This is a genomic window from Xenorhabdus sp. Sc-CR9 (assembly GCF_963897815.1).
Lineage (GTDB): Bacteria > Pseudomonadota > Gammaproteobacteria > Enterobacterales > Enterobacteriaceae > Xenorhabdus.
Genome location: NZ_CAWQTY010000088.1, coordinates 1 through 57671 on the forward strand (window position 1 = coordinate 1; position 57671 = coordinate 57671).

General features: G+C 41.1%; 51 protein-coding genes, 1 tRNA gene and 1 pseudogene (1 of these 53 running past the window's edge). 19 read left to right on the top strand and 34 right to left on the bottom strand.

What is annotated here, in order from left to right; translation table 11 throughout:
• The first annotated feature begins 582 nt into the window (after positions 1–582).
• A complete protein-coding gene (locus tag AACQ81_RS04065) occupies positions 583–762 on the top strand; it encodes a hypothetical protein (RefSeq protein WP_237386397.1) in 180 nt (59 codons plus the stop codon).
• 334 nt (positions 763–1096) lie between these two features.
• Here the strand turns inward: AACQ81_RS04065 and AACQ81_RS04075 are convergent.
• Positions 1097–1529, bottom strand: a pseudogene (locus tag AACQ81_RS04075) (tyrosine-type recombinase/integrase); the annotation flags it as partial.
• Between the two features lie 91 nt (positions 1530–1620).
• Here AACQ81_RS04075 and AACQ81_RS04080 point away from each other — a divergent pair.
• The gene (locus tag AACQ81_RS04080) at positions 1621–1965 is read left to right on the top strand and encodes a RidA family protein (protein ID WP_237386399.1); all 345 of its coding nucleotides are present in this window, start codon (positions 1621–1623) and stop codon (positions 1963–1965) included.
• Positions 1966–2078: 113 nt separating this feature from the next.
• Here AACQ81_RS04080 and mdtI read toward each other — a convergent pair whose 3' ends face one another.
• The 4 genes from mdtI to zwf form a co-directional block, all read right to left on the bottom strand.
• Positions 2079–2411: a multidrug/spermidine efflux SMR transporter subunit MdtI gene (gene mdtI, locus AACQ81_RS04085; RefSeq protein WP_237386400.1), complete on the bottom strand. Its 333-nt coding sequence runs from the start codon at positions 2409–2411 to the stop codon at positions 2079–2081.
• A 1-nt stretch (position 2412) separates the two neighbouring features.
• Positions 2413–2775: a multidrug/spermidine efflux SMR transporter subunit MdtJ gene (gene mdtJ, locus AACQ81_RS04090; protein ID WP_237386401.1), complete on the bottom strand. Its 363-nt coding sequence runs from the start codon at positions 2773–2775 to the stop codon at positions 2413–2415.
• Between the two features lie 618 nt (positions 2776–3393).
• On the bottom strand, positions 3394–4143 hold the full coding sequence (locus tag AACQ81_RS04095; protein WP_237386402.1) for a hypothetical protein: 750 nt from the start codon (positions 4141–4143) through the stop codon (positions 3394–3396).
• A gap of 281 nt (positions 4144–4424) precedes the next feature.
• On the bottom strand, positions 4425–5900 hold the full coding sequence (gene zwf / locus AACQ81_RS04100; RefSeq protein ID WP_237386403.1) for a glucose-6-phosphate dehydrogenase: 1476 nt from the start codon (positions 5898–5900) through the stop codon (positions 4425–4427).
• A 398-nt stretch (positions 5901–6298) separates the two neighbouring features.
• On the opposite strand from zwf, the gene AACQ81_RS04105 reads away from it, so the two are divergent.
• On the top strand, positions 6299–7147 hold the full coding sequence (locus tag AACQ81_RS04105; RefSeq protein ID WP_237386404.1) for a MurR/RpiR family transcriptional regulator: 849 nt from the start codon (positions 6299–6301) through the stop codon (positions 7145–7147).
• Between the two features lie 214 nt (positions 7148–7361).
• Positions 7362–8804: a pyruvate kinase gene (gene pyk / locus AACQ81_RS04110; RefSeq protein WP_237386405.1), complete on the top strand. Its 1443-nt coding sequence runs from the start codon at positions 7362–7364 to the stop codon at positions 8802–8804.
• A gap of 74 nt (positions 8805–8878) precedes the next feature.
• Here the strand turns inward: pyk and lpxM are convergent, their stop codons facing one another.
• The 3 genes from lpxM to znuA all read right to left on the bottom strand — a co-directional run bounded on the left by lpxM (position 8879) and on the right by znuA (position 12261).
• Positions 8879–9847 carry a lauroyl-Kdo(2)-lipid IV(A) myristoyltransferase gene (gene lpxM, locus AACQ81_RS04115; protein WP_237386406.1) on the bottom strand — a complete coding sequence of 323 codons (969 nt, stop codon included), beginning with the start codon at positions 9845–9847 and terminating at the stop codon, positions 8879–8881.
• A gap of 123 nt (positions 9848–9970) precedes the next feature.
• Entirely contained in the window at positions 9971–11284 is a 1314-nt protein-coding gene (gene mepM, locus AACQ81_RS04120; protein WP_237386407.1) for a murein DD-endopeptidase MepM, read from the bottom strand.
• A 20-nt stretch (positions 11285–11304) separates the two neighbouring features.
• Positions 11305–12261 carry a zinc ABC transporter substrate-binding protein ZnuA gene (znuA, locus tag AACQ81_RS04125; protein ID WP_237386408.1) on the bottom strand — a complete coding sequence of 319 codons (957 nt, stop codon included), beginning with the start codon at positions 12259–12261 and terminating at the stop codon, positions 11305–11307.
• A gap of 76 nt (positions 12262–12337) precedes the next feature.
• Here znuA and znuC point away from each other — a divergent pair, with 76 nt between their 5' ends.
• The gene (znuC, locus tag AACQ81_RS04130; protein WP_237386409.1) at positions 12338–13093 is read left to right on the top strand and encodes a zinc ABC transporter ATP-binding protein ZnuC; all 756 of its coding nucleotides are present in this window, start codon (positions 12338–12340) and stop codon (positions 13091–13093) included.
• Positions 13093–13878 (top strand): zinc ABC transporter permease subunit ZnuB, encoded by a 786-nt coding sequence (znuB, locus tag AACQ81_RS04135; protein ID WP_237386410.1) that lies wholly within the window; start codon positions 13093–13095, stop codon positions 13876–13878. Before znuC ends, znuB begins: the two co-directional genes overlap by 1 nt.
• Before the next feature lie 60 nt (positions 13879–13938).
• On the opposite strand, the gene AACQ81_RS04140 is transcribed toward znuB, so the two are convergent.
• The 7 genes from AACQ81_RS04140 to aspS all read right to left on the bottom strand — a co-directional run bounded on the left by AACQ81_RS04140 (position 13939) and on the right by aspS (position 19788).
• Positions 13939–14163, bottom strand: coding sequence for a thioesterase II family protein (locus AACQ81_RS04140; protein WP_237386411.1), 225 nt, complete (start codon positions 14161–14163; stop codon positions 13939–13941).
• Positions 14164–14399: 236 nt separating this feature from the next.
• Positions 14400–15407 (bottom strand): Holliday junction branch migration DNA helicase RuvB, encoded by a 1008-nt coding sequence (gene ruvB, locus AACQ81_RS04145; RefSeq protein WP_237386412.1) that lies wholly within the window; start codon positions 15405–15407, stop codon positions 14400–14402.
• Between the two features lie 16 nt (positions 15408–15423).
• Positions 15424–16041: a Holliday junction branch migration protein RuvA gene (gene ruvA, locus AACQ81_RS04150; RefSeq protein ID WP_237386413.1), complete on the bottom strand. Its 618-nt coding sequence runs from the start codon at positions 16039–16041 to the stop codon at positions 15424–15426.
• A 79-nt stretch (positions 16042–16120) separates the two neighbouring features.
• On the bottom strand, positions 16121–16642 hold the full coding sequence (gene ruvC / locus AACQ81_RS04155; protein ID WP_237386414.1) for a crossover junction endodeoxyribonuclease RuvC: 522 nt from the start codon (positions 16640–16642) through the stop codon (positions 16121–16123).
• A 105-nt stretch (positions 16643–16747) separates the two neighbouring features.
• Complete coding sequence (locus AACQ81_RS04160; protein ID WP_237386415.1) at positions 16748–17491, bottom strand: YebC/PmpR family DNA-binding transcriptional regulator; 744 nt, start codon at positions 17489–17491, stop codon at positions 16748–16750.
• A 93-nt stretch (positions 17492–17584) separates the two neighbouring features.
• Positions 17585–18019 carry a dihydroneopterin triphosphate diphosphatase gene (gene nudB, locus AACQ81_RS04165; RefSeq protein WP_237386416.1) on the bottom strand — a complete coding sequence of 145 codons (435 nt, stop codon included), beginning with the start codon at positions 18017–18019 and terminating at the stop codon, positions 17585–17587.
• On the bottom strand, positions 18019–19788 hold the full coding sequence (gene aspS, locus AACQ81_RS04170) for an aspartate--tRNA ligase (protein WP_237386417.1): 1770 nt from the start codon (positions 19786–19788) through the stop codon (positions 18019–18021). The genes nudB and aspS overlap by 1 nt, the downstream gene beginning before the upstream one ends.
• Positions 19789–20054: 266 nt before the next feature.
• On the opposite strand from aspS, the gene AACQ81_RS04175 reads away from it, so the two are divergent.
• The 3 genes from AACQ81_RS04175 (at position 20055) to cmoB (ending at position 22438) form a co-directional block, all read left to right on the top strand.
• Complete coding sequence (locus AACQ81_RS04175; RefSeq protein WP_237386418.1) at positions 20055–20453, top strand: MAPEG family protein; 399 nt, start codon at positions 20055–20057, stop codon at positions 20451–20453.
• Positions 20454–20687: 234 nt separating this feature from the next.
• Positions 20688–21470: a carboxy-S-adenosyl-L-methionine synthase CmoA gene (gene cmoA / locus AACQ81_RS04180; RefSeq protein ID WP_237386419.1), complete on the top strand. Its 783-nt coding sequence runs from the start codon at positions 20688–20690 to the stop codon at positions 21468–21470.
• Complete coding sequence (cmoB, locus tag AACQ81_RS04185; protein WP_237386420.1) at positions 21467–22438, top strand: tRNA 5-methoxyuridine(34)/uridine 5-oxyacetic acid(34) synthase CmoB; 972 nt, start codon at positions 21467–21469, stop codon at positions 22436–22438. Before cmoA ends, cmoB begins: the two co-directional genes overlap by 4 nt.
• Positions 22439–22556: 118 nt before the next feature.
• Here the strand turns inward: cmoB and cutC are convergent, their stop codons facing one another.
• On the bottom strand, positions 22557–23309 hold the full coding sequence (gene cutC, locus AACQ81_RS04190; protein ID WP_237386421.1) for a copper homeostasis protein CutC: 753 nt from the start codon (positions 23307–23309) through the stop codon (positions 22557–22559).
• Positions 23310–23789: 480 nt separating this feature from the next.
• On the bottom strand, positions 23790–24344 hold the full coding sequence (locus tag AACQ81_RS04195; protein ID WP_237386454.1) for a VOC family protein: 555 nt from the start codon (positions 24342–24344) through the stop codon (positions 23790–23792).
• 252 nt (positions 24345–24596) lie between these two features.
• On the opposite strand from AACQ81_RS04195, the gene argS reads away from it, so the two are divergent.
• Positions 24597–26327: an arginine--tRNA ligase gene (gene argS, locus AACQ81_RS04200; RefSeq protein WP_237386422.1), complete on the top strand. Its 1731-nt coding sequence runs from the start codon at positions 24597–24599 to the stop codon at positions 26325–26327.
• A 531-nt stretch (positions 26328–26858) separates the two neighbouring features.
• On the opposite strand, the gene oppF is transcribed toward argS, so the two are convergent.
• From oppF to AACQ81_RS04230, 6 genes are all read right to left on the bottom strand, one after another.
• Positions 26859–27860, bottom strand: a complete 1002-nt coding sequence (oppF, locus tag AACQ81_RS04205; RefSeq protein WP_237386423.1) for a murein tripeptide/oligopeptide ABC transporter ATP binding protein OppF — start codon at positions 27858–27860, stop codon at positions 26859–26861.
• Entirely contained in the window at positions 27857–28855 is a 999-nt protein-coding gene (locus tag AACQ81_RS04210; RefSeq protein ID WP_237386424.1) for an ABC transporter ATP-binding protein, read from the bottom strand. Before AACQ81_RS04210 ends, oppF begins: the two co-directional genes overlap by 4 nt.
• Before the next feature lie 9 nt (positions 28856–28864).
• The gene (gene oppC, locus AACQ81_RS04215; RefSeq protein WP_237386425.1) at positions 28865–29773 is read right to left on the bottom strand and encodes an oligopeptide ABC transporter permease OppC; all 909 of its coding nucleotides are present in this window, start codon (positions 29771–29773) and stop codon (positions 28865–28867) included.
• A 14-nt stretch (positions 29774–29787) separates the two neighbouring features.
• Positions 29788–30708: an oligopeptide ABC transporter permease OppB gene (gene oppB, locus AACQ81_RS04220; protein WP_237386426.1), complete on the bottom strand. Its 921-nt coding sequence runs from the start codon at positions 30706–30708 to the stop codon at positions 29788–29790.
• Positions 30709–30794: 86 nt separating this feature from the next.
• Positions 30795–32441, bottom strand: coding sequence for an oligopeptide ABC transporter substrate-binding protein OppA (gene oppA / locus AACQ81_RS04225; RefSeq protein WP_237386427.1), 1647 nt, complete (start codon positions 32439–32441; stop codon positions 30795–30797).
• Positions 32442–32563: 122 nt separating this feature from the next.
• The gene (locus tag AACQ81_RS04230) at positions 32564–34204 is read right to left on the bottom strand and encodes an ABC transporter substrate-binding protein (protein WP_237386428.1); all 1641 of its coding nucleotides are present in this window, start codon (positions 34202–34204) and stop codon (positions 32564–32566) included.
• A gap of 1166 nt (positions 34205–35370) precedes the next feature.
• Here AACQ81_RS04230 and adhE point away from each other — a divergent pair.
• A complete protein-coding gene (adhE, locus tag AACQ81_RS04235) occupies positions 35371–38031 on the top strand; it encodes a bifunctional acetaldehyde-CoA/alcohol dehydrogenase (protein WP_237386429.1) in 2661 nt (886 codons plus the stop codon).
• A gap of 120 nt (positions 38032–38151) precedes the next feature.
• Here the strand turns inward: adhE and AACQ81_RS04240 are convergent, their stop codons facing one another.
• On the bottom strand, positions 38152–38748 hold the full coding sequence (locus AACQ81_RS04240) for a thymidine kinase (RefSeq protein ID WP_237386430.1): 597 nt from the start codon (positions 38746–38748) through the stop codon (positions 38152–38154).
• Positions 38749–39393: 645 nt separating this feature from the next.
• Between AACQ81_RS04240 and hns the strand changes: the two genes are divergently transcribed.
• Positions 39394–39795 (top strand): histone-like nucleoid-structuring protein H-NS, encoded by a 402-nt coding sequence (gene hns, locus AACQ81_RS04245; RefSeq protein WP_237386431.1) that lies wholly within the window; start codon positions 39394–39396, stop codon positions 39793–39795.
• A gap of 231 nt (positions 39796–40026) precedes the next feature.
• On the opposite strand, the gene AACQ81_RS04250 is transcribed toward hns, so the two are convergent.
• From AACQ81_RS04250 to rssB, 4 genes are all read right to left on the bottom strand, one after another.
• Positions 40027–41043: an NAD-dependent epimerase gene (locus tag AACQ81_RS04250; RefSeq protein WP_237386432.1), complete on the bottom strand. Its 1017-nt coding sequence runs from the start codon at positions 41041–41043 to the stop codon at positions 40027–40029.
• 8 nt (positions 41044–41051) lie between these two features.
• A complete protein-coding gene (locus AACQ81_RS04255; RefSeq protein WP_237386433.1) occupies positions 41052–42395 on the bottom strand; it encodes a UDP-glucose dehydrogenase family protein in 1344 nt (447 codons plus the stop codon).
• A gap of 24 nt (positions 42396–42419) precedes the next feature.
• Complete coding sequence (galU, locus tag AACQ81_RS04260; protein WP_237386434.1) at positions 42420–43337, bottom strand: UTP--glucose-1-phosphate uridylyltransferase GalU; 918 nt, start codon at positions 43335–43337, stop codon at positions 42420–42422.
• Positions 43338–43694: 357 nt separating this feature from the next.
• Positions 43695–44717: a two-component system response regulator RssB gene (gene rssB / locus AACQ81_RS04265; RefSeq protein WP_237386435.1), complete on the bottom strand. Its 1023-nt coding sequence runs from the start codon at positions 44715–44717 to the stop codon at positions 43695–43697.
• 152 nt (positions 44718–44869) lie between these two features.
• Between rssB and AACQ81_RS04270 the strand changes: the two genes are divergently transcribed.
• The 3 genes from AACQ81_RS04270 (at position 44870) to AACQ81_RS04280 (ending at position 46637) form a co-directional block, all read left to right on the top strand.
• A complete protein-coding gene (locus tag AACQ81_RS04270) occupies positions 44870–45331 on the top strand; it encodes a YchJ family protein (protein ID WP_237386436.1) in 462 nt (153 codons plus the stop codon).
• A gap of 67 nt (positions 45332–45398) precedes the next feature.
• The gene (gene purU / locus AACQ81_RS04275) at positions 45399–46247 is read left to right on the top strand and encodes a formyltetrahydrofolate deformylase (RefSeq protein ID WP_237386437.1); all 849 of its coding nucleotides are present in this window, start codon (positions 45399–45401) and stop codon (positions 46245–46247) included.
• A gap of 305 nt (positions 46248–46552) precedes the next feature.
• A tRNA-Tyr gene (locus AACQ81_RS04280) sits at positions 46553–46637 on the top strand.
• A gap of 433 nt (positions 46638–47070) precedes the next feature.
• Here the strand turns inward: AACQ81_RS04280 and AACQ81_RS04285 are convergent.
• The gene (locus tag AACQ81_RS04285; RefSeq protein WP_092551643.1) at positions 47071–47934 is read right to left on the bottom strand and encodes a helix-turn-helix domain-containing protein; all 864 of its coding nucleotides are present in this window, start codon (positions 47932–47934) and stop codon (positions 47071–47073) included.
• A gap of 652 nt (positions 47935–48586) precedes the next feature.
• Here AACQ81_RS04285 and xthA point away from each other — a divergent pair.
• Positions 48587–49393, top strand: coding sequence for an exodeoxyribonuclease III (gene xthA / locus AACQ81_RS04290; protein ID WP_237386438.1), 807 nt, complete (start codon positions 48587–48589; stop codon positions 49391–49393).
• A gap of 186 nt (positions 49394–49579) precedes the next feature.
• Here xthA and AACQ81_RS04295 read toward each other — a convergent pair whose 3' ends face one another.
• Genes AACQ81_RS04295 through AACQ81_RS04305 form a run of 3 tightly spaced genes read right to left on the bottom strand, consistent with a single transcriptional unit; the run spans position 49580 to position 53127 of the window.
• Positions 49580–51514, bottom strand: coding sequence for a DNA topoisomerase III (locus AACQ81_RS04295; protein ID WP_237386439.1), 1935 nt, complete (start codon positions 51512–51514; stop codon positions 49580–49582).
• A 5-nt stretch (positions 51515–51519) separates the two neighbouring features.
• Positions 51520–52563, bottom strand: a complete 1044-nt coding sequence (gene selD, locus AACQ81_RS04300) for a selenide, water dikinase SelD (RefSeq protein ID WP_237386440.1) — start codon at positions 52561–52563, stop codon at positions 51520–51522.
• Between the two features lie 12 nt (positions 52564–52575).
• Positions 52576–53127, bottom strand: a complete 552-nt coding sequence (locus tag AACQ81_RS04305; protein WP_237386441.1) for an NAD(P)H nitroreductase — start codon at positions 53125–53127, stop codon at positions 52576–52578.
• Between the two features lie 167 nt (positions 53128–53294).
• Between AACQ81_RS04305 and sppA the strand changes: the two genes are divergently transcribed.
• The 3 genes from sppA to pncA all read left to right on the top strand — a co-directional run bounded on the left by sppA (position 53295) and on the right by pncA (position 56992).
• Positions 53295–55184 carry a signal peptide peptidase SppA gene (sppA, locus tag AACQ81_RS04310; RefSeq protein WP_237386442.1) on the top strand — a complete coding sequence of 630 codons (1890 nt, stop codon included), beginning with the start codon at positions 53295–53297 and terminating at the stop codon, positions 55182–55184.
• Between the two features lie 115 nt (positions 55185–55299).
• The gene (gene ansA / locus AACQ81_RS04315; protein ID WP_237386443.1) at positions 55300–56319 is read left to right on the top strand and encodes an asparaginase; all 1020 of its coding nucleotides are present in this window, start codon (positions 55300–55302) and stop codon (positions 56317–56319) included.
• Positions 56320–56344: 25 nt separating this feature from the next.
• Positions 56345–56992, top strand: a complete 648-nt coding sequence (gene pncA / locus AACQ81_RS04320; RefSeq protein WP_237386455.1) for a bifunctional nicotinamidase/pyrazinamidase — start codon at positions 56345–56347, stop codon at positions 56990–56992.
• An 81-nt stretch (positions 56993–57073) separates the two neighbouring features.
• Here pncA and AACQ81_RS04325 read toward each other — a convergent pair whose 3' ends face one another.
• Together AACQ81_RS04325 and msrB are read right to left on the bottom strand one after the other, a co-directional pair.
• Entirely contained in the window at positions 57074–57355 is a 282-nt protein-coding gene (locus AACQ81_RS04325; RefSeq protein ID WP_237386444.1) for a YeaC family protein, read from the bottom strand.
• A gap of 315 nt (positions 57356–57670) precedes the next feature.
• Position 57671, bottom strand: partial view of a peptide-methionine (R)-S-oxide reductase MsrB gene (gene msrB, locus AACQ81_RS04330; protein WP_237386445.1) — a 1-nt sliver only. Its footprint extends 413 nt past the window's final position; only 1 of the gene's 414 nt is visible here; its start codon lies off the right edge, out of view — the gene reads right to left on this strand; the stop codon is cut by the window's right edge — 1 of its three bases falls inside, at position 57671.

Here is a 57671-nt window from a genome sequence, read left to right on the forward strand (position 1 = left end):
TATCACGAGTCGTATCGTGCATCAATTCGAGGGCGCGTTTTTGTTCTGGTGTCAGATGAATTTTCATGGCTGCAAGCATGATCGGGTTTGGATAAGAAATCAAGCATCTTCAATGGCGATTGGTATATCACTTGGTTTGCATATGGAGAGGTAACTCATAGCGTTCTATCGTAAAATGAATTTTGGACTCACATATTAAAGCACAGAAACTGGTGAAACAGGCAAGAGAAGCATTAGGGCAGATTTTATTTTTCCATATGAAAGATAAAAACCACCGTATTTAGACTGTGACTTTGACTTTAATTCTTTGACCTATGCGCGTTTCATATACTAATGAATGTAAGCAGTACAATCAATGGTAATTCATTTCTTAGGACAGAAAATCAGGCCAGTTTAGTGATGTGATGGAAGTTCCCCTTTTCAGTTGCAAACAGGAACGTCCATCACATCACTACAAGTAGGTAAAGGAATAATTGTTTTAGTTTCATAAGGTAACTAATTCTTAAGAATTATTCGCTTTTAATTGAGTTGAAATAGAGTTATTAAGCTCTGTGGTACCATAAGTAATATATGGAGAATAAAATGAAGAAATGTTTTCTTCTTTGCCTGTTGGCGGATTCTATTCTTTTAGTTTCAGTACAAACCTATGCCTTCCCTTGCCAGAAATACATTGACAATATCGAAGTATGGAAAGCATGCATGGTCAATTCAGGGTACTGCACGATAACACCGAACGGTGAATTACTTTGCCCATTGGATTAGCAGGATAGTAGCACTCCTTCCGTCCCTCATCACTTACTGACACTGCCCTGATATACTCCTGCAACCCCAGGATCATTTGCTCTGCGGTGGTGACCTGTTTTCTTCTATATGTCTGATTGCCCGTTTATCCAGATTGCATTGCTCAATAACCGTCATGTAACTGTTCATTCAGAATAAAGCTGTCGCTCCATGTCATCATGTCGGGTATGACCGGAGGTAAGCAGCCAGCGAGCAGATGCGCCGGAATAGATATCGGTGGTGCCTGAACATATTCGGTTCTTATCTGACCAGCTTGACTTTTTACGGCAGGATATTCTTGACTGGGAGAACGGGGGACAATTCTAGTCAGCTTCTCCCACCAGCGCTCGTATGCCTCTCTCTGCTCATTCAGGTAGGTGTGCTTATCGTACACCTGCCACACTCCCGGTAATTTATGCCCTACCATAATTTCGGCCACGTGAGACGCAGTCAGTTTTCAATCTTTTCGCCTGCTCAATTAACTCCTTGGCTGCTAGAATTATGGGCCTGTTGATAGGTTTTTTAGATCTTCTTCCTGTTTTATGATTTACAGGAGGAATGGTCCAAATATTATTTTCACAGTCAAAGTCATTAATTTTGGCCTTCAATAATTCACGAATACGACAGCCAAATAGCAGACATGGCTTTATTATTAATACATTACTCGGGTTATATTTAGGGGAGTTGATAATTTGAAAAAGAACAACTAACTCTTCTTCACTTAATGTTCTTTCACCTTTGGTGGTGATTTTTTAATAAAATGTGGCAGAATTATGCCAACACTGAGTTGTAATAACCACCCAATTCAAAAAAAAACTGTATGAATTAACAGGAGATTTAATGACTATTAAACGCATTGATCCAGATACCCGCTGGTCAGAAGCGGTCGTTCACAATGACACTATTTATTATACTAGTGTGCCAGAAAAGCTGGACTGTGATATCACAGAACAAACAACCGATACACTGGCGGCCATTGATACCCTGTTACATCGTCTTGGTTCAAACAAGAGCAAAATCTTGGATGTTACGATTTTTCTGGCCGATAAAGCCGATTTTACAGGTATGAACGCAGCCTGGGATGCTTGGGTTGTTGCAGGAAGTGCCCCAGTTCGCTGCACTGTTCAAGCTGAGCTGATGAATCCTAAATATAAGGTAGAAATCAAAATCATCGCCGCTTTATAAGCTGAACTCGAACTTACCAAGAAGAGCATGGCATTGAACACATTATCAACTCGTCCAATGCCATTTTAGAAATGAATTTATCAAATAAACTTTAAGGAATGGGGCATGAAAAATTAAGCCATTTTAATCATTATCATGCCAATCAATAACAGTACAATTCCCCACCATCCCTTAAAATTCAGACGCTGATTAAACATAATCCAACCTGCTGCGATTGTAGCAATAATGCCGAATGCACCCCATAATGCATAAGCAATGGAAAGTTCAATTCCTTTAACGGCCTGAGCCAACGCACTAAATGCGCCTAAAACAGCAGCCAGTGATAAAATACCTATCCAAAGACGCTGAAATCCATTGGATAATTTCAATAAAATATTCGCAACAATTTCCAGAAAAACAGCTAAAACCAAAAACGCAGCATGCCACCATTCAAATTGAGTTAACATGTTATGCTTCCTTGATTTTTTTATTCAGAATATTCTCCGGGGCTTTTTTCGCACCTATTTTAATCAAGGCAATTCCTGATATCAGCAGTGTCAACCCTCCAATTTTCATTAATGACAACGATTCATTGAACCACAGTACACTAAAAGTCGTGATAAACAGGATACCGATACCTTCCCATAAGGCGTAAGCCACCCCTAATGCCACTTTTTTTACGGCAATCGCCAACAAAATATAAGAAGTTGTGATCATGGTGTACATCACGATCATACCTGTAAAATCACCCGAAATACTGGCGTGTTTCATTGACAAAGTACCAATCACTTCTGTCACAATCGCCAGAGCAAGAAATATCCAATAAATCATTTTTTTCTCCTGAACATACTAATAGGTATGCCAAGACATCAAGCTGTATATGCCAACAGAATCAGACGCAAACTCAAATACGCGATATCAGAATCAAACTGACGTTTTAGCAAAATATTTTGACAAACAAGAATTTTATCGGTGAAGAACCGATGAACAGGAGAAGGCCCTAAAGGGCACCGCACCAGTAGTGCTCACTGGATAAGATAGCGGAAAGAAAAAGAACGTGGGTGCAACGTTGAATTTTATTACTATGTTGAATGTTGACGCTTTTGGCGCTATTCATGATGTTTTATTCTTTCATCACACGATTACTACTGTGTGATATACTACGAACCCTCATATAAGTAGACTTAATAACTGGAATACTTTTACCATAACCAAAAATAAAAAGCAACGAGATAACGCTGAACTTTCACTTCGCTATTTCTATGATAAGGGATCACCGGAAACGGCTTTTGTTTTTCAATAACATTCTTCAAACGCTGACTATCATATCGTTTATCAGCAATCCCAAAATCTGATTTGGAAGGCAGATCGCGCCACGGAATTCACATTCTCATGCGACAAAGGATTTCATTAGCAACACTAATCTACCATTAAGGAATACGGCCGACTTTATCCCCAGACTTGTCTAAATAACTTTTGGGGCAATATGCAATTAGTGGCGTTTAAGACAACCATATCCCCTTTAGGAAAATAATGACCACTCCGATTATTCCACATAGTCAATCGACCATCGTCGAAAAATAGCTCTCCTGCCAACAATACAGGGTATTTTGCATAGTCAATATCTTTATCATCTAGCTGAGAAATATTTTTATTCTTGCCATACAATCGAATCCGGCCTTTTATTAATGACGTATGACCTATAGCAGGAATCCGATTAGGATCATAAAGACCACATATAACTGTCAGAGGCATATCGGTGTAAATAACGTATAGATAATGACCATCTGGGACATGTAGCGTTATTGGTTCTATACTTTTCATAAAATAATGAGCGTCACCATCTCCTTGTAATTGGCAGTGCGTGCGCTCAAGGATATAGATTTCATCCAATTGAGCATGGGGTTGCTGCATAGCAAGTCTGCGCCCTTTACCTACAGGATCGCGTTTAGTATTAAATGCGTCCAAGCAATTATAATTAATTATTTTCCCTCTATCTGCGTACGTTTTATGGAGGTTTGTCAGCGCGTTTTCTGGTGCATATTCGCAATGACGGTGTATCCGATCAGATACCCATTGATCCCTAGCGCACACGTCCTCATCATGCTCTTCAATGCATCCTTCATCACGCCTCAATGACCGTGGAAATAAGCGTGACTGTTGACCTTGGCGAAATTTTCTACTAATAAAATTACCCATCTTATCTACCTATTCGTTCTTAGAAATGCAGCTAATTAATAATTAATTAAAACTATTTTTTCCGTGACTAATATCAAAAATATTTGAAAATAAACTCAGTTTGGGAAAGTTAGGAATATTCAACAACATGATATTATTTGAATAAGCATTAGAAAACGGTACTGGGATGGATGAGTACCGATAACAAAGCTGCTGTTTGAAAAAACAAAGAGGATGACCGGACATAAGTCCGGCTTGAGTATTTTTATGTATAAATTTAATACAATCAAAGAGTATGCAAGTTACTCAAATTCATTCCATGAGCGTCCATCACGGGTAATCAAGGCAATGGAAGCAACCGGTCCCCACGTCCCTGCCTGATAAGGTTTAGGGGGTTCATTATCCGCCGCCCATGCTTCCATGATAGAATCCACCCATTTCCATGCTTCTTCCACCTCATCACGGCGGACAAACAACGCCTGAATACCACGCATAGCTTCCAGCAACAATCTCTCGTAAGCATCCGCAAGGTGCGTTTGATTAAATGTCTCGGAGAAACTCAGATCCAATTTGGTAGTCTGCAAACGATGTTTATGTTCCAGCCCCGGTGCTTTATTCAGCACTTCAATGTCGATACCTTCATCTGGTTGTAAGCGAATCGTCAACTTATTCTGCGGTAATTGTTGGTAAGATTCAGCGAATAAATTCAGCGAAGGCTCTTTGAAATAGACGACAACTTCGGAACATTTAGCAGGTAAACGTTTACCTGTTCTCAGATAGAAAGGCACGCCAGACCAGCGCCAATCATCAATATCAACACGGATCGATACAAAGGATTCCGTTTTACTGGCTTTATTCGCGCCCTCTTCTTCCAAATAACCGGGAACTTTCGTGCCATGCACAAAACCTGCGGTGTATTGCCCACGAACAGTTTTTTCCCTGATATTAGTATGATCAATCCGACGCAATGAGCGTAGCACTTTCACCTTTTCATCACGAATACGATCAGCACTCAGGTCAGCCGGTGGAGACATGGCGATCATAGTCAATATTTGCAGAAGATGGTTCTGAATCATATCGCGCATTTGCCCAGCCTGATCGAAGTAACCCCAGCGCCCTTCAATGCCGACTTCTTCAGCAACAGTAATTTGCACATGATCGATTGTGTGGTGATCCCAGTTATTAACAAACAGTGAGTTAGCAAAACGCAGTGCCAATAGGTTCAATACCGTTTCTTTACCTAAGTAATGGTCAATACGGTAGATTTGTTTCTCATTGAAATATTTTGCTACTTCATCATTGATAGATCGGGAAGAGATAAGATCTGTTCCCAGTGGTTTTTCCATCACAACACGATTGGGTTCTTTATTCAGCCCCGCAGCTCCCAATCCATGACATACTGCACCAAACGTATTGGGTGGCATGGCAAAATAGTGAATGGTAGGCAAATTATCCTTATTAAGTATCTTCGCCAATTGGGTGAAATGTTCCGTTTCATTAACGTCCAGATTACAAAATTCCAGACGTGAGCTCAATTTCTTCCACAATTCTGGGTCCAATTTCTCGGACATAAATGTAGTTAACGCTTCTTCAACAACTTTGATATAGGCTTTCTTATCCCAGTCAGCTCGGCCGACGCCGATAATCCGAGTATCAGAATGGATATAACCCGCTTTTTCCAATTGGTAAAGGGAAGGCATTAATTTCCGGCGTGCTAAGTCTCCTTTCGCCCCAAAAATTACCAAATCACAAGCCTGAGCTGTAGACGTCACCGCCATGTTGCATCTCCTCATCCTCAATTACGGGATATTGTAATTTTTTTACAGAAACTGCGTGTAATGTACTCTTTTGGTTATAAGCAGTAAACAATGATTGTTCATATATGCCTTATCCCAGCTTTTTGTACACTGTTTTGACATTCATGCTAGTTTTGTATTTATACTGGGTACGGGTTAGGGTCTGTACCAGATAATGTTCATTGATTGAAAGTTTACAACGTTTAAGAAGTAATCTTACCAAGTTGAAAGTTAGACACTTGTCATATTTTGATGAAAAATATCAAGTTACCCGGTTTTTACCACTGCCAGCCTTCAATAACAAGTAGTATATTTTCATGAAAATGATATAGATTTCTCCTGTTAATGAAATCGTTAAAACCGAGGTTAAACCGCGTCTTATGAACACATTGGAACGGCTCCAAAATAGTCTTGATGTTTTGAGTAAGTCAGAAAAAAAGGTGGCGCAGGTCATCCTTGCCTCACCCCAGACAGCTATCCATTCAAGCATCGCTACTCTGGCCAGAATGGCGAATGTGAGTGAACCTACGGTTAATCGTTTTTGTCGTAGTCTGGACACCAAAGGATTTCCCGATTTCAAATTGCATCTGGCACAAAGCCTTGCCAATGGTACTCCCTATGTAAATCGTAATGTGGAGGAAAGTGACAGCGTCACATCTTATACCAATAAAATTTTTGAATCAGTCATGGCAAATCTGGAAACGGTTAAAACTAATCTGGATATCGCGGCAATTAACCGGGCAGTTGATCTGCTGACCCAAGCTAGAAAGCTCTCTTTTTTTGGCTTGGGAGCATCGGCGGCGGTAGCTCATGATGCGATGAACAAATTCTTTCGCTTCAATATTCCGGTAACCTATTTTGACGATATAGTAATGCAACGAATGAGTTGTATTAACAGTACCGAAGGAGATGTTGTTGTGCTGATATCCCATACAGGACGAACGAAAAATCTCGTGGAAATAGCCAAACTGGCCCGTGAAAATGATGCGACAGTGATAGCCATTACTTCAACAGGTTCCCCATTGGCACAGGAAGCTACCCTCTCTATCCTTCTGGATGTCCCTGAAGATACAGATATCTATATGCCGATGGTCTCCAGAATTGCTCAACTTACCATCATTGATGTGCTGGCTACCGGTTTTACACTGCGACGAGGCTCAAAATTCAGGGATAACTTGAAGAGGGTCAAAGAAGCATTGCGTAATTCGCGGTTTGATAAGCATCAATAAATCATAAAATAGACTGTGTTTTTGTTCACTATTTATCAATTCTCCAGACTGATAGCATAGTAAGGTTTCCCGCATCTGCATCTTTTACAAGTGCGGGGTTGATAATCAAGAAATTAAATGGTTATCCTACGATAATCGGAAACTCATATACCCAATGGATTTCGAATTGTAGTTCGAAAAACGAGGGATACTTCACAGGTCAACGGAGTAATACATGTCCAGACGGCTCAGAAGAACGAAAATCGTCACTACACTTGGTCCAGCAACAGATCGTGATAGCAATTTAGAAAAAGTTATCAGTGCGGGAGCCAATGTCGTCCGCCTCAATTTTTCTCATGGTACAGCAGAAGATCATATCCAACGCGCTAATAAAGTACGTGAAATAGCTGCCCGCTTAGGCTGCCACGTTGCCATCTTAGGTGATCTTCAAGGACCCAAAATACGCGTATCCACTTTTAAGGAAGGAAAAATTTTCCTCAATGTTGGGGATAAATTCCTGCTGGATGCCAATCTGGGTAAAGGAGAAGGAGACAAAGAAAAAGTCGGTATCGACTATAAAGGTCTTCCGTCTGATGTTACGACCAGTGATATCCTGCTATTGGATGACGGACGGGTTCAATTGAAAGTGCTGGATGTTCAAGGCATGAAAGTCTTCACAGAAGTCACTGTAGGAGGCCCTCTTTCCAATAATAAAGGTATCAATAAACTAGGTGGCGGGTTATCAGCCGAAGCGCTGACTGAAAAAGATAAGGAAGATATCATCACTGCGGCCAAAATTAGTGTTGATTACCTAGCCGTTTCTTTCCCCCGTTCAGGTGAAGATCTGAATTATGCCCGCCGACTCGCGCGTGATGCAGGTTGTGAAACCCAAATCGTCGCAAAAGTGGAACGTGCTGAAGCCGTCAGCAGTGATGCGATTATTGACGAAATCATTCTGGCATCTGATGTTGTTATGGTTGCCCGCGGTGATTTGGGTGTCGAAATTGGTGATCCTGAGCTGGTTGGTGTACAGAAAAAGCTGATTCGCCGTGCCCGTCAACTGAATCGTGTCGTAATTACCGCCACGCAAATGATGGAGTCCATGATCACTAACCCAATGCCAACCCGTGCTGAAGTCATGGATGTTGCCAATGCAGTATTGGATGGTACTGATGCCGTTATGCTCTCTGCCGAAACTGCGGCGGGTCAATATCCAGCAGAAACGGTTGCCGCCATGGCACAAGTCTGTTTGGGTGCTGAAAAAATGCCAAGTATTAATGTTTCCAAACATCGTCTGGATATGACATTCGAAAGCATTGAAGAAGCTATCGCAATGTCAACCATGTATGCGGCTAACCACCTGAAAGGCGTCAAAGCAATTATCGCTATGACTGAATCTGGTCGAACAGCCCGCATGATGTCTCGCATTAGTTCAGGTTTGCCAATCTTCTCTATGTCACGTCATGAATCTACCTTAAACCGCACTGCCCTTTACCGCGGTGTCACTCCGGTTTATTGTAGCTGGCATACTGATGGCATCGCTGCGGCAAACGAAGCGGTAAACCGCCTGCGCGATAAAGGTTATCTTTCTTCAGGTGATCTAATCCTAGTAACGCAGGGTGATCAGATGGGAACTATTGGTAGTACTAATACCTGTCGCATACTTGAAGTAGAATAAATTTGATAGATATTCCCCTTAATCAAAAATATTTTTAATTAAGGGGATGAATTAAATAGTCGGGGAATCTCAGGCTAAAGATCTTCTCTCTTATAGGGTTCAATATCCCCTTCTTTCCGCGTCTTAAGCAGTTTTAATATCCATGTATATTGTTCAGGATTAGGTCTAACCATCTCTTCTAGCTCATGATTCATACGACGAGCAATATACGCATCATCCTGCCCTGCAATATCATCCATTGGTGGCCGGATATAAATATCCAGTTGATGGGTTTGGCTGTTATAAACAGGAAATAATGGAATAACAGCTGCGCGGCAAACTTTCATTAAACGCCCGACCGCAGGTAATGTCGCTTTGTAAGTGGAGAAAAAATCAACAAATTCGCTGTGTTCTTCACCATGATCCTGATCGGGCAAATAATAACCCAAAAATCCCTCACGTACCGATGCAATAAAAGGCTTAATACCTGCTTCACGGGAATGCAAACGGCCACCAAAGTGTGTGCGCACTTTATTCCATAAGTAATCAGCTACAGGATTGCTCTGATGGTTGAACATGCCTGATATTTTGTAACCACGTGCCGCCAAAAGCATAGCTGGAATATCAATCGCCCACCCATGAGGAACCATGAGAATGATATTTTTTCCTTGTGCTTTTAAATCATCAAGAATTTCATCACCATGCCACTGAGTTCGCTTTAACGTCGATTTAGTACCTTTTAGGCAAAGTTCTGCCAACATAACAAATGACTGAGGAGCGCAAGCAAACATTTGGTCAATTACGTCTTCCCGCTGCTGGTCTGTTAATTCAGGAAAGCAATAAATTAGATTTATTTTTGCCCTACGGCGGGCACTTTTTGCTTTTCTGCCAGCCCAAACACCTATCTTCGCCAGTAATGGATCACGCCATTTTACTGGAATATAAGCTAACCCCGCCAATATTCCCACACCAGCCCAAAGCCCCCAATGGCGAGGATGCAAATAAGAGCAATGAAATTTAGGGATATACCCCAATTTACTATCTGTATCTTTCTCTTTGTTCATGAGCTAACTCTGATGATTCCAATGCTCGTTTTCGAGACTCAAACTTCTAACAAAAAATAACACAAAAGCGGATGATACCAATCATCCGCTTTTGTGTCTGTCAATTATCCGGCATTAATTCATTCAATCGAGTAATAATTGAGGCTTAACATCCTTAACCATTGCAATATATTCAGCTCGCTCTTTACCACTTAATCCACCAGAACGTGGTAATTTTGCCGTAAGTGGGTTAACAGGTTGCTGATTATCCCAAAATTCAAAATGCAAATGTGGACCCGTTGAACGACCTGTATTACCTGATAAAGCAATGCGTTCACCGCGCTTCACTTTCTGGCCCGGTTTTACCAATAATTTTCTTAAGTGCATGTATCGGGTGGTGTATTGACGCCCATGGCGAATGGCGATGAAATTACCTGCTGCTCCATCAAATTTAGCGACAATCACTTCCCCATCACCGACTGCCAGAACCGGAGTTCCTATAGGCATGGCAAAATCAACCCCTCGGTGTGAAGTAATCCGCCCTGTTACTGGGTTCAAACGACGAGGATTAAAACTGGATGATACTCTGAATTGTTTCGTTGTAGGGAAACGCAAGAAGCCGCGTTCTAAACCGGAAGCATGACTATCATAAAAACGACCGTCATTAGCACGGAAAGCATAATAATCACTTCCGCCACTTTGCAGGAGAACGCCCAATAATTGGCTCTGCTCACTCTTCCCATCAAGCATTTCACGGGACATCAGGACAGAAAAACGATCGCCTTTACGTAATTTACGAAAGTCTATCTGCCATTGCAGAGCCTTAGTAACCTCACGAGCCTCGCTGCCGCTTAATCCAGCAATGAGTGCACTACCATTAAAACTGCCGTCAACAGTGCCTCGTATAACACTATTTTTCCATTCGCCTTTCTGAAACTCTTTTGTTTCGCTAAACGTATCCCCTTCACGGGTATAATCTCGTGTTTCTCGACGTGATATATTCCACGTCAGCGTTTTTAAATTACCGTTTTCATCAATGGACCAAGATAGCGATTGACCAATTCCTAAATTACGCAGCGCTCTATATTGATTTGCTAACAAAGCCACATCTGAAGAATCAATCCCAAATTGAGTCAAAATGGAACTTAAAGTATCACCATTGGAAACAACATATTGATGAGGGACATTTGCTGTTGCATCTGAACTGCCCTCTTCATCATTAATTCCTTCATCAGGCAGTTGTTCATTGATATCGCCGACCTCATCATCGCTCGCATCAGAGATATGATTAGGCGTACTGAGAATAATACTACCCGACCGTTCTTCTCGCTCATGATAAACAACCGGCCGCCACACTGCGACCGCCAGAGTGACTAACGTCAAAGACCCAAGCATGATCTTGTGTGGTTTAGGTAGATTGTTGTATACCAAAGCGATAGTTTTAACTATCTGCTGCACTAATAAAATTCCTTATTGTACTAATTCAGGCAGCTCAAATATTGTTTTGACAACTGAGTTATAAATTTTATGTAGCTGTCTTTGTCCAATACAATGCCACTCCCTAATGGGTCAAGTGTCCCGATCTTCACACCGGTATCTTTTGCTATGGCATGAATGACGGCAGGCCTGAATTGAGGTTCAGCAAAAACACATCTTGCTTTCTGCTCAACCAATTGTATTCGTATATAGTGTAATCTTTGCGCCCCGGGCTGTATTTCAGGATTAACAGTGAAAACCCCTAGCGAAGACAATTTATAATGTTTTTCAAAATAACTGTATGCATCATGAAAAACAAAATATTCCTGCTTTTGTACAGGCTTTAAAATACTAGCAATATTCTTATCAGATTCTATAAGCTGTCCATTGAATTTACGTAGGTTTACTTCTAGTTGCTGTTTTTGTTGAGGGTAACGCTCAACAAGTCGATTATATATTGCCTGAGCGGCTTTCTCTGCAACCTCGGGAGAAAGCCAAATATGCATATTATATTCACCGTGATGATGATGTTTGTGATCAGTTTCATGTTTATGCTGATGCGATTCACCTAAATCATTATTATCACCACTATTTTTCAATAACAGTGGTTTTATAGTAGATAATTCAGCCAGTGCCAGTTGTTTATTACTGTCTATTCTAGAAATTGGTTTTGCCAAAAATGTTTCCATATCTGGGCCAATCCAAACCATTAAATCAGCTTGATTGATTTTTCTGATATCCAGAGGCCGTAAAGCATAATCATGTGGAGATGCACCATCAGGTAAAAGCACTTGAGTACCTGTTACACCATCAGCAATAGCGGCGGCAATAAAACCCAGCGGACGAATAGATGTAACAACATCTGCCTGCGCAGCGTTGTTCACTCCAGCCACCAGACCAGTCACTAATGCGATTTTGCGAAAAAATTTATGCACGTATTTCTGTGGGTTGTGTAACATAATATGAATATTCCATGCAGTAATTTGAGATTTGTTATATTATAACATTTCAATGTTTCTGCAAGACACTTTTAACATGCCAACTATGATTACCCTAAAAAATGTTACGGTTGAGTTTGGTAACCGCAAAGTATTAAACAATATTTCTTTCACTCTCAAACAAGGCAAAATCCTGACACTGATTGGTCCAAATGGAGCCGGGAAATCAACGTTAGTTCGTGTTGTCCTTGGTTTAGTTCCCCCTACTTCAGGGATTATCGAACACAACCAAACGCTGAAAATTGGTTATGTTCCGCAAAAACTTAGCCTTGACCCCACACTTCCCCTGACTGTTAAGCGTTTTATGATGCTAAGACCTAATGTAAAATCGGCAGATATCATACCGGTATTAGACCGGGTCAAAGCAGCCCATTTATTAGATCAGCCGATGCAAAAGCTATCAGGCGGAGAAACTCAACGAGTTTTGCTTGCCAGAGCGTTGCTCAACCACCCTCAACTTCTGGTACTTGATGAACCAACACAAGGCGTAGATGTCAACGGCCAGCTGGCACTCTATGATTTAATTAATCAAATCAGAACTGAGCTTAATTGCGCTGTACTTATGGTATCCCATGACCTGCATTTAGTGATGGCGAAAACAGACGAAGTTTTATGCCTTAATCAACATATTTGCTGCTCTGGTACCCCGGAAGTGGTGTCTATGCATCCTGAATTCATTGCCATGTTTGGCCGTCATGGTGCCGAGCAACTTGCAGTCTACCGACATCACCATAATCATCATCATGATCTGAGAGGAAAAATTATTTTGAAAAATGGTGGAGAACCACGTTGATGATTGAATTATTACTTCCCGGCTGGTTAGCCGGTATTTTATTGGCAATTGCCGCAGGGCCTCTTGGTTCTTTTGTCGTCTGGCGCAGAATGTCCTACTTTGGTGATACATTAGCACACGCATCACTACTGGGTGTCGCGTTTGGCTTCTTACTGAATGTGAATCCTTTTTATGCCGTTATTGCCGTCACATTGATATTAGCCATTCTTTTAGTCTGGCTGGAAAAACGTCCTCAGCTGGCAGTTGATACATTGCTGGGCATTCTGGCTCACAGTGCCTTATCTCTGGGTTTAGTTGTTGTCAGCTTTATGACCAGTGTACGGGTCGATATGATGGCTTATTTATTTGGCGATTTATTGTCTGTCACTTATGAAGATCTCTGGCTGATTGCAACAGGTGTTGCGATTGTTACCGGATTGCTGACATGGCAATGGCGTGCGCTGTTATCAATGACAGTTAGCCAAGATCTAGCTTTTGTTGATGGGATTAAAATTCAGCGCCTGCGGGTTCTATTGATGTTAGTGACAGCATTGACCATTGGTCTGGCGATGAAATTTGTCGGGGCGTTGATCATCACTTCCCTACTGATTATCCCAGCTGCCACCGCACGCCGATTCTCTCGCACACCAGAACAAATGGCGGTTTTTGCTATTATTGTCGGTATGCTTTCTGTCACGGGAGGGTTAACATTATCCGCATTCTATAATACCCCTGCCGGGCCTTCGGTAGTGCTTTGTGCGGCAATGTTATTTGCGTTGAGTTTAACGTGTAAGGCAAGAAGCTGATTATTGGTAAAATAATCTAAAGATTGACTACCTCCCATCCCATGGGCCGGTAGTCTGTTTTCACCATATGCCCGAAAGTACAGATGCAACAATCTCTATCACTTTTTCTTTATTTTGATCAATAAAGAAATGATCTCCTGATACAACATGTACCGTTAAGTCTTCACTGGTTAATTCTGACCAAGCATAAAGTTCAATCGGTTTAACATCTGGATCAGTATCCCCATTTAAAACTGTTATCGGGCTTTTCAGGACAAATCGCTCTGGTTGATAGATTTCAGCCATTTTGAAATTCTAAACCCAAAAGAGACGATTTTTTATATTTGATAATAGTTATCCATGTACGGATTATAGAGAAGGTCATACAAAGATTTTTCTTATTGGGCGAGAAATTAGAGTCACTCCAGTCGATTACGCAACAGTTATTGAACTTTTCATGGGGAGATTTAACGACCCATCCCCTGCTTAGCTACCAGCCAGCATTTCAAAGAACTGAACTGGTATATTGCCACAGTGGTGGCTTATACGCTCTCTTTACTTAACCCAAAATGTCGGTAAGCATGATTGGTTGCCATTCGCCCTCTTGGTGTGCGTTGAATAAATCCTTGTTGGATCAGGAAAGGTTCTAAAACATCTTCTATGGTTTCTCTTTCTTCACCAATCGCCGCCGCCAAGTTATCCACCCCAACGGGACCACCCATAAACTTATCAATTATGGCAATCAACAATTTACGGTCAAGGTAATCAAACCCTGCCGAATCCACATTCAGCATATCAAGAGCCTGAGCCGCAATATCGTTATTCACAGTTCCATCGCCCTTGACCTGAGCAAAATCACGTACCCGACGTAATAAGCGGTTGGTTATACGGGGAGTGCCCCGTGAACGCATTGCGATTTGTCTTGCTCCATCGTCCGAAACACTCAACCCCATATAATGGGCACTTCGGGAAACAATACTCTGTAAATCATCAACATTGTAAAACTCAAGGCGTTGCACAATACCGAATCGATCACGCAGCGGTGACGTTAAGGAACCGGCACGGGTCGTTGCACCAATCAGTGTAAACGGAGGAAGATCAATCTTAATCGAACGGGCAGCCGGCCCTTCCCCAATCATGATATCCAGTTGGTAATCTTCCATCGCAGGATAGAGAATCTCTTCAACAACCGGCGATAAACGGTGGATTTCATCAATGAATAGAACATCGTGAGGTTCCAGGTTGGTCAGCATGGCAGCGAGATCCCCCGCCTTTTCCAGCACCGGACCAGATGTTGTTCGGAGATTAACGCCCATTTCATTCGCTACGATATTTGCCAATGTGGTTTTGCCCAATCCAGGGGGACCAAAAATCAATAAATGATCCAGTGCATCCCCACGTTGTCGCGCCGCCTGAATAAAGATTTCCATCTGCTCACAAACATGAGGCTGCCCAACATATTCAGATAGAAATTTTGGCCGAATAGCGCGATCAATGGCTTCATCATCTTGCAGAACTTCTGCTGAAACCAGACGGTCAGCTTCAATCATCACTTAACTCCTGCGATTATAGAGCTGCACGAAGCGCTTCACGAATAAGAGTTTCACAATCTGCACCCGGTTTAGCTACTTTACTCACCATCCGGCTGGCTTCTTGCGGTTTATATCCCAGAGAAACTAGGGCTGCGGAAGCTTCTGCTTCAATATCAGCATCAGAATTCGCTTGTTTGGTGGCAGCAGGCAAACTAATGTCACTACTTTGGCTAAACAGATCGCCATTAAGCCCTTTAAAACGATCTTTCATTTCGACCACCAATCTTTCAGCGGTTTTTTTACCCACTCCCGGTAATTTAACCAATGAAGCAATAGCTTCCTGTTCAATAGCCGTAACAAATTGCTGAGCAGACATGCCAGACAGGATAGCCAGAGCCAATTTCGGCCCAACACCATTTACTTTAATTAATTCACGAAAAAGAGCGCGTTCTTGTTTGTCATTAAAGCCATATAATAACTGGGCATCTTCACGCACAATAAATTGCGTAAATAAAATAGCTTCTTGCCCAATTTCAGGCAGTTCATAAAAACAGGTCATTGGCATATGAACTTCATAACCGATACCATTAGTTTCTAATAACACCAACGGTGGCTGTTTTTCCAACACGGTTCCTCTCAAACGCCCTATCACTGTTTACCCCCTGAAAATAAAAATAAATCGTTCCGCTAGCTTATAGCACAAAAAAGGCTGGACGTATATCCAGCCTCGCTTATTTCAGACGGCCCCGAGTTAAATTTAATCGCGCATCTCCGACCCGTAGCAAATTTTGACTAAGATGACAATGTGTAATAGCGATAGCCAATGCATCGGCGGCATCAGCCTGCGGATTAGCAGACAATTTCAACATTGAACGAACCATATGCTGGATCTGGCTTTTTTCGGCCGCCCCTGTACCCACTACCGTTTGTTTAACCTGACGGGCAGCATACTCAAATACCGGAACAGATTGGTTAGCCGCAGCTACAATCGCCACACCACGTGCTTGCCCCAATTTCAAAGCTGAATCTGGATTTTTTGCCATGAAAACCTGTTCTATTGCAAAGGCATCAGGCTGGAATTGAGTGATGATTTCGGTAACGCCTGCATAAATCCTCTGTAAACGACTGGGTAAGTCATCTACTTTTGTTCGGATACAACCGCTACCAAGATAAATAAGTTGTCGTCCCTGCTGGCGGATAACGCCATACCCTGTGACTCTGGAACCGGGGTCAATACCAAGAATAATCGCCATATCGAACTGTTCGCCTAGATATGTGCCTAAGATATGGGATAAAACGTTAGAGAAAGTGCTTTGATATTAGAAGCACTTTCTCTACGCTGTGAACCCTAAAATTAATTACAGCAGTGCTGCAATTTCATCAGAGATTTCACCATTATGGTAAACTTCTTGAACATCGTCAGAATCTTCAAGCATATCGATCAGACGAAGTAATTTAGGCGCAGTTTCCGCACCCAGTTCTGCTTTGGTGGATGGGATCATAGATACTTCTGCGGAATCCGATTTGAAGCCCCCTGCATCCAGTGCATCCTTAACGTCACCAAAAGTTTCTGGTGTAGTATAGACGTCAATCGCACCGTCATCATAAGTTTCAACATCATCAGCACCCGCTTCCAATGCTGCTTCCATCACCAGATCTTCATCCAGGCCCGGAGCGTAGGAAATCACCCCTTTTTTGGTGAACAAATAAGAAACAGAACCATCTGTACCCAAGTTACCGCCGGTTTTGGTGAACGCATGACGAACTTCAGAAACAGTGCGATTGCGGTTATCACTCAGACACTCAACCATCACCGCTGTACCACCTGGGCCATAGCCTTCATAAATGATGGTTTCCATGTTATCTGCATCATCGTTGCCAACACCACGGGCAATCGCGCGATTTAAGGTATCGCGAGTCATGTTATTAGACAATGCCTTATCGATGGCGGCACGCAAACGTGGGTTAGACGTTGGATCTCCACCCCCCAGACGTGCAGCCGTCACCAATTCACGGATAACTTTGGTAAAAATCTTACCGCGTTTTGCATCCTGTGCTGCTTTGCGGTGTTTCGTATTGGCCCATTTACTATGACCTGCCATGAAAATATCTCCGATAAAACGTCTATACCCATCATTTTTCAAATTGCAGCTTAGTAGATAGACTGCACCTTAAAATTTATTGGAAACAATAGACTAAATAACAAATTCTTCAATTGCCTGCCGATTGCTCCATGACTTGGTCAATTCAGCAGCTTGTTCAGCCACCAGCCATTGATAAGCCAGATGTTCAGTCAGCAGGATCATTCGTTCTTCAGGTAACGCCAGCGAGAACCAATGTTCTTTATTGCGTGTCACTCCTGATGCATATCTATGTCTTAAGTGCGGGAAAATCTCATAATAGAGACTGCGTTGGCAATCTATCAGCTCAAGATCTTCCTTGGTAACATCAATGCCAATCTCTTCCTGAACTTCACGCAGCGCCGCCTCCAATGGTTTTTCTCCCTCTTCGAGGCTACCTGTTACGGACTGCCAGAATTCGGGATCATCACGTCGCTGTAACATCAGCACCCTTTTGCTGTCAAAGGCATAAATCATAACCAATACAGATTCAGGGCGCTTGTAAGCCATTATTCGCTCTCTTTTTTAATAACTGAAATTGCCAATTCTTTCAATGATGCCGGATTTGCGAAACTTGGTGCATCAGTCATCAGACATGCCGCTGCTGTTGTTTTCGGGAAAGCGATTACATCACGGATATTATCGGTACTGGTCAACAACATGACGAGACGATCCAGACCGAAAGCCAAACCTGCATGTGGAGGTGTGCCATATTTCAGGGCGTTCAGCAAGAAACCGAATTTTTCCTGTTGTTCCTGCTCGTTGATGCCCAGAATTCGGAATACTGTCTGCTGCATTTCATTGCGATGAATACGAACAGAACCACCACCTACTTCGTAGCCATTGATAACCATGTCATAAGCGTTCGCAATAGCTGATTCTGGGTTGCTTTCCAATTCAGGGGCCGACATATCATACGGAGATGTAAATGGGTGGTGCATTGCCGTCAAACCACCTTCTCCATTGTCTTCAAACATTGGGAAATCAACGACCCAGAGCGGTTTCCAACTTGCCAGATCTGTAATGTTCAGATCACGGCCCAGTTTCAGACGCAATGCGCCCATTGCATCGGTAACCACATTTTTCTTGTCAGCACCGAAGAACAGAATATCGCCATCCTGTGCATTTGTGCGGGACAATAAACCTTCAACCACCTCAGCGGACAGGAATTTGGCAACCGGGCTTTGTACTCCTTCCAGACCGGCAGCACGGTTGTTAACTTTCATCCATGCCAGACCTTTCGCACCATAGATACCAACAAATTTGCCATATTCATCAATCTGCTTACGGCTTAATTCTGCACCACCCGGAACACAAATGGTGGCAACGCGGCCTTTTGGATTGTTTGCCGGTTCTGCGAAAACAGAAAACTCAACATCTTTAACCAGATCTGCAACATCCACCAGTTCCAATGGGTTACGCAGGTCTGGTTTATCCGAACCAAAGCGACGCATGGCTTCTTCGAATGTCATGATTGGGAAGTTGCCCAAATCAACACCACGTACTTCCTGCCACAGTTCACGGATCATTTTTTCCATAATTTCGCGAACTTGTTCGGCCGTCATAAACGAGGTTTCAACGTCGATTTGAGTGAATTCTGGTTGACGATCTGCACGCAGGTCTTCATCACGGAAGCATTTCACAATCTGGTAATAACGGTCAAAACCGGACATCATCAATAATTGTTTGAAAAGCTGCGGAGACTGAGGCAGTGCATAAAATTCACCTTTATGGACACGGCTTGGCACTAAATAGTCACGAGCCCCCTCAGGTGTTGCCTTGGTCAGCATAGGTGTTTCCACATCAAGGAAACCAGCATCATCCATGAAACGACGAACAAAACTGGTGATTTTTGCACGAGTCTTCAAACGTTGTGACATTTCTGGACGACGCAGGTCGAGATAGCGATACTTCAGACGCTGTTCTTCGCTGTTGTTCTGATTGCTATCCAGTGGCAATGGCTCTGACCGATTGAAAATCATCAGACTTTCCGCAAAAATTTCAACTTCGCCGGTTGCCATTTCTTTATTGATTTGGCTGTCAGGGCGTGCACGCACAATCCCTGTAATTTGAATACAAAATTCATTACGCAGTTCAGAAGCCTGAGCAAAAGCCTCTTTCTGGTCTGGGTCAAAGAATACCTGAACGATACCTTCGCGATCTCGCATATCAATAAAGATCAAACCACCCAAATCACGACGACGGTTTACCCACCCACAAAGGGTCACTTTTTGGCCTTCATGAGATCGGCTCAACTGCCCACAATAATTAGTACGCATACAATATCCTTTTACTCAGCTCGTTATGCTTTCTGCTGCGGAAATTTTGGCATTATTCTTTTAGGAAGAATTGTCAAAAAAGACAGCCATTATACTGGAAATTCTGACCGGAGATAAGGCTATAACATCGTTCTTACTAAGACAATTTTTTGCTACCAGATAACATTCACCGCATTTATCATTAAATACTATGATTTATAGCGACAGTTTTCTTTTTGGGGTTTATCATCATCTGGCCGTTTTTGGATTAGGCAATGGAGTTAAAAATGGTTAGCTCGCTTTATATTGTATTGGGCGCACTATTATTGATTAAGCTGTCTCTGGATGTAGTCAAATTAAGAACGCAATATCGGATAGCCTATGGCGATGGCGGTTTTTACGAATTGCAAACAGCCATCCGGGTTCATGGTAATGCTGTTGAATATATCCCAATTTCAATGCTGTTATTAATCATGATGGAGATGAATGGAGCAGCCGTCTGGATGCTACATATTTGTGGATTGGTGCTGCTTTCAGGTAGAATTTTGCACTACTTTGGCCTGCGTCATCGCGAAATACACCGGCGGCGTATGGGCATGGCCGCAACATATATCTCAATGATAATAATGATTATCACCAACATTTATTATTTGCCGTGGGAGCAAATCTTCTCTCTATATATCTAATGCTCACCATGTATTCGCCTATATCCTATTGATTTCAGATAAAGTGTATAAGCCATACATATCCATGCCAACCACAAAAAATTGTGATGCCATGACATCACAAAATTCTATCATTACCCAAGGCGGTATTACTGCCGCCAGAGGGTTTCTGCTGATCTCTTCTTTCTGCCCTTTCCTGCATCCTGCATTCTGCTAGAATAACCGCTTCTTATTGTTTCCAAAATCAATGCTGTTATGTCAAATCAAGATCCTCATAATCAACGGGATAGCCTGTTATCCACTCCCATTGCCAATTTAGGTGACTGGAGTTTCGACGAACGTGTAGCCGAAGTTTTTCCTGATATGGTGAAACGCTCCATTCCTGGTTATTCCAATATCATTTCCATGATAGGTATGCTGGCAGATCGTTTTGTCACGCCAAACAGTCAAATTTATGATCTCGGCTGTTCACTTGGTGCAGCCACATTATCGATCCGCCGTGCTATCAGTACCAATGATAATCCTGACAGCCATACAAATGGTTGCCGTATTATCGCAGTCGATAACTCGCCGGCAATGATAGAACGTTGCCGGCGTCATATTGACTCTTTCAAGGCCAGAATCCCCGTTGAGGTAATCGAACAAAACATTCTTGATACCGACATTAAAAATGCATCCGTAGTTGTGCTGAATTTCACATTACAATTCTTGCATCCTGATGATCGCCAAAAAATGTTGGATAATATTTATACAGGATTAAAGCCCGGAGGTGTTCTGGTTCTGTCTGAAAAATTCAATTTTGAAGATGAGCACATTGGCGAATTACTGTTCAATATGCACTATGATTTCAAACGAGCCAACGGTTACAGCGAACTGGAGGTCAGCCAAAAACGCAGTATGCTGGAAAACGTTATGCGGACAGATTCCGTTGAAACCCATAAAGCACGTCTCAAAAAAGCCGGATTCCAGCATGTTGAAGTCTGGTTCCAATGCTTTAATTTTGGTTCATTACTGGCAATAAAAGGGACTGAACAATGATCGATTTCGGTAACTTTTATCAATTGATTGCCAAAAACCACCTGAATCATTGGCTGGAATGTCTGCCTGCACAATTAAACCATTGGCAAAAAGCTTCATTGCACGGTCAGTTCAGTTCATGGGTAAAAGTGCTAGAAAGATTGCCTGAAATTAAACCGACTCAGATTGATCTGAAAAATGGTGTCATCGCTCTCCATGAACCAGAACTGTCAAACGGTGAAAAAGCCCGTATCCACAATATCCTGAAAATATTTACGCCATGGCGTAAAGGGCCTTTTTCTCTGTATGGCGTTGAAATTGATACCGAATGGCGCTCTGATTTGAAATGGGATCGGGTTCTGCCCCATATTTCGCCTTTAAAAGACAAAACTGTACTTGATGTCGGCTGTGGCAGCGGTTACCACATGTGGCGCATGGTGGGTGAAGGTGCACAGTTAGTTGTTGGCATCGATCCAACCCAACTCTTTCTTTGTCAATTTGAAGCCGTCAGAAAATTGCTGGGTAACGACCAACGCGCACATCTTCTGCCCTTGGGTATTGAACAATTACCGGAACTAAAAGCCTTTGATACTGTATTTTCAATGGGAGTACTCTATCATCGCCGTTCTCCACTCGATCACCTATGGCAACTGAAAAACCAACTACTTTCCGGTGGTGAACTCATTTTAGAAAGTTTAGTGGTCGAAGGTGATGAATACCAATGCCTCATTCCCGGTGAACGTTATGCACAAATGCGGAATGTCTACTTTATTCCATCAGCTCAAATGCTGAAAGTCTGGTTGGAAAAATGTGGTTTTGTGGATGTAAGGATTGTCGATCAGGCACTCACGACATCGGATGAACAACGTCAGACAAAATGGATGAAAACTGAATCGCTAACTGATTTCCTTGACCCTGACGATCAGAATAAAACAGTTGAAGGCTACCCTGCGCCACTACGTGCTGTCCTTATTGCCCGCAAGCCATGATGCCATAATATTGATTGTGAACTGCTCATTTTGGCAGTTCACATCCTCAGGAACTAACCCAAATAAAACCGTATCCCGCAGTCCTCAAACCACAACCTGAAAACGAACGGGACAAATGCTATCTTTTCCGTTGAATTAAGCTAATCACTCCCTTCATAGACTCAACTAGCTGACCATCAACACAATAGTGGGAATATTCATCGACATCGCAATCATCTGAACTCATCGTTACCCCAGCTTTCCGGTATTTCATCGAAGAAGGCTTAAGTTGACCTGCCGAACTGTGAACTTCCGTCATACCAAATTCCAGAAATTTACTGACGTTACTTACCCTGACTCCCGCACCCGGCATAATAATTGGCCCCTGACTGGCTTGAACCAGCTCTTTCAACAAGGGTAACCCCATTTCAGCATTTTGCTGCTGGCCTGAAGTTAAAATGCGCTTTACACCGAGTTCTGTCAGTTGTTCCAGAGCGGCATGTGGATCAAAGCACATATCAAAAGCACGATGAAAAGTAACCTCCATATTCCCTGACAACGACATCAATTGTCTCATCCGAAGTCGATCGATATGACCCACTTCATTCAAAATACCAAAGACAACGCCCGGAAATCCCATATCCCGGAGATAGGCGACATCATTTTTCATGACTTCAAAATCAATGTTGTTGTAACAGAAATCGCCCCCTCTTGGCCGTACAATCGGATGTACGGGAATAGATATCTGCTGTATAGCTTGCCGCAATGCTCCTGAGCTAGGAGTCAAACCACCTTCCGGCGGGCTTGCACACAATTCAATGCGATCAGCGCCTGCTTTTTGCGCAATCAAAGCACAATTTACGCTATAACAGCAAATTTCCAGCGTTATCATTAAAAGCCCCTCATTATAGCTTCGCAACAGACCATTTATACCCTTCCTTCTTCAATCGACTGATTTATTGCCCCTTATTGATTGGCTATTCTGCAACTCGAAATCTATTAGATATATCTGTTCCCAAAATCATTATGAAATTAATGATAATGAGATTGCGTGAAAAAAAATATTTATAAAACAATGAGTTAAATGAAACATCGGACTTGAAAATTAAAATATAGGTATTTATACACAAGCAAAGAAGCTGCCCAAAACATTCTCCGCTCAGGAATTGCCTCTTACTCTATAGTATTAGACATGTTTTCCGCCAATCACAACGTTGGAAGGTTCACACTCTGGAACATTGAGTAAACATTTGGACGAGAAATATTTAATTTTGTGATAATAACCAATATATAATATCTGTATATGGGATTGATGCCTTGATGGATTCCAAGCCTCACGTGATAAGTGAGACTTCTTTTGATTAATTACTGACTAAACTTCACTCTTGACAATGTCTTTGATAGAAAAAGGATGAAACTTAACCGTGACTTCACTATTTGTTATAGCCAATGTTGGATTCGGTAATCTTTCATTATTTCCTTTAGGGTGACTCTCCTTTGTATGAAAACCCTCAGGCAGAGGATCTGGAAGCAATCTGTAAGCTTCATCCATAAGTTGCTCTGGCTGTGTTGGCAGAACAAGTTCAATATGCTCCCACCCTTGGTGAATATATTGTTTTTGACTCGGATAAGGCAATTCAACACAATCAATCCGCCAGCCAAGTAAGATTATTGATTGTTCCAATTCAAACAAACAGATTGATCGTCCATTAATAATGCTTTCAGACATCAAATGACCACATTGTAGAAAACCCTGGTGCCAACGCTCTGCCAGTGAAACTTGATTACAACGCAGTGAAATATGATCTGCGGGATATTGCGCAAAATCCAAACCAGAATCTTCGCCAAATTGTTTTAATTTTTGCGCAAACACACCCAAATCAGCAGCTAAATCCTGCAATTCAGGAACTGTTGAAAAATGAATCATTTTATTCTCATTAAAAAAAACATCAAAATCGTTCTCTCCCCCTGCAAAACATAACCTAAGTAATGTTAAATGGCGAAGAATCGACTGAAAGGCAAACTGAAAACGAAAAGTAATACCACCACCAGCGGCTGATAGTAGCATGCAGGATACTGAATATGATATAAACCCCGTTATTTTCTCATAACCCACGCGTGTGAAAGCATGTGCATAATTCAAATGCAGAAACTTTCGTGCGTAACTTAAGGTAACACGGTGAATATTCAAGGCATTCTTTCAGAAAAAATCAGCCACTCGCTGATTGCAGCTGGTGCTCCAGCCGACAGTGAAGCTCACGTCCGTCAATCTGCAAAAACTCAGTTTGGTGACTACCAAGCGAATGGTGTCATGGCGGCAGCTAAAAAAGTGGGCATGCCACCTCGACAATTGGCAGAAAAAGTCGTTAGTTTGCTGGATCTGCAAGGAATTGCCAGCAAAGTTGAAATTGCAGGGCCGGGCTTTATCAATATTTTTCTGGATAAAAGCTGGATTTCGGCCAATATTGAATCAGCGCTGAAAGACGAAAAACTGGGTATCGCTCCAGTCGAATCTCAAACCATTGTTATCGATTATTCTGCACCGAATGTTGCCAAGCAAATGCACATTGGCCACATTCGTTCTACTATCATTGGCGATGCAGCGGCACGTACCCTTGAATTTCTGGGGCACAAAGTCATTCGCGCCAACCACCTTGGTGATTGGGGAACCCAATTTGGTATGCTGATCGCCTATCTGGAAAAAATCCAGAATGAAAATGCCAGCGATATGGCTCTCGCGGATTTAGAAGAATTCTATCGTGAAGCCAAGAAGACTTACGATGAGAACGAAGAGTTTGCCGTTCGCGCCCGTAATTACGTAGTAAAACTGCAAGGTGGTGATGAATATTGCCGTGCAATGTGGCGTAAACTGGTTGATATCACCATGTCACAAAATCAGGAAACCTATAATCGCCTGAATGTCACCCTGACTGAAAAAAATATTATGGGTGAAAGTTTGTATAACGATATGCTGCCAGGTGTCGTTGCAGATCTGAAACAGAAAGGCCTTGCTGTTGAAAGCGACGGCGCTACCGTGGTCTATCTTGATGAATTCAGGAATAAAGAAGGCGAACCAATGGGAGTTATCATCCAGAAAAAAGATGGTGGCTACCTTTACACTACAACAGATATCGCCTGTGCCAAATACCGCCATGAAGTTCTGCATGCCGACCGCGTCCTTTATTATATCGATTCACGCCAGCATCAACATTTAATGCAGGCATGGACGATTGTTCGCAAAGCCGGTTACATTCCTGAATCTATGTCACTTGAGCACCATATGTTCGGCATGATGTTAGGCAAAGATGGCAAACCTTTCAAAACCCGCGCCGGCGGTACAGTAAAGTTGTCTGATTTATTGGATGAAGCCATTGAACGTGCGCATACCCTGATCCGTGAGAAAAACCCGGATATGCCTGAAGATGAACTGAAAAAAGTCGTCCAAGCTGTTGGTATTGGTGCGGTGAAATATGCAGATCTTTCCAAGAGCCGTACCACAGACTACGTTTTTGATTGGGACAACATGCTCGCATTTGAAGGCAATACTGCACCTTATATGCAATATGCCTATACCCGCGTAAACTCTATCTTCAAACGTGCGGAAATTGATGAAAGCAGCCTGACACAACCAGTCATTCTAAACGAAGAGCGTGAGCAAGCTCTGGCAACCCGTTTGTTGCAATTTGAAGAAACGATCACGACTGTTGCCCGCGAAGGTACACCTCACGTAATGTGTGCTTACCTGTATGATTTGGCTGGCTTATTCTCTGGTTTCTACGAACATTGCCCAATCCTGAATGCAGACAGCGAAGAAGTGCGCCAAAGCCGTCTGAAATTGGCTCTGCTGACAGCAAAAACCTTGAAACAAGGCCTTGATACTTTGGGTATTCAGACTGTAGAACGGATGTAATAACTTTTTGCTAAAACTGGCATGACTTTTCGTGCCAGTTTTCCTGCCTACCCAATATTTTCTCCCTCTTTTTATATTTCCAATAAATAATCGGCATGAAAAAGATTGAACACATAAAAACAATGTTGACACAAAGAAAAGAAGAATCTGATCACGCTGAATGTTTAAATGAATTATGTCGGCAAGAAAGTCGGAAGTGATGCCGCTCAATAAATAATTGGGCGGCATTTAACAAAGGTTTGATCAGCTAAATAATTAACCCGATATATGGACACCGACTTAATTCAAGTAGATGAGGGCATTTTTCTGACAACATAGTCGCAAACATATATCGGGTTAAGCTAGGCTATTGGCTCAATCAAGACCCTTATGTAATTATCAACATAATTTGACATAGGGTAGGTGATTTGTTTGTTTAGTTGTATATTCAAAGTTTGCTAATGCCCTCATGATGAGGGCATTTAAGCTTATATTTGGTGACAGTGTCACATTAGAACTTTTCTACACTAATGGTTCTTTCTATGCTAGTGGTTATAGCGGATCAACTTTAAGACAAGATACCGCATGTTTAAAGCTGCCTTCTAGCAATGGCCGGGTTTTGGCACATTCAGCATCGGCCATTGGGCAACGAGTGCGGAATACACAGCCAGACGGAGGGTCAATCGGTGAAGGGAGTTCTCCTTCCAACAATTCAATATGCTTGTTACGTTCTTTGTCCGGATCAGGAATGGGTACAGCAGACATGAGTGCACGAGTATAAGGATGCAGCGGGTTATGATAAACCTCATCGTAAGTTCCCAGTTCCACCGAATGTCCCAAATACATCACCAATACGCGATCTGATATGTGTTTCACTATCGATAGGTCATGAGCGATAAATATCAGGGAAAGCCCCATTTCACGCTGTAACTCCTGCAACAAGTTAACAACCTGCGCCTGAATGGAAACATCCAGCGCTGAAACAGGTTCATCACAGATAACTAATTTAGGCTCCAAAATCAAAGCCCGGGCAATGCCAATACGTTGACACTGTCCGCCTGAAAATTCATGGGGATAACGGTTTATCAGGTTAGGCAATAACCCTACCCGCATCATCATTTTTTTAACTTTTTCTTTGATCTCCATGACTTTCATTTTGGGGTAATAAGTTCTCAACGGTTCTGCAATGATGTCACCGATGGTCATACGCGGATTCAGTGATGCCAAAGGGTCTTGGAAAATCATTTGGATATCGTTACGAATATCCCGCCACTGTTTATCATTTACCTCCAGTAGATTTTGTCCGAGCCAAGTGACCGAGCCACCAGAAGCCTTCACCAATCCAATCACTGCTCTGGCGAATGTTGATTTTCCGCAGCCAGACTCTCCTACAACCCCCAGAGTTTCTCCTTCGTAGAGCCTGAGTGTGACTCCGTCCACCGCTTTTAAGGTTTTCGACGGCTGCCAGAACCACCGTTTCCCATCTTTGATATCAAAATAAACCTTGAGGTCATTGACTTCCAACAGGACACGTTTTTCAGCTATTTCGCTCATACTAATTCCTCTTGGCATTTAAAGCAGGCACGCAAGCGCCCAAGGTCAAAACTTTCCAACTGCGGTTCCTGCTGAGCACAACGCTCAATAGCAAACTGACAACGCGGCTGGAATGGACATCCTTTCGGTAAACGCAATAAATTAGGAGGGTTGCCTTGAATGGTCGTCAATATCTCTTCATCACCATCCAAACGAGGAACCGCATTCAGTAATCCGATGGAGTATGGATGCGTAGGGTGGTAAAACACGTCACGTGCAGTGCCGTATTCCATTGTTCTTCCAGCATACATGACCAACACTTTGTCGCAAATACCGGCCACCACACCCAAGTCATGGGTGATCATGATAATGGCGGTGTTAAACTCTTTTTTCAATTCGTTGAGTAATGTCATGATCTGTGCCTGAACCGTTACGTCCAGTGCAGTTGTCGGTTCATCAGCAATCAGCAGTTTAGGCTGGCACAATAGTGCCATTGCAATCATGACACGCTGGCGCATACCACCAGAAAATTCGTGCGGATACATTCTCATACGTTTACGGGCTTCTGGCATTTTAACCGCATCCAGCATTCGGATAGACTCTTCAAGAGCTTCTCCTTTGCCCATATTTTTATGCAGCATCAGCACTTCAGTTAATTGCTCCCCCACCCGCATGTAAGGATTCAGGGACGTCATGGGATCCTGAAATATCATCGAGATCTCTTCCGCCCGCATCTGGTTTAACTCTTTTTCTTTCAGATTGAGAATTTCTCTGCGGTTAAAGGTAGCAGAACCGCTGACAGAACCATTACTGGCCAGTAATCCCATTAATGCAAATGCTGTCTGTGATTTACCAGAACCAGATTCTCCCACGATCCCCAGCGTTTCTCCCGCCTGTAAATCAAAATTCAGTTTATTTACGGCAGTTACGTTACCATCAGGAGTGCTGAACACGACATTCAGATCTTTGACTGATAATAGAGATTCATCATTTTTTGAAGTTTCTAGGCTATTCATAGGCTCTCCTTAACGGTCTTTTGGATCGAGGGCATCTCGCAGGCCGTCACCAATAAAGTTAAAACAAAACAGGGTCATCACCAGAAAGCCTGCCGGAAATAACAGTAACCAAGGAGCCACTTCCATTGAGTTGGCACCATCACTTAGTAAAGCACCCCAACTACTGAGCGGCTCCTGAGTTCCCAAACCCAGAAAGCTCAAGAAAGATTCAAACAGGATCATACTGGGTACAAGTAATGAAGCATAAACCACCACAACACCCAAGACGTTTGGCACGATATGGCGTAGAACGATATGACGGGTAGAAACCCCACCAACCAATGCTGCTTCAATGAATTCCTTGCGTTTTAAGCTCAATGTCTGTCCTCGGACAATACGCGCCATGTCTAGCCACGATACCATGCCTATCGCAACGAAAATCAGCAGGATATTTTGACCGAAGAAAGTGACCAGAAGGATAACGAAGAACATGAATGGGAAAGAGTTGAGAATTTCCAACAATCGCATCATGAGCATATCAACTTTGCCGCCAAGATAACCTGACGTCGCACCGTACAAAGTACCGAACAACACGGCAATCAAAGCTGCGGCGACCCCGACCATCAATGAAATACGCCCGCCAATGGCAACACGTACCAACAGATCCCGTCCTGATGAATCAGTACCAAAATAGTGGCCGGATTCAGAATCCGGCGGCATTGTCATCATATTCCAATCGGTATCATCGTAAGCAAATTGCGACAGTATTGGAGCCAGAATGACAAATAATGTAATTACAAGCAGAATACATAAACTCGTAATCGCCGCCTTGTTATGTATAAAACGACGGCGTGCATCCTGCCACAAACTACGACCTTCAATTTCCAATTGCTCGGAGAAACTTTCCAGAGCTTCGCTATTTTTTTTATTCAGTAACATTGCGTGCTCCAGTCTTAGTAACGAATTTTCGGATCAATGACGGCATACAAGACGTCAACAATGGCGTTAAACATAATGGTCAATCCACCTACCAGAATCGTCAGACTGAGTACCAATGAGTAATCTCGGTTTAATGCGCCATTAACAAATAACTGGCCCAATCCGGGTAAACCGAAGATGGTTTCAATAACCATTGAACCCGTGATGATGCCGACGAATGCAGGTCCCATATAAGAGATTACAGGTAATAAGGCGGGTTTTAACGCATGACGCAGGATAATTTTTCGCAGTGGTAATCCCTTGGCCCGGGCAGTACGAATAAAGTTGGAATGTAAAACTTCTATCATGGAACCGCGGGTAATACGGGATATGCTGGCAATATAAGAGAGGGAAAGTGCAACCATTGGCAAGAGCATATATTTAGGCGCCCCGCCATTCCAGCCTCCTCCCGGCAGCCATTTTAATGTAATGGCGAATATCAGAACCAATAAAGGAGCAACTACGAAGCTGGGGATGACAACCCCCGTCATGGCAAACCCCATGACCGTGTAGTCCCATTTTGTATTCTGATTTAATGCTGCAATAACCCCCGCACTGACACCCAATATCACTGCCATAATAAAGGCAGCGAAACCCAATTTAGCAGAAACAGGCAAAGCTTCTGCAACCAGATCATTTACACTGTAGTCTTTATACTTAAATGAAGGGCCAAAATCCCCTTTGGAAAGTTGGATTAAATAATTGAAATATTGTTTATAGATAGGGTCATTCAGGTGGTATTTCGCTTCAATATTTGCCATCACTTCCGGCGGTAGCTTCCTTTCTCCTGTAAATGGGCTACCCGGTGCAAGCCGCATCATAAAAAACGAAATTGTGATGAGAATAAAAAGTGTCGGGATCGCCTCTAAGCAGCGGCGTAAAATAAATTTTAGCATTGCCCGTTCCTATTGTTTAGCCAAACCGTGGCCTTAAAATAATCTGACATTCAGGTGGTGCCATTAATGACACCACCTACTGATTCCTAGTGTTTTATTATGTATAGATCTTTGGTGTGGTAGTTATCCAATGGATCTTTTCCGGTATAACCACCCACATAGGGTTTTAATAAACGAGAATTTGTGTAGTAATAGATTGGGACGATAGCGGAATCTTTATCTAATTGAGCATTAGCTTTAGCATAAATTTCAGCCCGTTCTTCATCAGTTTTTGCTTGAAGAGATTGCTTCATTAACTCGTCGAATGCTTTACTCTTATAATGAGAAGTGTTGTTACTGCTGTGGGATAACATAGGATTCAAGAAAGTAGAAGCTTCATTATAATCAGCGCACCATCCGGCGCGGGCTACATCATAATTGCCCTGATGACGGGAGTCGAGGAACGTTTTCCACTCTTGGTTTTCAAGAGAAATGTCAACACCGATATTCTTTTTCCAAACGGAAGCAGCAGCAATAGCTAATTTTTTGTGTAGGTCAGAAGTGTTGTACAGTAATTTTACTTTCAAAGGATTATCTTTGGTAAATCCAGCTTCTGCCAAAAGTTTTTTCGCTTCTTCGTTACGTTGTTGCTGATTTAATTTAACGTACCAATCTGGTTTCTCATCTTTAAAATCAGCAATATATGGTGGGGTATAACCATAAGCAGGTATATCTCCCTGATTTTTTACCTTATTAGTTAAAAGAGCTTGATCCATTCCCAATTTCAGTGCGGTACGTACTCTTGGATCGTTAAATGGCACCCTTTCGTTATTAATTTCATAGTAGTAAGTGCACAATTTCGGATTTATACGCAACTGTTCGGGGATCTCTTTTTTCAGCTTTTGGAACAATTCAACCGGTAAGTTGTCATAACTCATCTCAATTTCGCCAGCACGATAACGGTTAACATCCGTGATTTCAGAAGAAATTGGTAAAATAGTGACTTGATTGATAACTGTATTTTTATCATCCCAATAGAACGGATTTCGCTCAAAAACAAGGCGTTCATTGATCACCCAGCTTTTCACTTTATAAGCGCCATTACCCACAAAATTCTGTGGTTGTGTCCATCTATCACCATATTTTTCTACAGTTGCACGGTGGACTGGTGATGTACTTGTATGGACAAACAACCTGACTAGATAAGGAACAGGCTCACTCAGCGTTAATTGTAATGTATGATCATCTAATGCCTTCACACCCAAAGTTTCGGGTTTTTGTTTACCGCTAATGACATCATCAACATTAACAATATGAGCATATTGCATAAAACTTGCGTAAGGGGATGCAGTATTTGGATCTACCAACCGACGAAAGCTATAAACAAAATCCTGCGCAGTGACAGGGTCACCATTGGACCACTTTGCATCTTTGCGTAAATGGAATGTCCAAACTTTGAAGTCCTGCTGACTGTCCCAACTCACTGCTACACCGGGGATAATTTTGCCGTCAGGGTCATTAATAACCAACGTTTCAAATAAATCACGGGCAATGTTGGATTCCGGCACACCCTCAATTTTATGCGGGTCCAACGATTGGGGTTCCGAGCCATTGTTACGAACCAGCACCTGTTTTGCAGAGTCTGCGAGTTGCACACCCGCGGGTACTTGCGCAGCAAAGGCCTGCCAGCCCATCATCATACCCAGGGCTACCGTAATTCCGGCAGCCAGTTTTTTCTTTGTTGTGTTTATCATCTTATTGTTACTCCAATTAATATCATCTGACTCGTTAGAGCTATATATACATATTGGGATGGTTATTCTATGCATTCAAAGGAACTATTTTGCTTACAGCAAGACAATGTTTTATTAAAAGATCACTTATCAACTTTTTTGATGTATAAATTCTTTAGATCGACACAATCAAGAGGATCTTTACCTATCATTCCACCAATAGTAGGACGAATAAGGCGTACACTGACACGGTAATAAACAGGAACCATTCCTGAATCCTTATCAAGTTGAGCCTCAGCCTGTTGATAAAATTCCTGGCGGGTGACATCATCTTTTGCGACAAGTGCCTGACGAAGATAGTTATCAAACGCCTCACTTTGATAGAAACCAGTATTATTACTGCTAGTTGACAATAACATATTCAAAAAAGAGGAAGGTTCATTGTAATCACCGCACCATGTTGCTCTCGCAACATCATAATGTCCTTCATGACGGTTCTGGAGAGAGGTTTTCCATTCCTGATTTTGCAATGTGACTTTTGCACCAATATTTTTTTGCCACATAGAAACCGCAGCAATAGCTTGTTGTTTATTCTGTTCTGACGTGTTGTACAATAAAGTAAACTTTAGAGGATTGCGGGCATCAAAACCGGCTTCTTTTAACAATTCCCTTGCCCGCTGATTACGTTGTTCCTGTGTCCAATTCGCCCATTCCGGATTAATGGACAAACCACCACCAATATAGGTTGGTGTAAAACCATACGCTGGAATCTGCCCCTGCCCCATAATTCTTTCAGTAATGATATCGCGATCAAGACTCAGTTTTATGGCCTCACGTACTCGTTCATCTTTAAACAATGGTTTTTGGTTATTAATTTCGTAATAAAACGTGCACAGAAAAGGTGAAACTTGCAATTGATCGGGAATATCCCGTTTCATTTTTTGGTACAGATCAGGGGGAATAGCGCTGTTAGTAATATCTATTTCCCCACTACGATAGCGGTTAACATCACTGATCCCCGAAACGACAGGCAGGAAAGTGCCATTTTCAATGATGGTCTCTTTATTGTTCCAATACTGTGAATTACGCGTTAAAACAAGTCGCTCATTGACTACCCAGTCTTTCAATATATAAGCACCATTGCCAATATAGTTTGCCGGCAATGTCCACTTATTGCCCCATTTTTCTACCACATCTTGCCTGACAGGTTTCATTGCTGTATGACTTAACATATCAATCAGATAAGGCACAGGCAGGCTGAGTGTTACCTGGAAACGACGTTCATCCAACGCCTTGACACCCAATTGATCCGGTGCTTTTGTTCCGTTCAAAATATCATCGGCATTCTGCACATGGGTATATTGTAAATAACTGGTATAAGGAGAACCGGTGTTCGGATCAGCAAGACGACGCCAGCTATAGACAAAATCCTGTGCAGTTACCGGTTTTCCATCACGCCATTTAGCATCTTCACGTAAATAGAATGTCCAAATCTTGTGACCTTCATTTTCCCATCTTTCTGCTACTCCGGGCACCGTTTCACCATTTGGCCCTGTCGTTACCAGTCCTTCCAGTAAGTTACGAATCACAACAGTTTCTGGATTACCTTCTACTTTATGAGGATCCAATGAAGTCACCTCAACTCCATTATTAATGGTTATTTCTTGTTTTTCGGCTAATGTGACTCCCGCAGGAATAACCGCAGCAAAGCTTTGGGCAGCAGGTAATGATAATAAAACGATACTCGAAACTATTTTCCCCAATTTTGATGATTTTTTCTTCATTTTTTGCTCCAAATTATCAACCGCAAATGGATCGTTTTTAATCTGTTAACTCTGATAATTTATTTATTTCATTAACACATAGTATTTAATATGTTAAAAAATAACGCTCACATAATAATTGTTATACAATATCCATAATCGATTTATTAAGGAATTAAAAAAAATCTGTTATTTTTTGTATAAATCTCACTATAAAATAAACACAACTAACTGAAAATTATGGTTTTTATTTTACTCTTTCAATATAAAAATCATAATATGCCATTGAAAAAGAAAATAAACATTATTTTAACAAAATGCAATCACCACAGAGTAAAAATCCACCTCCATCACAAAATACCAAAGCAAGACACCAATCTGTTAAAATTATGGAAAGGAAAATAGTGTGAAAAATTACAGTATGATTTTGAGAGAGTAGTAGACTAAGTAAGAATAAAACATAAGTAATCCTTTTTAAAAGAATTACTCAGAAATGGTGTTAATACCCAACCATTTTTTGATTGGCTATTTATTGGCTGAATTTGAGCTAATTAACTCATCTTATTAAGTAGAATATTTCATATTTTTACATTAACGCTATAGATAAATACATTGGTGATATTACCTATGCAATATAACAACAATCCTATAAAAAACTTAATATATCCAAATATCCCCAGCAATGATTCACCCACGATTAGACTCTTTCTACTTAAATAAATAAAACTTATGACAATCTCTAAAAAATACAGTAAATCGGGGTTTTTTCGTTACTTTAAATCAATTAATTGGATAATTCTTACCAAAAAGACCAATCCTGTAATAGGTAATACAACAAAATAAGTTAGTAAAATGTATCAAACTAGTTAAATAAACATTTGGATTCACTTTAAAGTATTAACGAATATCCATTCAGATTAAACCGCAAGCTGAATGGTATCAGCTTAATGTTTTTATGATCTAAATCACTATAAGAAAAGCGATAAATGGTAAGCTGTTCTCAACATAAAATTTCAAGAAAATCAAATATTACTATATTAATGATTTTATTAAGTGATTGTTTAAGGCAATTGACGGTAATGAATAATGAATTCAATCAACAATAAATTTCATGACATTATTTAATGAATTAATAATCCCACCGCTAATTCCCTTAAAAAATTTAACCTTTATTTGGAGTAATTTTTATGGCTGTCACTCAGGTTTCAGAACTCAATGAATTAGTTGCTCGTGTAAAAAAAGCCCAGCATGAATTTGCTAATTTTTCTCAGGAACAAGTTGACCGCATTTTCCGTGCCGCAGCTCTCGCTGCCGCAGATGCTCGTATTCCATTGGCAAAATTAGCGGTGTCTGAATCAGGTATGGGAATTGTGGAAGATAAAGTGATCAAAAACCACTTCGCTTCTGAGTATATTTATAACGCTTATAAAGATGATAAAACTTGCGGGATTTTATCTGAAGATAATACTTTCGGCACCATCACTATTGCAGAGCCTATTGGCCTGATCTGTGGTATTGTTCCGACAACAAATCCAACATCTACCGCGATTTTTAAGGCTCTCATCAGTCTGAAAACTCGAAATGGTATTATTTTTTCTCCTCATCCACGCGCCAAAAAGGCAACGAATAAAGCAGCAGAAATCGTTTTAAAAGCAGCAATAGAAGCAGGGGCACCCGAAGATATTATCGGCTGGATCGATGAGCCTTCTGTTGAGCTTTCAAATACCTTAATGCATCACCCTGATATTAATCTGATTTTGGCCACAGGTGGTCCGGGAATGGTAAAAGCTGCTTATAGTTCAGGTAAACCTGCGATTGGTGTTGGTGCCGGCAATACTCCTGTCGTGATCGATGAATCCGCTGATATCAAACGTGCCGTAGCATCCATTCTTATGTCCAAAACGTTCGATAATGGTGTGATTTGTGCCTCAGAGCAATCAGTCATTGTCGTTGACGTTATTTATGAGCAAGTTCGTGAGCGTTTTTCAACCCACGGAGGTTATCTCCTTCAGGGAAAAGAACTGAAAGCCATCCAAGATATTATTTTGAAAAATGGTAACTTGAATGCTGCCATTGTTGGTCAGCCAGCCACAAAAATCGCTGAAATGGCCGGTATCAGGGTTCCTGATAATACTAAGATCCTTATCGGTGAAGTCACTTTAGCAGATGAATCCGAGCCTTTTGCCCATGAAAAATTATCACCATTGCTCGCCATGTATCGCAGTAGAAATTTTGAGGATGCAGTTGAAAAAGCGGAGAAACTGGTTGAAATGGGCGGTATTGGTCACACTTCGTGTCTTTATACCGAACAGGATAACCAAGCTGGACGCATTAAATATTTCGGCAATACAATGAAAACAGCCCGTATTTTGATCAACACTCCAGCTTCTCAAGGTGGAATCGGGGATTTATATAACTTTAAATTGTCCCCTTCCCTAACTCTGGGATGTGGCTCTTGGGGAGGTAACTCCATTTCCGAAAATGTAGGGCCAAAACATCTGATCAATACGAAAACTGTCGCAAAAAGAGCCGAAAATATGTTGTGGCATAAACTTCCAAAATCAATCTATTTCCGACGCGGTTCTCTCCCCATAGCATTGGAAGAAGTTGCTACTGACGGAGCAAAACGCGCATTCATTGTTACTGACCGCTTCTTATTTAATAACGGCTATACCGATCAGGTGATCAATGTCTTGAAATCGTATGGCATAGAAACCGAAATTTTCTTTGAGGTTGAAGCAGACCCTACTTTAAATATTGTTCGCAAAGGTGCTGAACAAATGCATCTGTTCAAGCCAGATGTCATTATTGCCCTTGGCGGCGGTTCCCCAATGGATGCAGCCAAAATTATGTGGGTCATGTATGAACATCCAGAAACACATTTCGAAGAATTGGCTCTGCGTTTTATGGATATTCGCAAACGCATCTATAAATTCCCCAAAATGGGCGTGAAAGCCAAAATGGTCGCCATTAGCACAACTTCAGGCACAGGTTCGGAAGTCACACCTTTTGCAGTTGTTACCGATGATATCACCGGACAGAAATATCCTCTGGCAGATTATGCGTTGACTCCGGATATAGCAATTGTCGATGCAAACTTAGTTATGGAGATGCCAAAATCGCTGTGTGCCTTTGGTGGCCTTGATGCAGTCACTCACGCACTGGAAGCCTATGTTTCCGTATTGGCTAATGAATATTCTGATGGACAAGCGCTGCAAGCTCTGAAGTTGCTGAAAGATTTTCTGCCCGCCAGTTACCATGAAGGTGCCAAAAATCCTGTTGCCCGCGAGCGGGTTCATAATGCAGCAACCATTGCAGGTATCGCTTTTGCCAATGCTTTCTTGGGAGTGTGTCATTCCATGGCCCATAAGCTTGGCTCTGAATTCCATATTCCACATGGTTTAGCAAATGCATTGTTGATCTGTAACGTAATTCGCTACAACGCTAATGACAATCCGACAAAACAAACAGCATTCAGCCAATACGACCGCCCTCAGGCACGACGTCGCTATGCAGAAATAGCTGACCATTTAGGATTAACTGAATCAGGAGATCGTACTGCTAATAAGATTGAGAAACTACTGGCGTGGTTAGAAGAAATGAAATCTCAATTAAGTATTCCAGCGTCAATTCGTGAAACAGGTGTTCAAGAAGCTGACTTTTTAGCAAAAATTGACAAACTGGCAGAAGACGCATTTGATGACCAATGTACCGGCGCCAATCCACGTTATCCGTTAATTTCCGAATTGAAACAATTGTTGTTAGATTCTTTCTATGGCCGTGAATTTACTGAACAAGCCATATTACAGGAGACATTGCAATCAAATAGAAAGAATAATAAGAAATAATAATAAATGATCTGCTGATGTAACTTAAAAAAGGTGTCAGAATACCGCTGACACCTTTTTTATTATTTTATTTTCCTGCACTAATGGTTTTATACTCACTCTACTTCAGGTTGAAGTCCGTTAAACCTTTTTTGCCTTAGCGTCACAAATAACGTCAGTATAGTGTCTACGGCACACAGAGACGTATTTTTCATTGCCACCAATGTCAACCTGGGCACCATCGTAAACAACGTTACCATTACTTCCAAAACGCAGGACATGGCTGGCCTTTCTCCCACAATGACAGATTGTTTTCAACTCCACCAATTTATCTGCCCAAGCGAGAAGATATTTACTTCCACTAAATAACTCCCCCTGAAAATCCGTTCTTAATCCATAACAAAGAACAGGGATATCATCATAATCTACAATTTCGCAAAGTTGCTCGACGTGTTCTTTTGATAAGAATTGACATTCATCAATCAAAACACAATGGACTTTTTCAGACTCATTTTCACTTCTGATAAGCTCAGCAATATCTGTTTCTGGTGAAAATAACAAAGCTTCAGCACATAAGCCAATACGAGAACTCACCTTTCCTTTACCAAAACGAGTATCAATTTCTGCTGTAAAAATCAGCGTTCTCATTCCTCTTTCGTTATAGTTATAGGAAGATTGTAATAAAGAAGTTGATTTCCCTGTATTCATAGCAGAATAATAAAAATAAAGCTGAGCCATTGGCCCGTCCATCCTCTAGTCAAATTTAATCAGGTGATATATCGCGGTAAGTTTATCACAAACTCTGACCGAGTTTACTTCCTGTTATTGACTAATGTGGTGTGGCAGAAACAAATTAGAACGAATATAAAAAGGTTATTTTCATGATAATCATCACATTTGTGCATATAAAATCAACACCGAAAGCGCTTGCTGCATGACAAATGAACGAACTCAACAACAAAAGAAATAGTTATTTCCTTTCCATCCTTTGCATATTAATAATCATAGCGGTTTACTTTTGTTCAATTTATCTCTCTATAATCATAACTAATCGATTACCCATAAAAAAACTTTCATCTCGCACTTGCTCTTCAACTTATTTCTATAAAAACAGTTAACATCCCTTACAAATTGACCATAAATTAGTTTTATACATCACAGTTTATCCCTTACTCAACTTTACAGTAATCAACCTCAATGCTTATTGTGAAATGACAAAACCAATAGCAGGATTAAAACACAATATATCGATTATCAAAAAAATTGCATTTTAAAATGACCTATTTTAGCCTGAGAAAGTAAATTCACTATTGCAGAAAATAAAATAGCATTCTATTATTATCCCTACATCAGCTATCATCATTATAATTTGAGACCAGGACAATGAGCGAAAATTTAAAATCCTTAAATAACATCCGTACCTTGCGCGCACAAGCAAGAGAATGTGAACTTACCACTTTAGAAGAAATGCTGGAAAAACTTACAACTGTTGTTGAAGAACGTCGTGAAGAAGAAAGCCAAGCTCGCGCGCAAATAGAAGAGCGTACACGTAAGCTTCAAGAATACCGCGAAATGCTGGAGAAAGACGGTATTGAATTAAGCGATTTAGTGGATGCTTTAAGTGGTAAAGCTACTAGTAAATCTAAACGTGCTGCACGTCCAGCTAAATATTCATACACTGATGAAGGTGAAACTAAAACCTGGACTGGTCAAGGCCGTACACCTGCTGTAATCAAGAAAGCAATTGAAGAAGAAGGCAAAAAACTGGAAGATTTTCTGATCTAATCAGTTTTTTGTAACCTCAATAACAAAAGTACCCTATCAAGGGTATTTTTGTTTTATGATTAATATAACTAGCTAGGTTAATTACGAGCTGATGTAGAGACACTGAGAGTTATATTAATGGCGAAAATGCCTTCATATTCTCAACGTGCTAAAGAAGAATTTAACACCAACTTAGTTTTTTATTAACATCCTTTTATAAAAAAGGAGCTATACGCTCCTTTTTCTTTGTTTTTATTGTACTGGCTTCTGATAAAAATCCAAATACCAATCAATAAACCGTTTCACGCCTTCTTTTACCGGAGTATTGGGCAGAAACCCAATCTTATCGTAAAGGGCGCTGGAATCCGCACACGTTGACAATACATCACCGTCCTGAATTTCCATAAAGTTTTTCTTCGCCTCTATTCCCAGTGAAACTTCAATCGCTTCAATAAAATCACCCAGTTTTGTCGGCTGCCCATTACCTATATTGTAAATACAATATGGCGCAGAGCTGGCAGATATCTGTCCATTTTCAACTGACCAATCTTTATTGGAAGTAGGAATGATATCCTGCAATCTGATTATAGATTCAACAATGTCATCAATATATGTGAAATCCCTCACCATATTGCCATGATTATAAACATCAATTGACTTGCCTTCTGACATAGCTTTGGTAAATCTAAATAAAGCCATATCAGGACGGCCCCACGGCCCATATACGGTAAAAAATCTCAGTCCAGTAGTAGGAAGCTGATAAAGATGAGAATAACTGTGAGACATTAACTCATCAGCTTTTTTCGTTGCCGCATATAAAGAGACAGGATGATCAACGGAATCATCCGTGGAAAAAGGCTGCTTTTTATTTAATCCATATACTGAACTGGAAGATGCATATAATAAATGTTCTACATGATTATGGCGACATCCTTCAAGAATATTGATATGACCGATGATATTAGCATCAATATATGCCATTGGGTTTTGTATTGAATAGCGGACACCCGGCTGAGCTCCCAAATGGATAACTCGCTGAAATTGGTGTTTAGCAAACAATTCCGGGATAGCAATTCTGTCAGCTAGATCTAATTTTTCAAATTTAAAATTTGAAAAAGGAAGTAATAAATTTAATCTTGCCTGCTTCAAATTAATATCATAATAACCATTGAGGTTATCGATACCGACAACCTCATGACCCATATTCAATAACCGCTGACTGACATGAAAACCAATAAAACCAGCAGAACCTGTAACTAAAAATTTCATATCATAACTCAAATAACTGGATTGATAGAGGAACCACGACCAATACCATAATAAGTAAATCCACGCGATTGCATACGTTCAGGATCATAAAGATTGCGGCCATCAAAAATCACTGGAGTTTTTAATGAATTTTTAATCACATCAAAATCAGGTGCTCTGAAGTTTTGCCACTCTGTACAGATGATTAAAGCATCAGCTCCTTTTAATGCAGACTCTTTTGTCCCCATTAAGGACAGATCATCACGCTGCCCATAAATACGCTGAGCTTCTTGCATCGCTTCTGGATCATATGCCTGCACTTTAGCACCACATCTCCATAATGTTTCCATCAATACAAGGCTTGATGCTTCACGCATATCATCTGTATTGGGTTTAAATGATAATCCCCAAATAGCGAATGTTTTGCCGGATAAATCATTACCAAAATGATGTTTAACAAAAGTAGGCAATTTACCTTTTTGTTTTTCGTTAACTTGTTCGACTGCCTGAAGAATTTTGGGAATATATCCAATCTGCTCAGCCGTACGAATCAATGCCTGAACATCTTTCGGGAAACATGAACCACCATATCCACACCCGGGGTAAATAAAGTGATATCCGATTCGTGAATCAGAGCCAATTCCCTGACGCACATTTTCAATATCTGCTCCCAACATTTCTGCTAGATTAGCAATTTCATTCATAAAACTGATTTTCGTTGCCAACATACAGTTAGCTGCGTATTTAGTTAGCTCCGCACTACGGATGTCCATGACTATCATACGATCATGATTACGATTGAATGGCTCATACAGCTCGCGCATTACATCAACTACACCGTCATTATCACAACCAATAATAATACGTTCTGGGCGCATGCAATCAGCAACAGCGGCTCCCTCTTTCAAAAACTCAGGATTGGAAACAACGTCGAACGGAAACTCAACATTACGTTGTGCCAGTGTTGCCTGCATCACTGCCCTAACTTTATCAGCCGTACCTACTGGCACGGTTGATTTGTCAACAACGACTTTGTAGCCATCCATATTTTCTGCTATGGTTCGCGCTACGGCAGTGACATACTGAAGATCTGCTGAACCGTCTTCATCAGGTGGTGTTCCTACTGCAATAAACTGTAATTTGCCATGAGCAATACCGGCTTTAGCATCTGTTGTAAAATTAAGACGCCCTTCAACATGATTTTTCTTTACCAGAGGTGCCAAGCCCGGTTCAAAAATAGGGATCTGACCATTTTTTAGGTTTTCTACCTTTTTTGCATCAATATCAACACAAAGTACATCATGCCCAACTTCCGCAAATACGGTCGCTTGAACTAAGCCTACATAGCCAATACCAAATACAGTAACTTTCATATCACACCTTAAATGACTAATAGATTATTTTTCAATCTGGTTTTGCAAGGTCATGATCCAATCCATGAATGATTTACCCAGTTCCTTGTGTTTCATGCCATATTCTACAAATGCCTGCATATAGCCCAATTTATTACCGCAATCATGGCTACGGCCCTGCAAGTGATAAGCCTCTACTGGCTCTTTTTCCATCAGCATGGCAATGGCATCTGTTAATTGAATTTCATCACCTGCCCCTGGTGCCGTTTTTGCCAGCAATGGCCAAATTTTTTCAGATAATACATAACGCCCAACAATAGCAAGATTGGATGGCGCTTCTTCTGGTTTCGGTTTCTCAACAACACGGACAATAGGTTTACTGTCACCGGGTTGCAGTACTTCACCTAAGCAATCTACGATGCCATAATCCGAGACACTTTCTTTAGGAACAGGTTCTACCAGAATCTGACTGGCTCCATTGCTATCAAAACGCGATAGCATTTCACTCAGATTATATTTTGACAGATCGGTACTATACTCATCTAAAATGACATCTGGCAAAATAACAGCAAACGGCTCATCACCAATAAGTGGCTTAGCACATAAGACCGCATGCCCCAATCCTTTTGCTATTCCTTGCCGAGTTTGCATTATCGTCACATGGCTCGGACAGATAGACTGTACCTCATCCAATAACTGACGTTTGACCCTTTTCTCAAGGATTGCTTCCAGCTCAAAACTGGTATCAAAATGATTTTCTATAGAATTTTTGGATGAATGTGTGACCAGAATAATTTCATTAATGCCAGCTTTAATACATTCATTGACAACATACTGAATAAGTGGTTTATCTACCAAAGGGAGCATTTCTTTAGGGATAGCTTTAGTGGCTGGTAACATTCTTGTTCCCAAACCAGCTACAGGGATAACAGCTTTTTTTACCTTTTTGTTTATTGCTGACATTACATTGTCTCCTACTGCCATGTTGTCACTGAAAAATCCTATAACAGTTAGCTTAAATAGCACTAACTCTCTAAAAAATCGCATGTGTGAAAAAAATCATATTCATAAAAAATAACGCGCACGAGTATACCAGTTAATTCAACCTGATATATACTCGTCGTCTTTCCAATTGCAACTTTGTTCGCTTCGCTCACTCACCCCAGTCGCATAATTGTCTATGCTCAAGAACTCATTCCCTTGCTATCGTAGTACTGCAAGTCGAAATTCATTGGGTATAAGTGCGCTATTTTTTGCTCATATTTATATGATCTTATGTTGAACACGGCAGTAAAATGATACATAAATGTTATAAAATTATTAACTAAATGATGGAGAAAACATCAATTTTATTTGATTTCTATTATTCCATATTCTGCATTGCCAAAATGCGCTGCGTTTACTGTCATGATCAGCATGAATAACTTCCAATGTTCGAAATGGTATCCCGTTATCTAGCTGTTTCTGATAATCGTCGGATTTAACATGTGCATCTAATCCAGCTGATGACAATAAAATTGTCTTATTATGTGTATCATAATACCCCAACAACAACGAAAGTGGTTCAGTCTCCTTCCCGTTACTCACTACCTGTTTCAACCAATTCATAATATTCTGCATGCCGGGTAAGCCCTTTTTTTTATAAAAATATCTTTTTTTCAAGATATTATTAAAGGCGACTTTCAATAATAGTGCGGAAATAGCACTCCTATCTTTTGAATGACTGACATCAAAACAGCAGAACATCATTTCTTTCTCAGAAATTGCGGCAATATCGAAGACCAATCCTGTTTTACCCGCAGTATTCAACAAACGATAATTTACCCTACAGTTAGCAATAATCTGGGAAACCGGCGGCTGTAGCTGTTTTAATACCCTCCATGTAGCGATGGTATTTTGTTTTAATATTGTTAATTCCTGAACCAAGCTACTGCGTTCTATAGCCTCAGAAGAAAATAATTGAGGATACAAGTAATTCAATGCAACTTTCTTAATCTCATTAAGATTCAGTATCGGTTTTAACAAGATATCTTTAGCTCCCAGGCGCAGCGCGTCATCTATTTTCATCATATTCTTTGTTGCAGAAACAATAATAACGGGTATAGTCAACCCTTTCTTCGCCATATGGCTAATAAACTCAAGGCCATTCATGAACGGCATATTCAAATCACAAAAGATAAGTTCGGGTTCTATCTCCGTCGCTATCTTCTGTAATGCTATTTCTCCATTCGATGCACACATCGTTACTGCTCCCAAAGAATTCAAATAATTTACTAATAAGGAGCAACAAACTGGTTCATCTTCTACAACTAATATTTTCTTTCCTCTCAATACCTTTTCCATAACAGAGGCCTCTTACCAAGCATTGCGACCATTGCCTATATTCGAGTATCATCAGTCGATGATATCTCAACAGGCCTATACTATTTATACTCTACATATCTTTGCAATATCGCTCATATTAACAGCAACCACCTTAAATAATCGGAGTTATTTTGACAAAAATGTGTCCCTGCGGCAGTGACTTGCTTTTTGCTCATTGTTGTGGTCCCTATCTCGAAAATCATTATCCTGCTCCAAATGCCGAATCTTTGATGCGTTCCAGATATAGTGCTTATGTCATACACGATGTAGATTATCTAATCGCAACCTGGCATCCTGATTGTCAGGCCGAAAATTGGCGTTCAGAAATAGAACAAAGTTTTGCTGGTGTACAATGGCTGGGATTAAGTGTCTTAGAAACAAATCAAGGCAAACATAATAATGAAGCCTATGTCGAATTTTCAGCTTGCTTTATTGAACAGGGAAAGCAAGATAATCAATTGATTCATGAGCGCTCACGTTTTTTGCGCATTGACCAACACTGGTTTTATATTGATGGCATTCGTCCTCAGATAGGTCGTAATTACCCTTGCCCGTGTGGTTCAGGCAAAAAATACAAGAAGTGCTGTGGTTAAATCAGCATCTGAATATCAAATATAACAATTCACACACAGTTAAGAAAATTTGAGGATCTCGCAATCCATGCAAAACGCAAACATACAAAAAAAAATCTTGCGTACAATTTGTCCTGACTCCAAAGGGTTAATCGCAAAGATCACAAACATCTGCTACAAGCATCAATTAAATATCGTTCAAAATAATGAATTTGTAGATCACCGCACTGGACGTTTTTTTATGCGTACAGAACTGGAAGGTATTTTCAATGATGAAACACTTCTGGCCGATTTGGACGATGCTTTACCCGTAGGTTCGAACCGGGAACTCAACGCGGCGGGTCGTCGCCGTATCGTTCTCATGGTGACGAAAGAAGCACATTGTATTGGTGATATTTTGGTAAAAAGTGCCTATGGTGGATTAGATGTCGAAATTGCAGCTGTTATTGGAAACCATACGATCCTGCAACAATTAGTTGAACAATTCGGCATTCCTTTCCATTACATCAGCCATGAAGGTTTAACTCGTGAACAGCATGATGAAGCATTGATGGCTCAGATTGAACAGTATAAACCAGATTATGTTGTACTCGCCAAATATATGCGTGTCCTGACACCAGCATTTGTTCAACATTATCCAAATCAGATAATCAACATTCACCACTCATTTTTGCCTGCATTCATAGGCGCACGCCCTTATCATCAGGCTTATGAGCGAGGGGTGAAGATCATTGGTGCTACTGCACATTATGTAAATGATAATTTGGATGAAGGCCCAATTATCACTCAGGACGTAATAAATGTAGATCATACATATACTGCCGAAGAGATGATGCGGGCAGGACGAGATGTTGAAAAGAATGTATTGAGTCAAGCATTGCACTGGGTCTTTTCCCAGCGAGTTTTTGTATATGGTAACCGCACCGTTATTCTTTGATATCCCCGTCGTCTTTTAAGTTGCAGTTTTGTTGGCTTCACTCACGCACCCCAGGAGCATAGGTAACTATGATCCTGGGAACTCGCTACCTTGCCATCGTGCTACAATTCGAATCCACTGGTATAAACAGTTAAAATATTTTATGGCAAGAACCCTACTGATAATACATTTAAATAGGCTGTAACTTGATCGTTAAGTTCAAAAAAACATCGCTTGATACTTTATTTTCAATTAACTACTTTACAGTGGCGGCTTATTTGATATTATGCCGTCCGCTGCTAACGACAGCGTACAATTCAAAATTTGGTGGGGTTCCCGAGCGGCCAAAGGGAGCAGACTGTAAATCTGCCGTCACAGACTTCGAAGGTTCGAATCCTTCCCCCACCACCATCAAAGCAATCTTCCAAATTCAAAGAAATAACCAGACCAACCTACCCCTCTTGGGGAAGAACGAAAACCTTCGACCAAGGTTAGAATTGGGCACAGCTAAATAATAATGCGCGTGGGGTGAAGCTGTCGGAGTAAGGAGCAGAGTGAAATATCGAAGAAGAATGGTATATTATTTATGCCAAGGTGAGGAATAAAATGACAAGTCATTTTTCCTCACCACCATCAAAAATCTATTCAAAGCTCTCAATGCATTACGAATATAATAACAATCCATTGCTCACATCAATTGTCGAAACTAATCACCATATGTTCAAAAGAAAAACAATTTCCTTTTGATTCACGACTAACTTAATGTTTCAAAATTAATGCACTTGAACACGTACCAATAGCGGAGCTCGGGAGACCTGACAGTTTGCTCCGCTTATGCAACCGGTTACTCCATATCGCTGACAGAGTCGATAAAACGGTTTAACACGCTTGAATGAGATTTTGATTTGTAGACATAACACTGATTAATGGCATCAGGTCGTGGGATTGGCATAAAGCCTAAACTCTCTCCCTCTTCCAATGCTCCGGAGTGGGAATCAGTAATAAAAATATAATCAGATGACTGAATGAAATTAAGGCAGCACTCTATATTATCCATCTGTCGGATATTAACTTTCTCCCCATTTTTTACCATTTCCTCTTCCAGGCTCTTTATCAAATTGCCTTTATAGAGCACTGGATCACATAACCATGTTCTCTTTTTCAGCAATTGAATAAAGTCTCCATTCACTTCACCCAATAATTCTTTACGGCAGCAGATCCCCAAATTTGGTCCATCAATTTTCCGTACAAGACTGAATCGGTCACTAAGTATTTTTTCTGAACTTAAAATTATCGTATTACCCTCATAATCAACTATTTCATCGATGTTATCATAACTGAAGCGTAATATATTAACCTGAGCATTATTTCGGTCCGCTGCTTTATAAAGCGAAATCAGATGCTTTTTCTTACCCCAATCATGGTATATATTTACAACATTACAAATACTCCCACTAATGTGTTTCTTTGTAATTTCTTTCTCTTTCAAATATAGCTCTTTTAGGTCATTATATAACTCCACTCCGTCTTTGGTCAGAATCATCCCAAACTTCTCCCTTTTAAATAAGCGCTTTCCTAACGTCGCCTCAAAGTCTTTAATTGATTTAGCGACTGGGGGAGTCGTACGGTTCATCACTCTTGCCGCCTTGCTTAAAGAACCCATTTCCACCACCGCCATGAATGCTTCTAATTTACGAGAAAAAAACATAATTCACCGTTCCTATGTAACTTGTGGCTAAAATAATATCCTTGAAATGGCCTTCTCATCAGGTAACCGCTAAATCAAACTTGATATTGTGAAGGTATAATTTTGTACAATAAAAATAGATATTTTTCAAATGACATTTATATAAAATGCCAGTCCCTGATGCAATAATGCGGTTTAGATGGACTTATATTATCCACCTATATCATGATGAATATTCCACCGTGATTGCAAACCATTAGTAAATATAACCTTGGCCTACAAGTTCAAATTTCTATCAGAGATTGATTAACTCTTCTACTTTTTCATTAATTAATTTTTGTAATACATGACATAAAATAAATTAAAAGGATAAAAATCCTCACATATAATTATAATATCAGGAATTTAATATAACAGATTATGACTAGTGAATTGTTATATATTCATTAATTTATCACTTATTTATTTTGTGATTTTTATTGTTTAAAAAACGATTCGACACTTAAAATTTTGGATAACTAGAGTATTATACTCAATATAGTATTACATATAAGAGTAAAATAGCTAGATATCAAGATAGTTAGGTAAAATTTATTATTTAATAAATAGTTACAGCTTTACTTATATCTGTTAACATTAAAATATAGCATATTCTAAAGGTGATTATAACGATATGAAATTTGTCTCATTCAATATTAATGGGTTGCGAGCACGTCCTCATCAACTTGCTGCCATTGTCGAACAACACCAACCAGATGTTATCGGATTACAAGAAATAAAAGTCCATGATGAAATGTTTCCCCTAGAAGAGGTAAACAAGCTGGGTTATCACGTCTTCTATCATGGTCAAAAATCACACTATGGTGTCGCCCTGCTTACCCGCGAAAAACCAATCGCTGTTCGTAAAGGCTTCCCTACTGACGATGGTGATGCTCAACGCCGTATTATTATGGCTGATATCGAAACACCGCTCGGTTTATTAACTGTCATCAACGGTTATTTTCCACAAGGTGAAAGCCGTGATCATCCGATTAAATTTCCTGCAAAAGAGAAGTTCTATCAGGATCTACAATCCTACCTAGAAAATAATCACTCTCCAGAATCAAACATTTTGATTATGGGGGATATGAATATCAGCCCAACCGATCTTGATATTGGGATCGGAGAAAATAATCAAAAACGCTGGTTAAAAACTGGAAAGTGTTCCTTCTTACCTGAAGAGAGAGAATGGATGGCACGCCTTAAAAACTGGGGCTTCGTTGATACTTTCCGGACTCAATATCCTGAAACCAATAATCAGTTTTCTTGGTTTGATTATCGCTCAAAAGGTTTTGATGATAATCGTGGATTACGCATTGATTTACTGCTTGCCAGTCAGCCGTTGGCTAAAAAATGTATCTCTTCTGGTATCGATTATGCTATCCGCAGCATGGAAAAACCGTCCGATCATGCCCCTGTTTGGACAACATTTGAAATATAATTATCAGACAAGAAACACAGCACGGTCATTGACGGTACTGTGTTTCTCATTTCGGTTATACCCGTCGTCTTTCAAGTTGCAGCTTTGTTGGCTGCGCTCACTCACGCCAGTCACATAGTTAGCTATGCTCCTGGGGGTTCATTCCCTTGCCGTCGTGCTGCATCTTGAAATCCATTGGGTATATATCTAATCGGTTTTAGCTGCCTTCGACTTATTCTTACTGGGTTTTGCCTGTTTTCCTTTTTTTCCTTTTGCTGGAACAGGGGGTAAATCTCTAAACGCTTTTAGATTACGATACTGTTTTGCCTGCCAGATTAATTGTTGCAATATTTCCTGAAGAGGCAACATAAAATCCTGATAACGAAATTGCTTTTCGCTGATTTGCGTCAAACGAGATTCCCAATGAGCCGTCATATCGGGTAATACAGCCATATCCGGCAATACATGGATCAAAGCTCGACCCGCAGGTGTAGCATGGATATAACGCCCTTTTTTGTACAAAAACTCTCGCTTGAATAGCAGTTCAATAATTCCTGCTCGGGTTGCTTCGGTCCCCAGCCCATCAGTTGCCCGCAACACCTTTTTCAATGCCTTATCCTGCACAAATCGCGCTATTCCTGTCATGGCAGACAATAATGTTGCATCAGTAAAAGGTCGTGGTGGTTGCGTCTGCCTTTCCACCATTTCCCCTTTCTCACACAACAGCTCATTTCCCTTAGCGACAACAGGTAATGGAGTACCTTCATTTTCTTCATCACGTTCCTTATTGCCAAGCAAGGTTCTCCAACCCGCTTCTGCCAGAAAGCGTGCTTTGGCAATGAATTTTCCACCTGCAATATCAAGCTCAATCGTACACTTCCGAAATATTGCATCAGGGAAAAATTGCATCAGATATTGCCTGGCAATCAGGCTATAAATGTGGCTTTCATTCTGTGTCAGATTGGCTTGGCTGCTACGCGCAGTAGGGACAATCGCATGATGTGCATCAACTTTCTTATCATCCCAACAACGATTCTTTTTCTCCGTATCCAATGCATTTTGTGGCAATAAATGTGATGAATGAACCGAAATAGCCTTCAAAACCGCATGACGTCCTGCAAAATGCTCTTCCGGCAAATAACGGCAATCGGAACGTGGATAAGTGATCAATTTGTGGGTTTCATAGAGTCGTTGACAAATATCAAGCACATCCTGAGCACTCAAGCCAAAACGCTTAGCCGCTTCAATCTGCAAAGAAGAGAGCGAAAATGGCAGCGGTGCTGTTTCGGATTCGCGCTTATCCTGATATGCAGTGACAATGGCCGGTTGTCCAGTGATTCGTGCTACGACGTGTTCTGCTAGTGGCTGGTGAATAATTCTCCCTTCTTCATCCTGAAAATCAATGCAAGACTCACTTGGTTGCCATACAGCCGTAAATCGTTCTTCACTTGGTGTAACGATATGCGCTTTGACTTCAAAGAAATCTTTCGGCACAAAATGCTCTATTTCTTCATCACGACGAACGACCAACCCCAGAATCGGGGTCTGAACACGTCCAACTGATAATACGCCCTGATAGCCTGCATTCCGTCCCAATAACGTATAGGCACGGGTCATATTGATGCCATAAAGCCAATCAGCCCTGGCTCTGGCCAATGCAGAAACACACAAAGGAACAAATTCTCGGTTACTCCTCAGGCGTTCAACTGCCTTTATGACCGCCTGAGGATTCAGGTCATTTATCAGACAACGCTGAACATTCTGTTTTTTTTCGGCATCCAGATCCAAAAAATCCAGTACCTCATCCACCAGTAATTGCCCTTCACGATCGGGATCTCCTGCATGGACAATTTCACTCGCCTTTTCCAACAGGGATTTAATTGTATTGAGTTGTTTCGCCACGGCAGCCCGTGGCTTTAACTGCCATTTTTCAGGAATGATAGGTAGATCAGCCAATACCCAGCGGGCATAGTGGCTATCGTAAGCATCTGGCTCAGCCTGCTCCAATAGATGACCGACACACCAAGTAACAAACTGGTTATTCCCACATTCGATAAACCCGTCCCCACGTCGATGGGGTTTCGGTAAAACATCCGCTATGGCTCTCGCGAGGCTAGGTTTTTCTGCAATAAAAAGACGCATGGAATTTATTCAATAACTTCAATAAGTGCTCTGTCTAAACATGATACAGTCAGTTCACCAATAGCAACCAAATCGATATTGTGGCTCCGCGCAATGGCTTCCGCCTCTTCCACGGCTTCCGGCAAAATCGCCAGTAATAAACCACCCGAGGTTTGTGGATCACACAGAAGATGACGCTGGCGGGCAGTCATTTTTCCAATTAAATGCCCATAACTATCAAAATTACGTCCTGTGCCGCCGGGTACGCAACCTTTTTCAATATAAATATCAACATCAGGCAATCTTGGAATCTGTGAAAATCTGACCGTTGCTTGAACGCCCGAGCCTGCACAAACTTCACTCAAATGTCCTAACAGGCCAAAACCTGTTACATCCGTCATCGCCGTAACACCATCAATTCTTGCAAAATCCGTTCCCGACTTATTCAATTGGCACATGATTTCTTTTGCAATACCTTGATGTTCAGATTCAAGCAATCCTTTCTTTTCAGCCGTAGTTAATACACCGACGCCTAAAGGTTTAGTCAGGAACAGAAGGCTCCCTGCTTTTGCCTGATTATTACGTTTCACTCGCTCAATATCGATGATACCAGTCACTGCCAGACCGAAGATGGGTTCAGGAGCATCAATAGAGTGCCCCCCGGCAAGGGAAATACCCGCTTCTTTGCAAACAGCCCGACCACCCTCAATGACTTTTTGAGCGATTTCTGGTGACAACTTAGCAATTGGCCAGCCGAGAATCGCAATCGCCATTATTGGTTTTCCTCCCATCGCATAAATATCGCTGATGGCATTAGTCGCAGCAATACGACCAAAATCAAACGGGTCATCAACAATCGGCATAAAGAAGTCCGTAGTGCTAATGATGCCTGTACCATTACCAATATCATAAACGGCAGCATCGTCACGGGTTTCATTACCCACCAGCAAATTAGGATCGAAAAATTTTGCCTGCTCACTATGCAGGATAGTTTCCAATACTTTGGGGGAAATTTTGCAGCCACATCCGGCACCATGGCTATATTGAGTCAGACGGATTTCAGTTGACATTGCTCACTCCAGTTAAAAGTAACTGACAAAGTTCGTCAAATCTGGCGTTTCTACTTTTACAGGTGCTTTAAGTTTTGGCGTTCCTAAATAGAGGAATCCTACAATTTTATCATTTTCCTCACATCCCAGACCTGCTCTGACGATTGGATCTTCTGTCCATGAGCCTGAACGCCATATACCATTAAACCCTTGAACCACAGCGGCCATCTGCATGGCATGAACCGCACAACCTGCTGCAACGACTTGTTCCCATGCAGGTACTTTTGCATGTTCAACCACTTTGGCGATAACTGTGATAATCATAGGTGCACGGTAAGGTGCATTTTTCGCTTTTTCTTCTACCTCTTCTCCTAACTCACCCTCAATTGCCGCTTTCTCAAGTAACTGGCTGAATTTATTAATGCCTTCTCCATACATCACGATAAAATGCCAAGGACGCAATGCCCCATGATCGGGCGCTCTCATCCCTGCTGCCAAAATATTTTGTAGTTCATGGCCTTCTGGCGCTGGTGTCGTTAAACGTGAAGCTGAACGACGATTCAACAAAAGTTCCAAAGCATTCATTTTCTTCTCCTGAATAAGATAATCTGTCACGGCTCAACATTCTCTGTTTATTTGTTAACGAATGAAAGCACAGAAACCACTTTTTCCATCATTCACATGATTTTCAGCTGACATTTACAAATGAGCTGATTAGGATACCCTCATTTGACCCCATCATTGGAGATAATATGCGTACTTTATGGAATTTTATAGCAGCGCTATTTAAATGGTGTTGGAAACTGCTAAATTTTGTTCGCCAACTCATTTCTAACCTTATTTTTATCCTGCTGATTGTTATTGTTGCTATTAGCTTAATCGTTTATAAACAACAATCTAAACGTGATAATAGTTATCATGGGGCGTTATATGTCAATTTATCGGGGATTGTTCTTGATCGCGTATCCGCCCGCAATCCATTTGAACAATTAGGCAAAGATATTTTTGGCTCTTACAACAGCAATCCTCAAGAAACCTCTTTATTTGACGTTGTTGACAGTATTCGCCGAGCCAAAGATGATCCTAAAATTAGCGGCATGGTATTAAAGCTGAATGAGTTCGCAGGAGCAGACTGGCCTTCAATGAAATATATTGGTAAGGCCATTAACGAATTTAAAGCATCAGGTAAACCTGTTTTTGCAATCAATGATAGTTACTCACAATCACAATATTATTTAGCCAGCTTCGCGAATGAAATATACTTGTCCCCACAAGGAATAGTAGATATCCATGGCTTTTCAACCGACCATTTATACTACAAGTCATTGTTAGACTCGCTGAAAATTTCCACACATGTTTTCCGTGTAGGCACCTATAAATCAGCAGTAGAGCCTGCATTGCGGAATAATATGTCAGAAGAAGCACGTGAAGCCGACAGCCTTTGGGTCTATGAGTCTTGGAACAATTACTTAAATACCATTGCTGTCAATAGACATATTCCTGCCGACCAAGTTTTCCCTGGCACCGCCAATTTTATTGAAAAACTCCGTAAAGCTGGTGGTGATTTTGCACTGTATGCATATCAAAACAAACTGGTGAGCCATATTGAGCCGCGCGGTGCAGTTGAAAAGAAAATGAAGGATATCTTTGGTTGGGATAAAGAACAAAAACATTTCAATTATATCAGTATTAATGACTACATTGCCAAAAACCCTATACAAGACCCGAGCAATAACAAGGGCAACATTGCCGTCATCATTGTGGAAGGCCCGATTTTAGACGGTAAACAACTATCTGGCACTGTGGGCAGCGATACCATCACAGAACAGCTGCGTGAAGCACACCTTAACCCCGACATAAAAGCGATTATATTACGGGTAAATAGCCCTGGCGGCAGTATTAGCGCATCTGAAATTATCCGCGCCGAACTTGTCGCCATTCGTGACGATAAAGAAAATAATGGTAAGAATACAAAACCTATTGTTGTTTCAATGGGCGGAGCAGCAGCATCTGGCGGTTACTGGATTTCGACCCCTGCTAACGCTATCATTGCTGATCCAAACACATTAACGGGTTCGATCGGTGTTTTTAGTATTATCCATTCCTTTGAAAAAACTCTGAATTATATTGGCGTAAACTCAGACGGGATTTCAACCTCTTCACTGGCAGATTCTTCTTCAATCAAGGGATTGAATGCAGATTACTCAGACGTAATACAGCTGTCTACTGAGAACGGCTACAATAAGTTTATTAAACTGGTTGCTAAAGCCCGCAATAAATCTGTAGATGAAATCAATAGTATTGCTCAAGGGCGTGTTTGGAGCGGTCTTGATGCTAAAAAACATGGTTTAGTCGATCAATTAGGTGATTTTGATGATGCTGTCAAAAAAGCCGCTGAATTAGCAGGTATAAAAAATGTCTCACTGGACTGGATGCAGCCTGAATTATCGTTCTCTGAAAAAATGATGTTTGAACTCACTGCATCAACGCAGGCCCTACTGCCAAATATGTTGCAATCCGCGCTTCCGGTGTCACTTCCCAAAATGACCCAAGGCTTGAAAAAGCAGGCTATTTTTTATAAGAATATGAATGATCCGCAAAACATTTATACATTCTGCCTGAATTGCGCAGATATTCATTAAAAATAGCTGACAACGTTTTTACCAAAAATGAAGCCTGATCTCACCATCAGGCTTTTTTTATTCTGCACACACCCTATAATCCAATCCGGTTAAATATGTTTATCGAGGCATTATCATGCAGAAGAAATCCATCTATGTTGTTTACACTGGCGGCACAATCGGGATGCAGCATTCCCCCAATGGGTACATTCCCGTTTCTGGTCATTTGCAACAACAGCTCACCAAAATGCCCGAATTTCACCGCCCGGAAATGCCAACATTTACGATCCGTGAGCATCAACCCCTGATTGATTCTTCTGATATGAGTCCTGATGACTGGGGTATCATCGCAGATGATATCTATCAGAATTATCACGATTATGATGGTTTTGTTATCCTGCATGGCACAGATACCATGGCTTTCACTGCTTCAGCACTCTCTTTTATGTTTGAGAATCTGAATAAACCGGTCATTGTGACAGGGTCACAAATTCCTCTGGAAGCTCTGCGTTCTGATGGGCAGACCAATCTACTTAATGCGCTCTATCTTGCAGCCAATTATCCTATCAATGAAGTCAGTCTTTTTTTCAACAATAAATTGTTTCGTGGTAACAGAACGATCAAAGCTCACGCGGACGGTTTTGATGCTTTCTCATCCCCTAATTACTCACCACTGATGGAAGCAGGAATCAATATTCGCACCTTCAAAACAACCCCCATACCAACCAACCACAGCGAATTTGTTGTAAAACCAATCACGTCCCAACCAATTGGTGTTGTGACCATTTATCCTGGATTATCCAGTCAAGTTGTTGAAAATATCCTTATGCAGCCCGTCAAAGCATTAATTTTACGATCATATGGTGTTGGCAATGCGCCCCAGTGTTCTGCGTTGCTGAAAACATTGAAAGAAGCAACCGAACGAGGGATCATCGTCGTAAATCTGACACAATGTATTTCTGGTCGGGTCAATATGGAAGGTTATGCTACTGGTCACTTTTTGGCGACATCAGGTATCATCAGTGGTTATGATATGACTTTTGAAGCAGCCTTAACTAAACTGCACTATTTATTGAGTCAACCCTATACACCTGAAGAAATACGCCACCTGATGCAACAAAATCTGCGTGGGGAATTGAGCTATTCCGATGAATAATAAATTAGGTAAATCGAGAGATATGATGAAAACAGCATTATTGCTTATCGATCTACAAAATGACTTCTGTACCGGAGGAGCACTGGCAGTCAAAGAGAGTGACACTGTCATTAAGGTTGCAAATGAAATCATTGCGCTATGTCAGAGAGACACTAATCAGGAAAACATCGCTATCATCGCAAGTCAGGACTGGCATCCAGCCGGCCATATGAGTTTCGCGGCAAATTCCGGGCAGAAAACCGGTGAATTGGGCGAACTCAATGGCATTCCTCAAGTGTGGTGGCCTATTCATTGTGTACAAGGGCAATTTGGCGCTGAATTCCACCCCACATTAAATCAATCCGCGATCCAAGAAGTTTTCCGAAAAGGTGAGAATCCTCAGATAGACAGCTACAGTGCCTTCTTTGATAATGATCATAAAAGCAAAACCCGTTTACATGGGTGGTTAAAGGAACAAAATATACAGCGTCTATTTGTATTGGGCATCGCCACCGATTACTGTATAAAATTTACTGTGCTTGATGCTTTAATACTGGGCTATGAAACCTATGTGATTGTCGATGGTTGCCGTGGTGTCAATATTCATGCCGATGACAGCAAGCACGCACTCGAATATATGGCTGCAAAAGGCGCTAAATTAATCTCACAAAGTGAAGTAATAACGCTTTTATAAACAAGCCAAGAGCCTATCCTATTAGGCTCTAGACATTATCTATCCCCACTTCTGCCAGGGGGGCTTTCATTACAGTTTAATTCAATCTTCTGCCTGAGGTTTTAATTTAGCAACCATTTCAGATTGGAACGTTGCTTTTAACTCTTGTTTGCTTTTTAGGGTAATTTCACCATTTGTGCCAATCGTCATATGTTCAGGATCATGATTATGTTTAGCTTGCCAAAGCATCACTACCTGTAAACTGTGTTCTTTCTGTTCTGGCGTAAGTGGTACACCATCCTGCCATTTTCCTAATTCAACAGCCTGAACTAATCGCTGATAAATTTCCGGCGTCATAGCAGAGAGTAAATCATCCAACTTCATCGATATTTCCTTAACGGCTATATTTGCGCTGAAACATTTGTAATACGAAACGGTAATGCATGTACTATTCACACTATTACAAACTAACACTATTACACATTAATATTGTTATTGATTAATACTTTTACAAATTGATATATACCTGCCTTCAAGTTGCCGCTGTGTTGAATTTGCATCCTTACCGCCGCGCTGCAACTCAAAATCTATTGGTATAAACTATAAATTGACGTCAAGCTGAATCGTTTCTTTATGAGTATTTACACTTAACTGTTAGAGTCAGCATTTCATGTAAGCCAATTCTCTTCAGTAATAACAT

What these genes read in the sequence shown, in the direction of transcription:
- cmoA (WP_237386419.1), top strand. Translation starts at nt 20,688, where the DNA reads ATGTCAAATCAAGATCCTCATAATCAACGGGATAGCCTGTTATCCACT.
- AACQ81_RS04240 (WP_237386430.1), bottom strand. Translation starts at nt 38,748, where the DNA reads ATGGCTCAGCTTTATTTTTATTATTCTGCTATGAATACAGGGAAATCA.
- ruvB (WP_237386412.1), bottom strand. Translation starts at nt 15,407, where the DNA reads ATGATTGAAGCTGACCGTCTGGTTTCAGCAGAAGTTCTGCAAGATGAT.
- oppA (WP_237386427.1), bottom strand. Translation starts at nt 32,441, where the DNA reads ATGATAAACACAACAAAGAAAAAACTGGCTGCCGGAATTACGGTAGCC.
- AACQ81_RS04080 (WP_237386399.1), top strand. Translation starts at nt 1,621, where the DNA reads ATGACTATTAAACGCATTGATCCAGATACCCGCTGGTCAGAAGCGGTC.
- AACQ81_RS04295 (WP_237386439.1), bottom strand. Translation starts at nt 51,514, where the DNA reads ATGCGTCTTTTTATTGCAGAAAAACCTAGCCTCGCGAGAGCCATAGCG.
- AACQ81_RS04250 (WP_237386432.1), bottom strand. Translation starts at nt 41,043, where the DNA reads ATGAAATTTTTAGTTACAGGTTCTGCTGGTTTTATTGGTTTTCATGTC.
- znuB (WP_237386410.1), top strand. Translation starts at nt 13,093, where the DNA reads ATGATTGAATTATTACTTCCCGGCTGGTTAGCCGGTATTTTATTGGCA.
- AACQ81_RS04255 (WP_237386433.1), bottom strand. Translation starts at nt 42,395, where the DNA reads ATGAAAGTTACTGTATTTGGTATTGGCTATGTAGGCTTAGTTCAAGCG.
- AACQ81_RS04140 (WP_237386411.1), bottom strand. Translation starts at nt 14,163, where the DNA reads ATGGCTGAAATCTATCAACCAGAGCGATTTGTCCTGAAAAGCCCGATA.
- AACQ81_RS04305 (WP_237386441.1), bottom strand. Translation starts at nt 53,127, where the DNA reads ATGAATGCTTTGGAACTTTTGTTGAATCGTCGTTCAGCTTCACGTTTA.
- AACQ81_RS04095 (WP_237386402.1), bottom strand. Translation starts at nt 4,143, where the DNA reads ATGGGTAATTTTATTAGTAGAAAATTTCGCCAAGGTCAACAGTCACGC.
- pyk (WP_237386405.1), top strand. Translation starts at nt 7,362, where the DNA reads ATGTCCAGACGGCTCAGAAGAACGAAAATCGTCACTACACTTGGTCCA.
- nudB (WP_237386416.1), bottom strand. Translation starts at nt 18,019, where the DNA reads ATGGCTTACAAGCGCCCTGAATCTGTATTGGTTATGATTTATGCCTTT.
- AACQ81_RS04230 (WP_237386428.1), bottom strand. Translation starts at nt 34,204, where the DNA reads ATGAAGAAAAAATCATCAAAATTGGGGAAAATAGTTTCGAGTATCGTT.
- znuC (WP_237386409.1), top strand. Translation starts at nt 12,338, where the DNA reads ATGCCAACTATGATTACCCTAAAAAATGTTACGGTTGAGTTTGGTAAC.
- AACQ81_RS04325 (WP_237386444.1), bottom strand. Translation starts at nt 57,355, where the DNA reads ATGAAGTTGGATGATTTACTCTCTGCTATGACGCCGGAAATTTATCAG.
- oppC (WP_237386425.1), bottom strand. Translation starts at nt 29,773, where the DNA reads ATGTTACTGAATAAAAAAAATAGCGAAGCTCTGGAAAGTTTCTCCGAG.
- mdtJ (WP_237386401.1), bottom strand. Translation starts at nt 2,775, where the DNA reads ATGATTTATTGGATATTTCTTGCTCTGGCGATTGTGACAGAAGTGATT.
- aspS (WP_237386417.1), bottom strand. Translation starts at nt 19,788, where the DNA reads ATGCGTACTAATTATTGTGGGCAGTTGAGCCGATCTCATGAAGGCCAA.
- AACQ81_RS04160 (WP_237386415.1), bottom strand. Translation starts at nt 17,491, where the DNA reads ATGGCAGGTCATAGTAAATGGGCCAATACGAAACACCGCAAAGCAGCA.
- lpxM (WP_237386406.1), bottom strand. Translation starts at nt 9,847, where the DNA reads ATGAACAAAGAGAAAGATACAGATAGTAAATTGGGGTATATCCCTAAA.
- AACQ81_RS04105 (WP_237386404.1), top strand. Translation starts at nt 6,299, where the DNA reads ATGAACACATTGGAACGGCTCCAAAATAGTCTTGATGTTTTGAGTAAG.
- AACQ81_RS04210 (WP_237386424.1), bottom strand. Translation starts at nt 28,855, where the DNA reads ATGAATAGCCTAGAAACTTCAAAAAATGATGAATCTCTATTATCAGTC.
- mdtI (WP_237386400.1), bottom strand. Translation starts at nt 2,411, where the DNA reads ATGTTAACTCAATTTGAATGGTGGCATGCTGCGTTTTTGGTTTTAGCT.
- AACQ81_RS04175 (WP_237386418.1), top strand. Translation starts at nt 20,055, where the DNA reads ATGGTTAGCTCGCTTTATATTGTATTGGGCGCACTATTATTGATTAAG.
- zwf (WP_237386403.1), bottom strand. Translation starts at nt 5,900, where the DNA reads ATGGCGGTGACGTCTACAGCTCAGGCTTGTGATTTGGTAATTTTTGGG.
- cmoB (WP_237386420.1), top strand. Translation starts at nt 21,467, where the DNA reads ATGATCGATTTCGGTAACTTTTATCAATTGATTGCCAAAAACCACCTG.
- rssB (WP_237386435.1), bottom strand. Translation starts at nt 44,717, where the DNA reads ATGGAAAAGGTATTGAGAGGAAAGAAAATATTAGTTGTAGAAGATGAA.
- oppB (WP_237386426.1), bottom strand. Translation starts at nt 30,708, where the DNA reads ATGCTAAAATTTATTTTACGCCGCTGCTTAGAGGCGATCCCGACACTT.
- znuA (WP_237386408.1), bottom strand. Translation starts at nt 12,261, where the DNA reads ATGTTACACAACCCACAGAAATACGTGCATAAATTTTTTCGCAAAATC.
- cutC (WP_237386421.1), bottom strand. Translation starts at nt 23,309, where the DNA reads ATGATAACGCTGGAAATTTGCTGTTATAGCGTAAATTGTGCTTTGATT.
- purU (WP_237386437.1), top strand. Translation starts at nt 45,399, where the DNA reads ATGCAAAACGCAAACATACAAAAAAAAATCTTGCGTACAATTTGTCCT.
- selD (WP_237386440.1), bottom strand. Translation starts at nt 52,563, where the DNA reads ATGTCAACTGAAATCCGTCTGACTCAATATAGCCATGGTGCCGGATGT.
- AACQ81_RS04065 (WP_237386397.1), top strand. Translation starts at nt 583, where the DNA reads ATGAAGAAATGTTTTCTTCTTTGCCTGTTGGCGGATTCTATTCTTTTA.
- AACQ81_RS04285 (WP_092551643.1), bottom strand. Translation starts at nt 47,934, where the DNA reads ATGTTTTTTTCTCGTAAATTAGAAGCATTCATGGCGGTGGTGGAAATG.
- adhE (WP_237386429.1), top strand. Translation starts at nt 35,371, where the DNA reads ATGGCTGTCACTCAGGTTTCAGAACTCAATGAATTAGTTGCTCGTGTA.
- ansA (WP_237386443.1), top strand. Translation starts at nt 55,300, where the DNA reads ATGCAGAAGAAATCCATCTATGTTGTTTACACTGGCGGCACAATCGGG.
- pncA (WP_237386455.1), top strand. Translation starts at nt 56,345, where the DNA reads ATGAAAACAGCATTATTGCTTATCGATCTACAAAATGACTTCTGTACC.
- xthA (WP_237386438.1), top strand. Translation starts at nt 48,587, where the DNA reads ATGAAATTTGTCTCATTCAATATTAATGGGTTGCGAGCACGTCCTCAT.
- AACQ81_RS04195 (WP_237386454.1), bottom strand. Translation starts at nt 24,344, where the DNA reads ATGATTCATTTTTCAACAGTTCCTGAATTGCAGGATTTAGCTGCTGAT.
- oppF (WP_237386423.1), bottom strand. Translation starts at nt 27,860, where the DNA reads ATGAGCGAAATAGCTGAAAAACGTGTCCTGTTGGAAGTCAATGACCTC.
- hns (WP_237386431.1), top strand. Translation starts at nt 39,394, where the DNA reads ATGAGCGAAAATTTAAAATCCTTAAATAACATCCGTACCTTGCGCGCA.
- sppA (WP_237386442.1), top strand. Translation starts at nt 53,295, where the DNA reads ATGCGTACTTTATGGAATTTTATAGCAGCGCTATTTAAATGGTGTTGG.
- galU (WP_237386434.1), bottom strand. Translation starts at nt 43,337, where the DNA reads ATGTCAGCAATAAACAAAAAGGTAAAAAAAGCTGTTATCCCTGTAGCT.
- ruvC (WP_237386414.1), bottom strand. Translation starts at nt 16,642, where the DNA reads ATGGCGATTATTCTTGGTATTGACCCCGGTTCCAGAGTCACAGGGTAT.